The organism is Olleya aquimaris, from assembly GCF_003259525.1.
GTDB lineage: Bacteria > Bacteroidota > Bacteroidia > Flavobacteriales > Flavobacteriaceae > Olleya > Olleya aquimaris.
Window position 1 is genome coordinate 346,030 of the sequence record NZ_QLLO01000001.1, and the last position, 57,671, is coordinate 403,700.

Here is a 57,671-nt window from a genome sequence, read left to right on the forward strand (position 1 = left end):
TAATCTGCATGTAAAACAGGATTGTCTAAGTCTGTAAAATCAAAAATAATGGTCTTACTATTAAACCCAAATGACGTTTCGTCTGTCTCGTCACCAAGGATAAAGTATTTTTGATCGTCTGTAAACCAACCTTGATGTGCATAAGAGGTTTGCGGATAAGTAAAACTGCTAATTTGTGTAATATTCGATTTATCTGTAACATCTAAAATCACAACTTGATCGGTGTTACCATTACTACCAACAAAAATTTCACGCCCAGAATAATCTGAATCTGGTCCATTATAAGTGACTACCTGTGCATCATGGGTGTAACCCATAGCAGTATAATCTCCTAAGTATGTCGGGTTAGTCGGGTCAGAGATATCCACAAAAATAGGACCTCCACCATTAGTGCTAATACATCCTACTAAATAGGCGATACCTTCAGATTCATTTATTACAATATTGTGACAGCTATCAACACCATTAAAGATAGCATCTGCAGTAAACGTTTCTGGTGCATTGGTAACATTTCTTAATCGTGTTAAATCAAAAACTTGCATACCATGTTGTCCAACATTATCTGCAACTATAAATGCGTGATTATTGTAAGTTTTTACATCTCGCCAAACGTTTGATCCAGCATTTGAATTTAATCGTCCTAAAAAGACAGGATTTACAGGGTCTGTAATGTCTACAAAAGCTGTACTGTTTGAAAGAGCTATAATAGCATATTCTTTATTATCTAAAGGATCTGTCCAGCCCCAAATATCACTCCCATCTGCATTAGAAATACCACTTAATGTAGCAAGATCTATTTCGGCCATCAAGTCATAGCCACTACAAGGGTATTGGCCAGCCATACCATTTACACAGGGAAATTGTGGTAGAGATTGTTGTGTGTCGCAAGCATCACCAATACCATCATTATCAGAGTCTTCTTGATTGGGATTTGCAATATCGGGACAATTATCGATAGCATTAGCTATACCATCTTGATCAGTATCAGGAGCGTTAGTTCCTGAATTGTCATCACCGTTAGAACAACTTTGATGGATTAATACCAAGCAACAAACGGTTAATATAATTGCTGAAGATTTTATTAACTTTTTAAATAGTTTCATAGTGTTATTTATTGACAACTAATTTTTTGGAAATAGAATTATTTATCTTAATAAGATACATTCCATTGCTAAATTGTTGTATTGGTAAAACGAAGGTGTCTACATTTATATTGCTTTTAGAAAACAGCTTTTTACCTAACACATTATAAATAGAAACAGATGTTATAGTCTGTCCTTCTGAAGCTTTTATTGTTGAGGTTAATTTAGTAGGATTTGGAGAAATTGTAAACGCTGTTTCTAATTTAAATTCTTCTGTCGATAAAGGATTATTACTTGCTCTAACCACAAACAAACCACGCTCTATATCGCTAATAACGATGTTTCCACTATTAAAGTAAGGGTAGATGCTCCAAGCTCCATTAAAAGCGGTTCCATTATTATTTGGATAAGTGTCAAAATAATTAATTTCTGTCAAGGCGTTTAAAGGTGCTCCAATGTTAGAAATATCTAAAACACGCATTCCAGCTCTATAATTTGCCAAATAAAAAGTGTTTCCTTTTACATAACCATTATGATCTATAGCAGCAGAGGGACCAAAATATATAGATGACAAAACAGGGTTGTCCAAATCCAACATATCAAAAACAAAAGTTCTGGTATTATTTCCAAAGGATTGCTCGTCTGTTTCGTCACCAAAAATAAAATAACGATGATCTTCTGTAAACCAACCTTGGTGTGCATAACCTGGAGTAGGATATGTAATTTCTGAAATAAACTGCGGATTACTTTTATCTGTTACATCTAACACAACAACTCTGTCATTAGAACCTCCATTACTTGCTAATAAAATTTCTCTTCCTACATAACTTGATACACCACTGATATCTGCATTAGTATCGGTTCCGTTATAAGTAATAACCTGAGCATCATGAGTATACCCTGCAGCAGAGTAACTGCCAACTATAGTTGGATTTAAAGGCGATGAAATATCTACAAAAACAGGTCCGCCATTTGCTGCACCACCACAACCAACTAAATAGGCAATTCCTTCGGACTCATTTATAACAATATTATGGCAACTTCCAATAGAAATTCCATTGTCGCCATTAAAGACTTGTACATTTCCATCAGCTGGGTCACTTGTGTAAGTTAAATCTGCATTGACACCCAAACGTAGGTTGGTTAGATCAAAGATTTGCATACCATGACTTCCAACTCCATCTGCAACTATATATGCATGATTGTTGTATACTTTTACATCTCTCCAAAATGAGGTGTTACCATTAGCGGTTTCAATTCTTCCTAGAAAAACTGGATTAATTGGGTCTGTAATATTAACAAAAGCTGTACTGTTTGTAGTAGCTATAATTGCATATTCGTCACCATTTAAAGGGTCTGTCCAACCCCAAATATCGCTACCTTCTTCGGTACCCAAAGTTGTTGCTAAAGTTGAAATGGGCACACGTGATATCAAATCATAGCCATCACAAGGGTAGCTAGTGGTTACTCCATCTATAGTTTGGGTTGCAAAACCATTTATGCACGGATTTTGTGCCACAATATTTGGGCTAATAAGTAGTATGATTAGCGCTATAAGTATTCTTGAAACAGTCATTAGGTTAAGTTGTTCTAAATTTTAGTCTTACAAATTTAACAGAATTACCGACAAATTGCTTACAATACGTGTTAAATTGCTTGTTACCTGCTGGTTTAATGATTCAATTTTAAAAGGTCTAAACAATTTCATCTCTTTTTTATCTTCAATTAAGTTATGGTTACTATTTTTGCAGTATGATAGAAGATAAAAATCAACAACGTACAGAATTAAGTCAACTAGGTGAGTTTGGATTAATAGACCACTTGTCTAAAAACTTTGAGGTTAAGCAACAATCTACCATTAAAACCATCGGAGATGATGCTGCAGTTTTAGAATTTAAAGATAAAAGAGTAGTTGTAACCACAGATTTTTTAGTAGAAGGCGTTCACTTTGATTTAAGTTATATGCCACTAAAACACTTGGGTTATAAAGCTGTAATTGTTAATTTATCAGATGTGTATGCAATGAATGCAGAAGCCACACAAGTTACAGTTTCTATAGCTGTGTCTAATCGTTTTCCTTTAGAAGCAATTGAAGAGTTATATGCAGGAATTCAAACTGCTTGTAAATTATACAATGTAGATTTAGTTGGTGGTGATACAACGTCATCTACATCTGGATTAATTATTTCTGTAACTGCTATTGGACAGGTAGATAAAGACAAAGAAGTGTATCGTAGTGGAGCAAAACCTAACGATTTATTAGTAGTTTCTGGAGATATTGGAGGTGCTTATCTTGGGTTGCAAGTTTTAGAACGCGAAAAAGAAGTATTTAAAGTAAATCCAAACAATCAACCCGATTTAGAGGCGTATACTTATATAATAGAACGTCAATTAAAACCTGAAGCTAGAAAAGATGTTATTAAATTACTACAAGATTTAGACGTTAAACCTACATCTATGATAGATATAAGTGATGGGTTATCTTCAGAGATTTTACATTTATGTAAGCATAGCAAAGTAGGTTGTGATTTATATGAAAACAAATTACCCCTAGACCCTCAAGTAATTTCTACTTGTGAAGAGTTTAATTTGGACAGTACTACAATTGCGTTAAATGGAGGTGAAGATTATGAATTGCTAATGACCGTTTCGCAAGAAGATTTTCCAAAAATAAAAGCTAATCCTAATTTGACGGTTATTGGTTACATTACTGAAGAAAATGCAGGTGCACACCTAGTGACTAGAGCAGATCAAAAAATAAAATTAACAGCTCAAGGTTGGAATAGTTTTGATAAAGATTAAGAAGTCATTTTTAAATTAGAAAAAGCTTCTTTGTTTTTAGCAAATCGTTTCATTTTGTTTTTATGAATACGTTCTAAAACCGCATTGATTTCTTTAAACTTATCAGTTAATTCTGTTAAATACCCATTGCCATTTGTTGTCATTTGCTTTTTGCAATTGCAGCAATTATATTCTTTAACATGATAAGTCACTTTTTTGCTAACTTGAAAGTTATGTCCAAAAATTGAACAATATAAACTTCCTTTGTGTTTATTAGTAGTTTCAACTTTTTTCATAAGTAGGTTTTTTTGCAAGAATTTACATATTAAACTAGTAATCCGATAATTAGCGACGTTCTAATATATAAATAATAACACATAACCTCGACAAAAAGTTTCATTTATTCGATGAAATACCCAATTGCTTGTAAGAATTCTTCTTTATTTTCTATATGAGACATGTGTCCCTCGCTAAATACCTGATAATCAATTACATGCTTTTTTGAAAACTCAATGGTACTTTCAACGTCTATAACAGTGTCTTTTTTACCAATTATTATAAGTTTTTTAAAGGTTGCGTTTGCAAAAAATTTAGAATTATCCTCACGTAACTTCATGCCTTCTTGAGCAGCCATATAACCTTGTAGCGAAGTTTTAAGTGCAATTTGTAAGGCAGCATCAAAAGCTTCTTGATGTTTTACTTTACTTTCTGCGCTAAATAAATTAGCAAAACTCATACGTACCATATTATTAAAATTGGTTTGTATCATTTGGTTAGCGCGAGTTCTTAATTGCTTTTTTTCGTCATCATCAGCACTGTAGGTTGAGTTTAATAAACATAACCCTTTAATATTATGGGTATTTTGTTTTGCAAAAGCCAAAGCGACATAACCACCCATAGAATGACCAATAAACGTATATTTTCTGAGTTTTAAATGCTTTAAAACGGTGTGTACAGCATCTGCCATATCTTCCATGGTATGGACGTAGCCTATCGATTCGGATTTTCCATGACCTAGTAAATCAATACATATTACTTTGTTTTTTGAGGACAGAAGTGGTACTAAGTCCTGCCACATGGTACTATCTTCTAAAAAACCATGAAGCAAAACAACTGCAGGTCCTTTTCCAGAAACCGAATACCAAACGGAAGCATTTTTGTGTGTTATTGTCATAATAACAAAGATAGTATTTGTTGTGTTTTTGCTTCCGTTTTACAAGGAAGTATTTTTACTATATTTGATCACTTTCAATTAAATAAATTTGTTGTTATGAAGCTTAAAAAAGTACTGTTCTTATTTCTTTTAATCTGTCCATATTTTATTGCAGCACAAATAGAAGAAGCACAGCTGGATCAACTCATTCAAAAAACTCTAAAAACATTTGAAGTTCCAGGGATTTCTGTTGGAATTATAAAAGATGGAGAAGTGGTGTATGCTAAGGGTCATGGTGTGCGTGCCTTATCTAATAAAAAGGATATGAACAAAAACACCTTAGTTGGTGTCGCATCCAACAGTAAAGGCTTTACTTGTTTTGCATTGGCCATGTTGGTAGATCAAGGCAAGCTTAATTGGGATGATAAAGTCACACAACATATTCCAGAATTTAGATTACAAGACCCATGGGTTACAGCACATTTTACAGTTAGAGATTTAGTCACTCACAGAAGTGGATTAGGGTTGGGCTCTGGCGATTTAATGTTTTTTCCAGAAAATGGTCATTTTAAGGTAGAAGATATTATAAAAAATGTAAAATATTTAGAACCTCAATCTTCTTTTAGAAGCACTTTTGAATACAATAATAACATGTTTATTATAGCAGGCGAAGTATTAAAACGTGTTAGCGGATTGTCATGGGAGGATTTTATTGAAACTAAAATCATGAAGCCTGTAGGAATGACAAGTAGTAAAGCCTCATACAATCGTGTGACGGACAAATCAAATATCATTGAAGCACATACGTTGGCAGATGGGAAGTTGGAGCAAATTCCGCATGATTGGAGTGATACTGCAAATGCAGCTGGAGGAATTGTTAGTAATGTAGAAGACATGCTAACTTGGGCACAATTTTTAATGAATGATGCAGTGACCAAAAATGGCGAACGCCTATTATCTGAAGAACAGTTTCACGAGCTTTGGCAACTTCAAACCCCTTTAAAAGTTAGAAAAAATGATAGCTATAATTCTAATTTTAAAGGTTACGGATTAGGTTGGTTTGTAACAGATGTTAAAGGTGGATACAAGCAAGTGTACCACACTGGTGGATTGTTAGGTACGGTTACACAATTTACTATGATTCCAGATTTAGATTTAGCAATAGTCGTGTTAACTAATCAAATGAATGGCTCTGCGTTTAACACTATTACTAACACCATTAAAGATAGTTATTTGGGTTACGACAATAGAAATTGGTTAGAGCGTTTAGGAAAAAGCAATACCAACTGGTTAAAGTATAACGATAGCATAAAAGCAAGCGTGTATGCACAAGTGTCTAAAATGAAAAACAGCCCAATACTTCCTAAATCTTCAGCAATTACTGGGACTTATACAGATGATTGGTTTGGAAATGTAATTATATCTGAAAGTAATAATGACTTAACTATTACTTGTGAAAACTCTAAAACTTTAACAGGCCAATTGTTGCCATACAACGCAACAACATACGTTGCAAAATGGAATAACAGAAGCTATGATGCAGATGTCTTTGTGCAATTTTCTTTTAATGAAAAAGGCGAGGCGGTTAGTGCAACCATGAGCTATATTGCTCCAATTACAGATTTTAGCTTCGATTTTCAGAATTTAGAACTTGAAAAAACCAATTAATTTGAAAGCTAAAAAAGACCTTTTTATTACCAGTTTTGCCTTATTCTCTCTGTTTTTTGGAGCAGGAAACTTACTGCTTCCACCACTTTTAGGTTATAAAGCTGGAGACGATTGGTTTTGGGTTACTCTTGGATTTATTATTACTGCAGTTGCAATTCCAATAATTGGGATTTATGCACATGCCAAATTGCAAGGCACACTATACGATTTTGGTAAAAAAGTCTCTCCTGTTTTTAGTTTAATCTATTGCGTACTTATTTATGTAATTGCTGTTGCAATACCATCACCACGTACTGCAGCTGCAACGCATGAAATTGCCATACAACCAAATTTTGGGACGTCACCATTATTAACTAGTAGCATTTACTTTATTTTGGTATTGGTTTTTGCTTTAAATCGCTCTAAACTATTAAGTCTTATTGGTAAATATTTGACACCTTTTATTGTCATTATGTTGCTTATGGTAATTGGTATTGGGTTGTTTTCTGCTCAAATGATAACTAATACACCACAATTTGAAGCACCTATTACTAGCGGAATTTTAGAAGGGTATCAAACCTTTGATGCTATTGGAGCAGTAGTGGTTGGAGCTGTTATAATTATTTCTATCAATTTAAAATCCAACGCTTCATTTGAAGTCAAAAAAGACTTGATTAAAAAGTCAGGACTTATTGCTGGTTTTGGGTTGTTTGTTATTTACGCAGGATTAATTTCGGTTGGAGCCTTTTATGGATCAGAAATTAACCTAAATCAAGAGTTAAGTAGTGATATGCAACGTGCTAATTTACTAACTGGAATAAGCACTAAAGCTTTGGGGACTTTTGGTAATACCGTATTAAGTGTATTAATTTCTTTGGCATGCTTTACCACAGCAGTTGGAATAGTTACTGGAACAGCAGATTATTTTAAAGGTTTAATTAAAAATTCCCAGTTAGTTTATATAGTAACAGCTGTTGTAGCTTGTGTATTTGGTGTTGTTGTTGGACAATTAGATTTTAACTCTATTATTGTTATAGCCTTGCCTGTATTGTTACTTATCTATCCAATAACTATAGTCCTTATTTTATTAAACGCAATACCTGATACTTACGCTTCAAGTCTAGTCTTTAAAGTGGTTGTGCTATTAACTTTTGTATTTAGTGTTCCAGATGTTATTGGGTTTTTAAGTCCTTCTGAAACCTTAGGAAAACTAATTAGTTACATCCCATTTGCAAAAGATAGTTTAGGTTGGGTGCTACCTGCTTTTACTGGATTTATGTTAACAAATATATTGCAACAAAGAAAAAAGATGAATTAACTAATTATTCTAGATTAGTTTGTAATTTCTAGACTTAAATATTTAGGTTTTTTTTAACTTATTTACAATCAGCTAGACTTGACAATATTGTAAAAAATAACTATTTTTAATGCGAATTTAAAAATATGGTCATGAAAAAGTTACTATTTACTATTGTATGTTTAAGTATGTGTTTTATGTCATTTGCTCAAAACACTCCACAAATTGGTGATGTATTAGTTGTAAAATCACCAACATCTCAATTTTATAATCACATAGATTTTCCGCAATTAAACACGTTAGTAAAACGTGGAAAAATTGCTAGTTACAACCCTGTTATTAATAACGAAGTTATGGTAAGTGAGGTTATTACCAAAGACAATGGTAATACTTATGTGGTTTTAAAGAAAAAAGATGGCACCAAGTTTTTTGGCTTACAAACTAGTGTTGAAGCTAATTACGATAAAGCCATACAAGCTGGAGAATTAGTTATTAAAAAAAGCTAGTTCTTTAAATTCTTTATCACAGAAAACGCTTTATCTACGACGTGGTCTTCAACCAAAACAGTAAATTCGTTAGTGGTTGAGACCACTTCGTATATTGGTATGTTTTCCCAAGCCAAGCGTTTAAAAATTTGGTAGTACAAACCAGATACTTTAGAGTTGTCTTTTGGCAAACGTACACTTATGGCAGATAAATGCTCTTGCAATCCTATTTGCTTTTCTAAAGAAAAACATTTTAAAACTTGTTTGTTTTCAGAACTAGAAATAATGATATTACTCTCAAAAATTCCTCTGGTAAACGCATAAAAAATATCTTTATTAACCTCGACTTGTTCTAAAATTTTAGTGTGACTTTGTATTAAGGTTTCCGAGTTTTGAAACGTAAAATCACTCAGGTTAGAACGTACCGTAATATCACCTAATTTTTGTAACGTACTTTTAAGTTTTAACGAATGACGCATAGTGTTAGGTGTATTATAACGTCGTAACGCCATCATAATAGCTCCAGATTTTACAGGCTTACCTAGCATGTTACTTATTGGTGCATTCAATTCTTCAGCTAAAGCTGAATAATTAATAATACTCCTAGATAAGGCTTCTTCTAAAAAGGGTTGCGTTATTAAAATGTCTTCTACGCAAGAGGCAATAGTTTTCATATTTGTTAAATAGTTAACAATTTGTGTAAATGTAGTATAATTTTTTCAAATTTATGGCTATTTGTCAGTGGTCTAGTAGTTTCGCCAAATAAAATCAAAATAAAATGGTGGTATTAAAATTCGGAGGGACTTCTGTAGGATCAATAGAAAACATGATTCATGTTAAAAACATCATTAACAATGGACAGAAAAAAGTAGTGGTATTATCTGCAATGTCAGGGACTACTAATGCATTGGTGAAAATTTCTGACGACATAAAACAGGGTCAGACCAAAGAAGCACAACGTAGTATAGATGCTTTACAATATACTTACGTGCAAACCATTTCTGCGTTAATCACTAATCCAGAGTTGCATCAAACGGTTTCAGATTATGTCACTAATGTGTTTCAAAATATTGAATCATTGGTGAATAACACACACAGTAATTTAATTTATAATACAATTGTCGCTCAAGGCGAATTATTGTCCACTTACATTTTTACCCATTACTTATTACAAGAAGGTATCAATGCTAAGCTATTACCAGCTTTAGATTTTATGCGTATTGATAAAACCAATGAACCAGATAACTTTTACATACAGCAGAATTTAAACCGAATAATGGCAGAAGGTAATCCAGCCGAAATCTACATCACACAAGGTTTTATTTGTCGCGATGCAGAAGGTGATATTGCTAATTTACAACGTGGTGGAAGTGATTATACTGCAACCATTATTGGAGCAGTTTTACAAGCTAAAGAAGTGCAAATTTGGACAGATATTGATGGGTTTCATAACAACGATCCAAGATTTGTAGAGCATACCAAAGCTATATCTAATTTGTCTTTTGACGAGTCTGCAGAGTTAGCCTATTTTGGAGCAAAAATATTGCATCCACAAACAGTAATGCCAGTAAGAGCATTAGATATTCCTGTGCGATTAAAAAATACCATGTCACCAAATGCACATGGGACTTTAATTACCAACCAAGTACATGGAGAAGGTATTAAAGCAATAGCGGCTAAGGATGGTATTACTGCTATTAAAATCAAGTCTGCTAGAATGTTGCTAGCACATGGATTTTTAAAGAAAGTATTCGAGATTTTTGAGCGTTACGAAACTTCAATAGATATGATTACGACCTCAGAAATTGCGGTGTCATTAACCATTGACGATACCACACATTTACAAGCAATTGTAGAAGAGTTAGAGCGTTTTGCATTAGTTGAGGTAGACGATTATATGAGTATTGTTTGTTTAGTTGGTAATGCCATTATCTACCACCCAGATACCCCTAATTTATTTCAGATTTTACAAGATGTTAGCGTGCGTATGATTTCTTATGGAGGAAGTCATAATAATATCTCGTTATTAATAAATACTAGTGATAAACAAGAAACGTTGAAAAAGTTGCAACGTTATGTTTTTGAGAGTGCTCCAGTTTTAGTTTAGTGTTTAAAAAAAGCAAGCTATTAAGCTTGCTTTTTTTGTTTTAGTTAAAATGTTAAATAACATATTTAGCGTATTAAGGCAATTGTAATTATTATTTATTTTCAAGACGTTTAATCATTTTTTTCATGTCTTCAATTTCTTTCTTTTGTGCCTTTATAATGTCTTTAGCTAATTGTTTTACTTCAGGGTCTTTTAATTCTGCTTTACCACTGGTAAGTATTGCAATAGAATGATGAGGTATCATAGCTTTCATCCACTTAACATCGTTAATTGGAATTTGATTTCTAACCAGAAAAGTAGATATAGACATTAAAAACAAGCTACCTAGCATGATAGCAATATTTTTTGATTTGTTTTTATACATGTTTTTCATAAATAAAAACATAATTATTGCCATTCCGCCAATGCCTATTAAAGTCATATATAATCTTGTCCAACTAAAAAACACATGACTTATTTCGTAGGTGTTAAAATACATGGTTACATACATGGATATTGCAGAACATATTAACATTAAAATAAATTTGGTATAATTAGTCATAATTATTGTTTTAGGTTAAAAATTACATACAATATAAATAAAATTCATAAAAAATTAAATTAATTTACTAACTCTACAATACTAAAAAAGCGAGCATTTAGGCTCGCTTTTTTAGTATTAAATAAAGAGATTTAAGAATTCATAATCTCCTCAATCTCATCTGCTTCAATAGGTATATTACGCATTAAATTAAAAGGGTCACCTTTTTCTTGAATAACGACATCGTCTTCCAATCTAATTCCAAATCCTTCGTCAGGTATATAAATTCCTGGCTCAACAGTAAACACCATATTAGCTTGCATAGGCTCGGTTAAAATCCCGTAGTCATGCGTGTCTAATCCCATATGGTGAGACGTCCCATGCATAAAATATTTTTTATAAGCTGGCCAATCTGGGTTTTCATTTTTAACGTCTGCTTTATCCAATAGTTTTAAATCTATCAACTCTTTGGTCATAATTTTACCCACTTCTTCATGGTATTCTTTCCATAAAGTACCAGGTACTAATAGTTTTGTAGCTTCGTTTTTTACTCGGTTAACTGCATTATACACTTCTTTTTGGCGCTTAGTAAATGTACCAGATACAGGAATGGTACGTGACATATCACTACTGTAATTAGCATACTCTGCACCAACATCTAGCAAAATTAAATCGCCTGCTTGACATTGCTGGTTATTCTCTATATAATGAAGTACGTTAGCATTATTCCCAGAAGCAACTATTGGTGTATAGGCAAATCCTTTAGAACGGTTGTTTAAAAATTCGTGCATAAACTCGGCTTCAATATTGTACTCCCATATGCCAGGTTTTACAAAGTCTAGAATTCTTCTAAATCCTTTTTCTGTAATGTCACATGCCTGTTGGATTAAATCAATTTCTATTGGATCTTTTACAGAGCGTAAACGCTGTAAAATAGGATTGCTTTTAGCAACACGATGCGCAGGATATTTGTCCTTAAGCCATTTGGTAAAACGGTCTTCTCGGGTTTCGGTTTCAACGTTAGCTCTGTAATGCTCGTTGGTGTTGATGTAAACAGTTTCGGCTTGTGTCATCATTTCAAACAAGACTTTATCTAAGTCTTTTAGCCAATACACGGTTTTAATTCCGCTAGTTTCAAAAGCAGCATCTTTAGTAAGTTTCTCGCCTTCCCAAACTGCAATATGCTCGTTAGTTTCTTTTAAAAATAAAACCTCTCTGTTTTTTGGATTTGGGCAATCAGGAAATAGTACTAAAATACTTTCTTCTTGATCCACACCACTTAAATAAAAGATATCTCTGTGTTGCTCAAATGGCATTGTGCTATCTGCACTTATTGGATAAATATCGTTGGAGTTAAAAAAAGCAATACTTTTTGGTTGCATTTGTGCAGCAAAATTCTTGCGGTTTTTAATAAAAAGTTTTGGGTCTATTTTATGATATTTCATTGAAAAGCTTGTTTTTTATTTCCGTGAAAACGGAAATCTTTTTTTAAAAATTTGTAATTCTTCAAAAATAACAACTTTAGCACAGAAGTAATAAAAATGAGGTCTTTAATTTAAAGTTTTGGTTAACTAAAAGACCTAGGAAGTCTTAAAATTATTTATAATCTTTGAGGTTGAATGAACTTTAATTATCTTTCATCTTTAATTTTATAAACTATGCGCTATTATATTGTATCTCTTTTATGTTTTTTAACATTTCAACTATCTGCACAACAGCAATCTATAGTTAAAAACATTCCTTTTGAAAATATTGGACCAACTGTTATGAGTGGTCGTGTCACCGATTTGGCAGTCAATCCGGAAAATCCAACCGAATTTTATGTAGGCTATGCTTCTGGTGGTGTTTGGCATACTACAAACAATGGGACCACATTTACACCTATTTTAGACAGCTCGTCCACGCAAAACGTGGGTGATATAGCAGTAGACTGGAAAGCTAGAACCATTTGGGTGGGAACAGGAGAGAATAACGCTTCACGTTCTTCTTACGCTGGAATAGGTATTTTAAAATCTACAGATAACGGAAAAACGTGGCAAAACGTAGGTTTACCAAACTCGCAACACATTGGACGTATATTAATAAACCCTAATAATGCTAACGAAGTAGTTGTTGGTGTGACAGGTGCATTATATAGTAAAAGTAACGACAGAGGAATTTACAAAACTAAAGATGGTGGACAGACTTGGTCTAAAACCCTATTTGTAGATGAGGTTAGCGGAATTATAGATGTGCAGCATTCGCCTAACGATTATAATGTGATGTTTGCTTCGTCTTGGACAAAAGACAGAAAAGCATGGAATTTTGATGGAAGTGGAAATAATTCGGCTATTTATAAAAGTACAGATGCTGGTGAAACTTGGACTAAAGTGTCTACAGAAAATAGTGGTTTCCCTACTGGGAATGGAGTAGGACGCATTGGCTTGGCGGTTTATGATAATAATATTGTTTATGCGATTCATGATAGTCAGTTTAGACGACCTTCTGAAGGTAAAAAAGAAGAACGTAGAGGCTTGCAAAAAGACGATTTTAAATCCATGAGTACTACCGAGTTTTTAAATTTAGATGACAAAAAGTTAAATGGGTTTTTAAAAACAAATGGATTTCAAGAAAAATATAGAGCAGAAAATGTGAAACAAATGGTTAGAAGCGGAAACGTAAAACCAATAGATTTAGCACATTATTTAGAAGATGCCAATTCGATGTTATTTGATACTCCTGTTATTGGAGCAGAAGTTTATAAAAGTACAGATGGTGGACAAACTTGGAGCAAAACTCACAACGATTATCTAGACGATTTATATTACAGTTATGGCTATTACTTTGGGCATGTGTATGTGTCACCAGTCAACCAAAATCACATATATGTCTATGGTGTGCCAATATTAAAGTCTAAAGATGGTGGACAATCATTTACCTCAATTAGTGCAGAAAATGTTCATGCAGATCACCACGCATTATGGATAAATCCAAAAAATCCAAACCATTTAATTAATGGTAACGATGGAGGTGTTAATATTACTTACGATGATGGAGAGAATTGGATAAAAAACAACTCGCCTTCTGTAGGACAATTTTATGCTATTAATGTAGATAACCAAAAACCTTATCGTGTATATGGTGGATTGCAAGATAATGGTGTTTGGGTAGGAGCACACAACGCTCCTGAAGATAAAAGTTGGCACCAATCAGGACAATATCCTTGGGAAAGTATAATGGGAGGCGATGGTATGCAAATAGAGATTGACAACCGTAACCCTAACATAGTTTACACAGGTTATCAATTCGGGAATTATTTTAGATTAAATCGTGAGACAGGAGACCAAACTTATATTCAACCTAAGCATGAATTGGGTGAAAAACCATACAGATTTAATTGGCAAACTCCAATCCATTTATCGCGTCACAATCAAGATATTTTGTATTTAGGTGGAAATAAATTAATGCGTTCTTTAGATAAAGGCGACACTTGGAAAGCAATAAGTAACGATGTAACACAAGGCGGAAAGCAAGGTAATGTGGCTTACGGAACGTTAACCACTATTAGCGAATCTCCTTTTGAGTTTGGACTAATATACGTTGGAAGTGATGATGGGTTAATCCATGTAACTAAAAATCAAGGTGCTACTTGGGATAACATTTCTACAAACTTACCTGCTAATTTATGGGTGAGTCGTGTGGTGGCTTCTAAGCATAAAAAAGAACGTGTTTATGCTACTTTAAATGGGTACAGAAATGATGATTTTAACACCTACGTTTATATGAGTGAAAATTATGGGCAAACTTGGAAACCAATTAGTGGGAATCTACCAAAATCACCTGTTAATGTCATCATAGAAGATGAAGTTAAAGACAATATTTTGTATTTAGGAACAGATAATGGAGCATATGTAAGCTTTAATAATGGCGAAAAATGGAATGCGTTTTCTAATAACTTACCAGCTGTAGCAGTACATGATATTAAAATGCAAAAGGAAAGCAATGATTTACTGTTAGGAACTCATGGAAGAAGTATTTACAAAGCCAATATGGAACCTCTTCAAAAGTTTGATGCAGGAATGGCATTAAGTAACCAACTAACCATTTTTGATTTGGATGCGATTCGATATTATTCACGTTGGGGAAATTCTTGGAGCAAGTGGATGCAACCGTTTGAGCCAAGTACGACTATTAAAGTATTTAGCAATACATCAGGTAAAAAAGACGTGACAATTCTATCTGAAAACAACAAAGAACTTCAAAATTTTTCAGTGCAATTAGATCAAGGCTTTAATTACATTAATTACGATTTAACCATCCATGAAAAAGGAAGAAAAGCATTGATGAAGGATAATACAACCCTTGACATCAATAAAGCTAAAAACGATAAGTATTACCTTGTTAAAGGCAAATACAAAGTCAAAATTGATGGAGTTGAAAAAGCTTTTGAAGTAGAATAATTGCTAATTACTTAAACCCATTCTAAATAGCATAAATAAGAGTTAAAATTTGTTTCAATATCCATTGAGCCTTATCTTTGTAGAACAAATAATTAACTACAATTATAATGAGCGGAATTTTTAATTCTTCAATAGGAAGAAAGTTTGCTATGGCTCTTTCAGCATTCTTTCTAATGATTTTTATTTTACAACATTTTGCAATCAATATTCTTTCTGTTTTTAGTGCAGATGCATTTAACGAAGCGTCTCACTTTATGGGAACATTTTGGGCTGTGCAATACTTATTACAGCCAGTATTGATTTTTGGTGTTATTTTTCATTTTGTTATGGGATTTATCTTAGAAATCCAAAACAACAGAGCAAGAGCAATTAGCTACGCTAAAAATAATGGATCTGCAAATTCCACTTGGATGAGTCGTAATATGATTTGGAGTGGTGGTTTCATTTTAGTGTTTTTAGTTATTCACTTTATAGATTTCTGGATTCCTGAAATCAACACTAAATACATTGTAGGTGATATGTCAGGGACTTTACCTAATGGAGAGTTTAGATATCACGAAGAGTTAGTGCATAAGTTTGAACCAATATGGCGAGTAGCTTTATATTGTATAGGATTTGTGTTTTTAGCCCTACACTTATTACACGGATTTAATTCTGCTTTCCAATCTGTTGGAGCAAATAATAAATACACCAAAGGATTAAAAGGATTTAGCAAAGTATATGCAATTGGTATTCCGTTAGGATTTATTTTCATTGCATTATTTCATCACTTTAATCATTAAAAACAATATCTAATATGGCTTTAGATTCTAAAATACCTCAAGGTCCACTTGCAGACAAATGGACTAATTATAAAAACCACATAGACTTAGTAAATCCTGCTAACAAACGTAACATAGATGTTATTGTTGTTGGTACAGGTTTAGCTGGTGGATCTGCTGCTGCTACTTTAGCAGAATTAGGTTACAATGTTAAAGCATTTTGCTTTCAGGATTCTCCAAGACGTGCGCACTCTATTGCAGCTCAAGGAGGAATAAACGCAGCAAAAAATTACCAAGGAGATGGAGATTCTACCTACAGATTATTTTACGATACTGTTAAAGGAGGCGATTATCGTTCTCGTGAAGCTAACGTGTATCGTTTAGCAGAGGTGTCAACTAACATTATCGATCAATGTGTGGCTCAAGGTGTTCCTTTTGCTAGAGAATATGGTGGATTGTTAGATAACCGTTCATTTGGTGGTGTGTTAGTATCTCGTACGTTTTATGCTGCAGGACAAACAGGTCAGCAGTTATTGTTAGGAGCATACTCTGCAATGAACCGTCAAATTGGACGAGGAAAAATAAAAATGTACAACCGTCATGAAATGCTTGACGTTGTAAAAGTAGATGGTAAAGCTAGAGGAATTATAACTCGTAACTTAATTACTGGAGAGATTGAAAGACATTCTGCTCATGCAGTCGTTTTAGGAACTGGTGGTTATGGTAACGTATTTTTCCTATCTACTAATGCAATGGGAAGTAATGTGACTGCAGCTTGGAAAGCCCACAAGCGTGGAGCATTTTTTGCAAACCCTTGTTATACTCAAATTCACCCAACTTGTATTCCAGTCTCTGGAGACCATCAATCTAAATTAACGTTGATGTCTGAGTCGTTACGTAACGATGGACGTATTTGGGTACCAAAACATAAAAAAGACGTTGAAGCTATTAGAAATAAAACCTTAAAGCCAACGCAAATTGCTGAGGAAGATCGCGATTACTATTTAGAGCGTCGTTATCCAGCATTTGGTAACTTAGTACCTCGTGATGTAGCTTCTAGAGCAGCTAAAGAACGTTGTGATGCTGGTTATGGAGTAAATGCAACAGGTGAAGCTGTATACTTAGATTTTGCTGCAGCTATAGAACGTTACGGAAAAGAACAAGCACACGTTAAAGGTTTAGATGAAAACGATGCTGCTTTAGTTAAAAAATTAGGGCAAGAGGTAGTTAAGAATAAGTACGGTAACTTATTCCAAATGTACGAGAAGATTGTTGATGAAAACCCTTACGAAACACCTATGATGATTTATCCTGCGGTACACTATACTATGGGAGGAATTTGGGTAGATTATAATTTAATGACAACAGTACCTGGATTATATGCTATAGGAGAAGCAAACTTCTCTGATCATGGTGCTAACCGTTTAGGTGCATCTGCATTAATGCAAGGTTTAGCAGATGGTTATTTTGTATTACCATACACGATAGGAGATTATTTATCTGATGATATTAGAACAGGTCCAATACCTACAGATACTAAAGAGTTTGATGAAGCTGAAGCTGAAGTTAGAAAAAATATTGACCATTTAATTAATAATAATGGGACACATTCTGTAGACTATTTCCATAAGCGATTAGGAAAAATCATGTGGAATAAATGTGGTATGGCTAGAAATGCTGAAGATTTAAAATCTGCAATTACTGAAATTTCTGAGCTGAGAGCAGAATTCTGGAAAGATGTTAAAGTACCAGGAACTGCAAACGAGTTTAATGAAGAATTAGCCAAAGCAGGACGTGTGGCAGACTTTTTAGAACTAGGAGAATTATTTGCTAAAGACGCTTTACAGCGTGAAGAATCTGCTGGTGGACACTTTAGAGAAGAGTATCAAACACCTGAAGGTGAAGCGATGCGTCGTAAAGAGTTCCAATATGTATCTGCTTGGGAATATAAAGGAGAACCAAAAGATGCAGTGCTTCATAAAGAAGATTTAGTATATGAGAACATTCAAGTAAAAGAAAGAAGTTATAAATAGGCTAAAGCGAATAGAGAATAGCGAAAAGAATTGAGTAACATAAAGTCATATAAAGAACTAATAGTTTGGCAAAAATCAATGCAATTAGTAACTATAGTTTATGATGTAACAAAAACTTTTCCTGATGAAGAACAGTTTGGATTAATTAGTCAAATGCGAAGATGTTCTGTTTCAATTCCTTCAAATATAGCAGAAGGTTGGGGAAGATTATCAAGAAAAAATTATATTCAATTTTTGAGAATAGCAAGAGGTTCTTTATTTGAATTGGAGACACAAATATTAATTACAAAAGAATTAAAGTACATAAACGAAAGTGAAACAGTAGAGGGCTTAATAATAGAGATTAGTAAAATGCTAAACTCTTTAATAAGTAAAATAGAAGAAAAAACGTAAAACTCTTCACTTTTCGCTAATTTCTAAAAACTAGATTTATGAATTTAACGTTAAAAATATGGCGTCAAAAAGACGCTAACGATAAAGGGAAAATGGTTGATTATAAAATCAACGATGTGTCACCAGATATGTCTTTTCTTGAAATGTTAGACGTCTTAAATAACGAATTAATAGAAAAAGGAGAAGAGCCAGTAGCATTTGATCATGATTGTCGTGAAGGTATTTGTGGATCTTGTTCTTTATACATAAATGGAGAAGCACATGGGCCAGATAGAGGTGTAACCACTTGTCAATTACATATGCGTATGTTTAAAGATGGTGATACTATTTTTATAGAACCATTTCGTGCTAAAGCATTTCCAGTTATCAAAGATTTAGTAGTAGACAGAACTGCGTTTGACCGCATTCAACATGCTGGAGGATTTATTTCTGTAAACACTTCTGGTAATACAATTGATGCTAACGCAATTCCAATTAACAAAGAAGATGCAGACGATGCGTTTTCTGCTGCAACGTGTATTGGTTGTGGTGCTTGTGTTGCAACCTGTAAAAACTCTTCTGCAATGTTATTTGTAGGAGCTAAAGTATCTCAATTTGCATTATTACCACAAGGTCAAGTAGAAGCGACTGAGCGTGTTTTAAATATGGTTAACCAAATGGATGCTGAAGGTTTTGGAAATTGTACCAATACTGGAGCTTGTGAAGTGGAATGCCCTAAAGGCATCTCTTTAGAAAATATTGCACGTATGAATCGCGAATATTTAGCAGCGAGTTTAAAAGGTTAAACATACTTTTAAAATAATTTATATCATTAAAAACCTAAGCTAACGCTTGGGTTTTTATTTGCTTAAAAACGAAATATTATCATTTACAAAATGCCCAATTTTTTTACCTTGTTCTAGACCAAATTCTACAGCAGACATATAATGGATTCCGCCATAAAACCTGCTAATTGCTGCTTCTTGAGCAGCGTTTCTAAACGATGTAAATTGTCTTACTCCTAAACCATATGGTAGTTCAGTAGTGTCATCAAATGCAAAATGATCTCCGAAAATAGTAGTTAAAACTTCTGAAGCTGCACCAGAAACTACTGAATGTCCACTAGTGTATTCTGGAAATGGAGGTGTTTGTAATAAAGGTAACCAAGTATTATCAATATGATTATTGATTAAGGTTTCTGGTCTCACCAAATTACTTCTATATTTTTCATCCCAACAACTAATAAAAGCATCATTAATTGCTATGGATGTTTTGGTATAAGCATAGATTGTACTTTCAAAATCTTTTTTAGCGTCTTGACAAGCTATTTTACAAATGCCAATCCAATGTGCTCCAGGAGTAATCTTTTTCTCTGCAAACATAAAGTGTCCTTTGTTTACAGATACATAGGGATTACAATCCCAAAACTTAGCAATGTTTAGCTTCTCTGAATCGTTACCTTCTTCTCTAATTAGATTTCCTATGGCGTAAACTTCCATGAGCTCTTTGTAAAACTCACTACTCTTGTCTAAAGAAGGTGTTGGTGGTGCTTTAGGCTTAAATTGGTTGGTCGAATCTAAGATTAGTGGTCTTATTTTATTCCAGTGTGGTTCTATACCAGCCATAAACGCTGGAGGAGTTGGCACCCATTTAAAAGGATCGTCAGTTAAAATATTATGGACTGGCATATTTCGGGTTTCAATATACTTATCCTTATGCATCCAGTTTTTAACATGATTTGCAACTTGCTCTCCAAACAGTTTGGCGTCATTAAATTCTTTTAAATTAGTTTTTGACCAATGGTTGTATAAGCTGTCTGTGTAAACAAGAAGTTTTTCTCTAGAAAATACCAATTCCTTACTTACTTCCATGTAAGCAATAAGGGCTGCTAATGGTGTGTTGGTGTTTTTTTTGAGTGTAATGTCTGGAAGCTGCTCAAAATCATTTAATTGATTAGTTAATGAGTTGTAGGTCTGGTTATTATAACTAATCACTTCATAAGCAGCTATGTTAGGATATACATAAATTCTACTAGCAACAGGTGGCGAAAACACATCATGAATCATGACTTTTGTTAATTGATCAACCGTTTCATGAAATTGTTGAGGTGTTATTGTTATAGGCGTATTTTTTTCTTGACAAGAAAAAAATACAAAAACTATTAAAATAGAAAGGGTATGTTTAACCTTAAAAATCATAATACGTTAATTTGAGGTGTAAGTTTTAAGCTCTTCATTATTGGTTATTACAACAAAAATATCTTTGTTCTTCATTTTTATAAGCCCAGTTTGTTTGACTTGCCCATTAAAAGGCTCTATGCCATAATTTGAAAGCTGTTCAAAGTCTTCATTTGTTTTCAAAAAGACACCTTTTAATGCTAAATAGGCACCATGATAAGTACCAACTTTGTTAGAATTACCACTAACTACCAATCCTTTTTCGTTATTGATTGTAACTTCATCAAACGAGTTGATTGGTGCCAATTGTAATTGGTCTTTAAACGCGATAAATGTGTTAAATGTTCCGTTATTATTTTCAAGATAGCCAGAAGTTAATGTTTGTACCTCGTTGATAGTCGCCTTTTTTAGCGCTTGAGGTGTTAAGACTTCTTCAATAGGTCTAAGCGAAAAATCTTTATAATCCACAAAGCGTTTACTAATTATGTTCATTTGTGAGGCTAACTCGTCTTTAGAGTTAACTGGATAAAAGTTGTCACCTATTTTATAAGCCAAAATAGTTTCTAAAGTCCCATTGCTATCAAAATCTAAATTATACATTCGTAAAGGTATTTCAGTTGAAACATTATTAAACCTGGTGTTTTCTCCCCAGTTTCCTAACAGGATATCTTCGTCGCCATCTGCATCAATATCATAAGTTGTAATGGTTTGCCAAAGTCCATTTAAATGTTCAGGTATTTCTATTGGGTTTAAACTCCCTGTATTATTGATATATATTTTAGGAGAATCCCACTCTGAAGACACTAATAAGTCTTTAACTCCATCATTATTAATATCTCTCCAAGTTGCAGAAGACACCTTAATATTTAAGCTAAACGTTTGGTCTTTAGTAAAATTACCTTGACCATCATTGACCAAAATGTAAGAGGTTGGATTTAACCCAAAATGATCTGGATTAGATAAATTACCGACAAATAAATCTTGGTCTCCATCTTGATCATAATCATAAGCCACCACACTTGAGGTGTTATTTAAATTATCTGGAATTTTGCTGGTGGATTTTTCAAAGGTGTTATTGTTATTAATATACAAACGGTCGTTTTCAAACGCTTTTCTTCTAATAAGTTCTATTCCAGAACCAACATAAAGGTCTAAATCCTTGTCACCATCTGCATCAAAAAATGTAGCTACATTGTCTTCAAATAGCAAGTCTTTTTTGATATCGGCAACTTCTTTTTCATTAAATGACATACCATTATTCATAAATAACTTTGCTTCTTTACCAGAAGTGTTGCCAATAAAAATGTCTTCAAACCCATTATTGTCAATATCAGCAATTGCTACTGCTGGACCTTGAATAGAAACTCTGTATGGTATTAATCGTTCATGGAAAAAATCGTCGTAGGTATCTTCAATATGTGTGTAATCTATTAAAGTTTCTTTTTTGAAGATCGTATTCGCTTTTAAATTAGGATAGGAATAAGGTGTTGCAGAATCTTGATAATCGATTTTAAGATTTTTGTTAATGTCAACTGTAGTAATTTTTTGCAACTTATTATTAGGCCAAATAATATGTAATGAATCCACAGAATTATCAGCTAATCCAAAATATAGTTTTCCGTCTCCAGCAGATAAAAATCCTCTTGATTTATACAGTTGTTTAAACTGTGAAGTGCCATTAGAATATAATATTGCTTTAGTCCCTAAGCCTTCTTTATTATTGCCTTTATAATTAAATGTAAGGGTTAAATAGTTTTTACTTTTGTTAGTTTTATTCTTGAAAATTTCGGCTTTCCCGTTAAGATTATTGGTGACAATATCTAAGTCGCCATCTAAATCTAAATCTATATAAATACCTCCATTAGAAAACGATGGAGTATCTGCTATCCATTGTCCAGTTTTATCTTCAAACTTACTGTTGTTTCCTTTAAAAATCCTGTTGGAAGATTCGCCAGTAGGCATTTTATCAATAGATTTATATAACCATTTTAAACCTTCATGACTACCGTATTTTTTAAATGTACTTGACACATATTTTCTAAAATCTAAATCATTTGGTCGTCTTATTATACCATTGCAAATAAATAAATCTTGATAGCCATCATTGTCGAAATCTGCAAAAAGCGGTCCCCAACTCCAATCAGTATCTTCAATATTATTAAAAGAAGCTGTTTCAGTAAAATAGTCTCCTTTATTATTTATTTGAAGCATATTTCTGGAAATTTGATCTCTGTAACCAAGCTTTTTTAACTGTTTTTGCATGTTATACATAGCATCATCACCTTCAGTCTGTTTAATGACTTTTTCTTGATCTGGAAGCATATCTAAAGTTATCAAGTCTACAAAACCATCTCCATTGATATCTGCAGCATCACTTCCCATAGAAAATCGACTAATGGTAGAAAACGCATCCGATAGACTTTCTGTAAATGTACCATCTTGATTATTTAGGTAGTAATAGTCATCTTCATGAAAATCGTTACATACATAAATATCATCCCAACCATCATTATTGAAATCTGCTATAGAGGCACTTAACCCGTAACCATTAGGTCCACCAAAAATATTAGCCTCTTCACTTACATCAACAAACTTACCGTTATCATTTTTTAATAGTACATCGCCAACTAAATCTGCTCTGTTATGTCTTTGTGAAGCAGGACCATAGGACAAATTGGTGTGTACTGCATGATTGACGATGTAGACATCTAAATCGTCATCTTTATCATAATCAAAAAAGTAAGATTGTGTAGAATAACCTGAGAAATCTAATCCATATTCTTTAGCTTTTTCGGTAAATGTGCCATCACCATTATTTATAAAAAGTTCGTTATTACCTTTAAAATCAAGTATCCCAGAAACAGAACATAAATAAATATCTAATAATCCATCATTGTTAATATCAACCATGGTGGCACCAGTATTCCAGTCTGAATTAGAATTTACATTCGCACTTTTTGTGATGTCTTCAAACTTAAGATTACCTTTGTTAAGGTATAATTTATTGTCACCTTGGTTAGACACAAAATATAAATCGCTTAAACCATCGTTATTGATGTCTCCTGCACAAAGACCGCTACCATTATAAAAGTATATGTAATTAATGATACTATGGTTTTCATCTTCTTTTAAAAGATTGGAGAAATCAATACCAGTTTCTTCTGGAGTGAGTTGTTCTAGAAGATAGTTTTTTGGTGTTTTATTTTCTGTAGTTAGTTCATTACAGCTAAAAACTAAAAGGGATAGTAAAAATAGTTTTACAAATCTATTTTTAATTAACATTATTTTTGAGTATTATTTATTTAACAAATATATAACATTATTAATTTGCATAATATATGACAAATACAACCAATTTTTATAAATCCAACATTGCACAGTACACTTCTGAGCTTTCTAAACGCTACAAACAGTTAACTAGTTTAAGTATTGCTAGACTTTTAGTGTTTATAGCAACTGCGGTTGGACTGTATTTTACATTTAGTAATTGGTTGGTGTTTGGAGGTGTTTTAATAACTGGTACTATTATATTTATTGTATTATTATCGTATTATACCAATATAAAATCTGCATATCGTTTAAAGCAAGAGTTGTTGCAGATTAATCAAGAAGAAATTAAAATAGCATCTGGAGATTTTTTTCATAAACAAGAAGGCTTACAGTTTCTAAATTCTAAACATAACTATGCTTTAGATATCGATTTGTTTGGACGCGGTAGTTTTTTTCAGTTTTTAGACAGAACAGCAACAGTAGATGGTACAATAACACTTACCAATAATTTAAAAGCTAATGATATTAAAAATATTACTACAAGGCAGGATGCCATTAAAGAATTGTCTCAAAAAACAGAATGGCGACAACAGTTTCAGGCTACTGCAAGTTTAATACAAGTGGAAACAGATGCTAAAAGCATACTTAAGTTTTTAAATTCGCATCAGTCGTTTTTACCTAAAATTTTTAAGTTTATTCCTTTAGTAATGTCTCTAATAACCCTTGTTATTGGTGTATTAGCTTTTACTAAAGTTATCCCAATTGCTATAATAGGTTATTGGTTATTTATTGGTTTATTTATAACTGGTCGTTACCTTAAAAAAATAAATGTATTAAGTGTAAATACAGACAAAATGCGTGATACATTTAGGCAATATTCAGCTTTATTACATGCTATTGAAACAGAAACATTTACATCTAAATTGTTATTAGAAAAACAAGCTGAAATTAACTTAAAAGAGAAAAAAGCATCTACTATATTAAACGAATTATCTAAAGCAATGGATGCTCTGGATAACCGTAATAATTTAATTTCTGCAATCTTCGGAAACGGTTATTTTTTAACAGACATAAAGCACACGTATACTATTGAGCAATGGATTAAACAATATAAATCTACAGTAAGTCATTGGTTTGATGTGGTTAGCTTTTTTGATGCTTATAACAGTTTTGGTAATTATGCTTTTAATCACCAACAGTATGTATATCCTGATATTGTTGAAGTTAATAAAGACACTAAAGTCACTCAACTAGGACATCCATTATTAAAAACAGAAAAACGTATTGACAACGATTTTGAAATAAAAAATCAAGAGTTTTTTATTATTACAGGAGCAAATATGGCAGGAAAAAGCACCTTTTTACGCACTGTGTCCTTGCATATTGTTATGGCTAATGTTGGATTACCCGTTTGTGCAACATCGTCTATTTACAGTCCTGTAAAACTAATTACTAGCATGCGAACAAGCGATAGTTTAACAGACGATAGTAGTTATTTCTTTTCTGAATTAACACGATTAAAGTATATTGTAGATGCTATAAAAGAAGATAATTACTTTATTATTTTAGACGAAATTTTAAAAGGAACAAACAGCACAGACAAAGCAATTGGCTCCAGAAAATTTGTCGAAAAACTTGTCGCTAGTCACGCCACAGGAATAATCGCCACTCACGATTTAAGTTTATGTGACATTGAAAGTGAATTAGAGGAAGTTAAAAACTACTATTTTGATGCGCAGATTATTGATGACGAATTGTATTTTGATTATACTTTTAAAAAAGGCGTTTGTCAGAATATGAATGCTAGTTTCTTGTTGAAAAAGATGGAGATTGTGTAATCCTTTTAATTTAAAACTAATTTGTTTGCACTAAATTTATTGATACAAAACATATCTAGGTGGCTTAAGTCCATTTAATCTTAAGTAAACAAGCATTTGTCCTCTGTGGTGGGAAATATGGTCAGCGAGCAATAGAAAAATTTGTCGTTTAGATCTCTCTAATCCTAAATAATCCAATCTATCATTCAGCTTAGTAGTGTCAAATTCTGAAATTAATTTTACCGTTTGATTAAATGTTTTGTCAATGGTTGTAATCATTTCCTTTTTAGACTTTTTATCAACTTTTAATTCTAAGTCTGTGTCCCAATCTCTTGCTTTACGACCACCTAACAAAGATTGACTGTGCCAATCCATAGCCCAAGCAATATGCATTAGATGTTCCGAAAAGCTCATGGATTCTGGAGACGCTTTAAACACATATTTGTCTTCTGGCATCTCTTGTGCAACAAGAATTAAATACGTTTTAGAATTTTCTAATCGTTCTAAGTAATCCTTTATAAAATCGTTTTCTTCAGCATCTGTTTTGGAAGAGCAAGAAGAAAAAAGAATTATCAAGGATAAGATTAGTAAGTGTTTCATTCTTTGAATTGATTATGACTTATTGCTTTTTAGGATGCACCAATTTCATTTCGTCAATTAAATGTGTTGCACCAGCATATTTATCTACAATAAATAGCACATAACGTAAATCTACCATGATGTTTCTACAAATTTCTGGGTCATAATACATGTCACTCATAGTGCCTTCCCAAACTCTGTCAAAGTTTAATCCTACCAGGTTACCATGTGCATCAATAGCAGGACTACCAGAATTACCACCTGTGGTATGGTTGGTTCCTAAAAAGCAAACAGGTACTTTTCCGTTACTATCTGCATATTGTCCGTAATCTTTGTCTTTGTAAAGTTGTAAAAGTTTTTCGGGTACATCAAACTCGTAATCACCAGGCACATACTTTTCAACAACACCATCTAAGTAACTTACAGGATTATAATACACTGCATCTCTAGGAGAATACCCTCTAACTTGACCATAAGTTACACGAAGTGTACTATTGGCATCCGGAAAATATCTTTCGTTTGGTAAGGCTTCCATTAAAGCTGTCATGTATTTGGTTTGTAACGCAGTAATCGGTTCGTTTTTTTCTTGGTATTCTTTATCAATAGAGTTGTAAAACGTTTCAATTAATGGTTTTGCATATTGGTATGCTGCATCTTTGTTTAGTTTTTTAAGAACATCTTTTACGTCACCTTCTAATAATTTTAAAGCAGTGTCTAAGTTGGTAAACGCTGTTTTATCATAAATAGAAGCATCTACATTGTTGGTGTAAAATGGCATTACATTTTTAAAGACGCCTCGATCCACAGAGACATCATAATTTTTATGAATCCCTTTTAATCTAGCTACTAATCCAGCTTTTGCTGTTTCAAAAGCTGCTGGGTTTGCATCTATAGCTTGTTCCATTTGGTAGGCTCTAAGAGTCATTTGCATCAACTCGTTTGTCACCAAAAAGACCTCAATAAAATTTCTACGTTTGATGTTTATTGGAGCAAAATCTTTATATAGTTTGTCAAAATCAGATAAGATATGTCCATACTTATCCTCCAAGTTTTTTTCTTTTAAAGCTTTAGTAAAAGTGGTTTCAAATGCACGTCTTTTAGCTACTGCATCACTTTTTTCGATCCCAAGATTTTCGCCAATCCATTTTTTCCAAGCATTAGCAATACGTGCTTGTTTAGAGGCATATTTAATTCTAACAGCATCGCTTTCTTTCATTTTAGCATCAATAACTTTTAAAGCTGCTTCACGAATAGCAATATTTGTTGGATTATATTCTTCTGTAATATGCTGAATGGCTACAGCTGGTAAATATTCGTTTGTACGACCAGGAAAGCCAAAAACCATTGTAAAATCTCCTTCTTCAACGCCATCTAAAGAGACAGGTAAAAAGTGTTTTGGTTTATATGGTTTGTTGTTTTTGCTATATTTTGCAGGTCTATTGTTTTCATCTGCATAGATCCTAAACATCGAAAAATCTCCAGTGTGTCTAGGAAACACCCAATTGTCTGTATCGCTTCCAAACTTACCAATACTTGTTGGTGGAGCACCAACTAATCTAATATCTTCAAAACGTTCTGTAACAAATAAAAAGTACTGATTTCCGTTATAAAACGACTTTATTTTGGTGTCTTGCCAAGGTTCTTTAGCAACCGTTTTTTGATAAGCATTACTGTTTTTATCAATTAAAGATTGTTTTTCTTTTTCAGTCATGTTATCAGATATTCCAGCAAGAACTTGATCTGTCACATCTTCTATTCTAACAATAAATTCTATGTATAATCCTTCGTTTGGCAATTCTTCGTCTAAAGTCATTGCCCAAAAACCATCTTTCAAATAATCGTTTTCTAAAGACGAATGTGATTGTATTTGTCCAAATCCACAATGGTGATTGGTTAATATTAATCCTTTGTCACTGATAACCTCACTGGTACAGCCTCCATTAAAGTGTCCAATTGCATCTTTTAAACTCGAGTTGTTGACGTCATAAATATCTTTAGCAGTCAGTTTACTACCAAGGTTAGTCATTTCGGTTTCATTCATCCCTTCTAATAAAGAAGGAATCCACATACCACCTTGTTGGGCAGAAACATTAAATGTTATAAAAAGTAAAAGGAATTTTAAAAATCTCATAATTATTAGTTTTTTATCCATTCAAAGATAAAAAACAAGACAGTAATATAAAGCATCCTATTAGATAAGTTTAGTGTTACTCTTTGGTTACTAATTTAATTTTTTTAAGCATGTCCAATGCGTTTTCGTCCTCTGGATTTAACTCTAACACTTTGTTGTAATTTTTTGTAGCCTCTAAGTAGTTTTTATTTTCAAAATAGGCTTCTCCTAAACTGTCATAAACATTGTGTTTGTAAGGAAATATAAGTGTGTTTAGTTTAAAAGTGTAGATTGCTTTTTCGTAATTTTTAGCTCGAAGATACACATAGCCTAAGGTGTTTAACTCGCGACTACCTTTTACAAATTCAGACAGCTGGGCAACCAATATTTTTTCTTCATTTTGCAATTCTTCTATTGTTTTTTCTGCAAGTAAATATTGTATGTAGTTTGCAGCAATGTAATTAAAAGTGTATCTCTGGTTTGTGACTATTTTTTCTATATCACGCTCTAAAGTTTCAACAGGATGTTCAACAATTCTACTTACTTCTTTGTTGTCTTTATAAAAAATAAAAGTAGGCACTCTGTGGATGTTGTATCCTTTTTCTTCGCCATTTGGACCTTGTTTATAGTGCGTTTTTTCATTATCTAAAGCGATAACTTCTAGATTGTCCAAATTAAAATTTGCAGTTTCCAATACATTATAAAAACGTGGTACTTCCTGTTTGCTGTCTCCACACCAAGTCCCTAAAAATACTTTTATTTTGTAGTCTTTAAGTGAGTCTTTAAAGGTTTCTACCAATTTTTCGTTTACGATATAATCGTTATAATTTTTGTTAAACCAGTCTTTGTAAGTGTTATTTTGAAGACCTTCCTTGTTAATTGGTCCTAATAATTTTGCATTTCCTTTATCGTCAATAACTTCAGTATTCATTTCGGTTTGAGAGATAGCAATAGTGACGCTAAAAAAGGTTGTTAAAAAAAGGAAAATGGTTTTCATATCTATTGGTTTTATGGTTGATGATTTCAAACTTAATTGTAAGTTGTATCATTTTTAAAAAATATTAACCAACGACAGACTTAGGTTTACTAACTGCATTAAATGTGTTGTTTGTAACGCTTTTTGTGGTTTTTGTACTTTGTTTTTTGATGGTTTTAGCTTTTATATTTACTTTCAACATTAATTATGATAAATCTTAAAAAGCATACCTCACAGATATTAGTACACCTCCTTTTTTGGATGCTATTTATTTTGGTGTCTTTGTTTATTTTTTCTAGATACTATTGGGCAGAAAACCCTTTTTTGCAATACCTGTCTATCCTTGTCGTATTGGTTTATGTCAATAATTTTATCTTATTACCCTTTTTTGTAAAACGAAAATGGTACTTGCTATACAGTCTGCTTTTTATAGCTATTTCTTTTTTTGCTACCCAACTGTATTGTAATGTGTTTGCACAATGTGGCTGTTCTATAATGAAATGCTTAAGCGACTACCTTTGGCAAACCTTGGTGCCACTTATTTTTTTCTCGTTTATATGGATGTTGTTTCGGTTTTTAGACGAGCAAAACCAAAAAGAAGACATGATAAAACAACACACCCAAATGGAGTTAAAGTTTTTAAAATCTCAGATAAACCCTCATGTGTTGTTTAATAATTTAAATACAATTTATTCGTATTCTATTGAAAAACCTGCGGAAACACCAGAACTAATTTTGATGCTTTCCAATAACTTAAAACATGTATTGTATGAGAGTAATTCTCAATATGTAACTTTAGAGAAAGAGCTTCATTTTTTAGAGAATTATATCAAGTTTCAAAAGATTAGGACAGAAGGTGTTAAACAGATACATTATCAAACAAAAATTACAAATCAGCAACTAAACATTGCACCTTTATTATTGATTACTATTATTGAAAATGCGTTTAAACATAGTACGTTAAATAGTGTAATTTCAATTGATATCGAAGAACAAAATAAAGTATTATCGTGTAGTTGTAAAAATGATTTTGACAGTGCAAATACAGATACCACAGAATTTAAAATAGGATTAAATAACTTAAAAAAAAGATTAGATTTACTATATCCAGACAAACACACATTAGTCATTACAAACCATAAGCAATTTGAAGTGGTTTTAACCTTAGATTTAACATGACTTGCATAATTATTGAAGACGAAAAACCGGCACAAAACTTACTTAAAAATTATATAAGTAAGTTGCCAAATTTAGAGTTGATTGGGACTTTTCAATCGGCTTTAGAGGCTCATGTTTTTTTTAAAACTCAAGTCGCAGATATTGTTTTTTTAGACATTAATTTACCTAGTATTTCTGGTTTAGATTTTATTAAAACCATTAAAAATCTACCAGCAATTATTATGACTACTGCATATCCAGATTATGCTGTTAGTAGTTTTGAGTTGGAGACTATTGTGGATTATTTAGTTAAACCTTTTGGATTTGATCGCTTTTTAAAAGCTATTAATAAAGCAGAAGTATTATCTAAAAAAGAAGAAAATAAAAAGAGTGATACTTCAGAAAACTCCATTTTTTTAAACGTAGATAAAACACTTCATAAAATTGTGTTAGATGATATATTGTATTTAGAATCTGACCGAAATTACATCACTTTGGTAGCAACAAATCAACGATTTTCCTTTTTAGACTCCCTTAAAAATTGGACACAGAAACTACAAAAACAACAGTTTGTTCAGATCCATAAATCGTATATAATTAATACCAATTATGTAAGTAAAATTTCTGGAAACGAGATTTATATCAATACACATCGTTTACCCATTGGAAGAACGTATAAAGCTGACTTACTGAAAAAGTTAAGAATACATTAAATACACTTTTTTTACGTAAATTGTATTTAATTTTAAACCCTAAATCTTAAGTTAATGAAATCAATACTAATACCATTTATCTTTTTAATAGCTTTAAACTTCAGTTTCGCTCAAGATGTTACTCATGACAATCAAATTTATGAAGTCAAAAACAAAAAAATATTTTTAAACGGAGAAGATGTTTCTGACACATTAAATGAAGATCAAAAGGATAAAATTTTAAGCATAGCCAAAGAAAAAAGAGACCTCTTAAAACAAGAAGAAAGAGCAATAAAAGATGCTGAAAAGCGACAAAAACAAGAAGAAAAATATGCTAAACAACGTGAGCAGCAAGCAAAAGAAGAGGCTAAAAAACTAAAAGCTCAAGAAAAAGAGCTTAAAGCAGCAGAAAAAGAACGCAAAAGAGCAGAAAAAGAAAGAAAACAAGCCGAAAAAGAGCGTGATAAAGCTGAAAAAGCAATTGCTAAAAAAGAAAAAGCTCAAAATGCATTAGACAAAGCAAACGAGAAGCTAGATAAAGAAACTAAAAAATATCAGAAGCTAAAATCTAAAGGAAAATTATCTCCAAACGATATTGAAAAATGGGAAGATAAGCTTGAAAAGCTTCGAGATAATGTAGCAAAAGCACAGCAAAAATTGAATAAACTTTAATAGTGAAAGATAACCAACTAAATATTGCTATTGTACAATCTAATTTAGTGTGGGAAAACCCTGTTCAAAACAGAAATAATTTTACAGCCAAAATACAATCAATTGATCAAACAGTTGATGTTATTGTTTTGCCAGAAATGTTTACCTCTGGATTTACTATGTCTCCACAATCTGTTGCAGAACCCATGGATGGAGAAACCATCCAATGGATGACCAATTTAGCCAAAGAAAAAAATGCTGCAATAGTTGGAAGCATAGTTATACAAGAAGACAATAATTACTACAACAGATTAGTTTTTGTGCATCCTAACGGGATAATAGATAGTTATAACAAGCGTCACACCTTTACTTTAGCAGGAGAAGATAAAGTCTATACAAAAGGCAATAAAAAACTAATTATAGAGTATAAAGGTTTTAAAATATGTCCACTAATTTGTTATGATTTGCGCTTTCCAGTTTGGGCTAGAATAACAAAGGATTATGACATTTTACTTTATGTCGCCAATTGGCCAAAAGCCAGAATACATGCTTGGGATACCTTATTGCAAGCTAGAGCAATTGAAAATATGAGTTATTGTATTGGTGTGAATAGAGTAGGTTTGGATGCCAATAATTATGAGTATCCAGGACACTCTGCGGTGTATAATGTTTTAGGCGAAAAACTAACTAATCTAAAACCAAATACAGAAGGTGTAGAACAGGTGGTGTTATCTAAATCTCATATTGAGATGACAAGACAAAAACTACGCTTTTTAGATGATGCTGATGCCTTTAGTTTAAAATAAAATCCTGGATAATATCCCAACCAATTCTTACTTCAAAAGCGTCTTTGCTATAGCTAACACGCTCTGGTTGTATACCTTTTAAAAAGACACCGGAGTCATACTTTTTATTTTTATTGGTATCAAAAATAGCGCGTATGTAATATTGTCCTGGTTTTATAAAGAAGAAATCTAGTGGTTCTGGTTTTGTTGTGTATTTCTCATATCGCACTTCGCCTTTTCCATCTACTAATTGTATAATTAAAGGGTAAGTACCATTACTAATATTTATTCTAACATTACCTAAACTAGATTCTTTAGGTGTTCTTAAATTGTAGTTTATTGTATCATTAGACTTGCCAAAAAAATCAGTGACTGTGTTTGGCAACAGTTGGATTTTGTATTGATTGTTTTCGGCTTTATCAAATAAAACTTCAACAGAATTATGTAAGGTATCTAGTTTGGTAGTAAAACCAATATTTGTTGAGTCTTTATCCATAATACTTATTTGACTTTCATCAAAAGTAATAATTGGGATATTAGCAGAAATTTTAAGAGTTTCAAAAAAGTCAATAGTATTATTTGGGCTAGCTTTTAGTAGTAAGGAATCCCTTTTGTTATCCTTAATTCTAACCATAAACGTATCTATTTTTGTCTTATTAGTTACTGTAAATACTAATGAGTCTACTTCTAATTTAGGTTTGTAGAAGTAGTTTAAAGAGTCCTTCTCTTGGTCTTTAATAATTCTGTACTCAAAGTCTGATGGAACCTCTGACAACAAATTAATAGACATGTTTTTATAGTCTTTTCCTTGAAAACCAAATGCTATTTTTTCGCCAGATACTAATCTTGCGTTTTCAGCTTTATAATCTAATGCTTCTTTAAATAACTTTAAGTCGTAAGTTTTAGAGCTATCTAAACTAACTGTAATAAAATCTTCGTAAAACCCAATTTTATCAGATTTTTGTTGAAAGGTATTGTTGGAATTGTTATCCTTTAAAGCAATCAATTTATAGGTTCCTGCTTTTAAATTTTCGATAGTAAAATTAGTGGTACTATCTAAGGTGTTGGTAACATATTTAGGTGCTTGTTTATACACTATAGAATCTGTATAAGTAGAGTCTACTTCATATAAATTAACCGAAACATAAGATTCCGGCTCTCTGTCAAAAGCATCCATTATACGTCCCTTAACTTTAAGCGAATCAATATAGCTTCCCGTAGAAAACACATATCTGTAAAATGGATATGGGTTTTCTTCGTTATTATCTACAATACTATTACCAAAATTAAAGGCGTAGGTTGTATTAGGTTTTAAAGTGTCATAAATCTTTATAGTCATGTATTTACTAGCGGTTCCAAGAGGTGTAATCTCTGGAGTACTAGTCATTGGAGGAGAAATAATTAATTGTTTAGACAGGTTTTTGGTTTTGATATATTCATCAAAATAAATTACTATTTCTTGACTATTAAAGTTAGTAGAATAATTCTCTGGAATGGTTTTTATCACTTTTGGAGGAGTAATGTCTTTCTCGCCTCCAGTTATAGTTCCTCGGTTAGCACAATTAATAAAAGTGAGTGATAAAACACACCAAAAACTAAAATTTATCAGACGATTTTGCATACCAATTTTAAAATGAAGTTACAAATTAACAACATATTTATCGTTTAACGAAAAATGCCTTATGCTATTGCCATAGCTGCAATACTTATTTTAATATTTTGTGCTTTTGTAAGTTCTATTATGCAGGCTTCTAAAGTGTTTCCAGTGGTAATTATATCGTCTACTAACAAGATGTGTTTGTTATGTAGTTTATCTAATTGACTTACCGCGAAGGTCTCGTTATCTAATTGCCAACGTTCTAGTCTAGATTTGCTGGCTTGAGAAGTTGCTGTATTAGTTACTTTTACTAAAATATCTTCTTTAAAGGTAGTATTTAAAGCTTTAGCTATATGTTGACCAAATTGTGTAACCTGATTATAGCCTCTTTTTTTTAGTTTTTTATTGTGTAACGGAACAGGTATCACCATATCTATAGTATTGTAATAATTAGACATTTTAAGCTCTTCGCCTAACCAATCACCTAAAAAACCACTAATTGCTTGATTGTTTCCATATTTTAATTGATGTAACAGATGCTGTACCATTCCTTGTTTTTCAAAACGTAATAAGGCTGTAGCTGCTTCAATTTTTGCACGACCATAAAATACATTTTTTACAAATGGGTCATTATTTAAATGAAAATTAGTCGTAGGTAATTGATGTCTGCAATCTGTACAAATAAAAGATTCGTTATCTAATAAATAAGCTTTACAAGCGTTGCAAACTTCTGGAAAAAACAGGTTAATTAGTGTATTAAAATTCATAATACATTGAAAATAGGCAGTTTAGACTTCGGTTAAAATGCATAAAATTGCTTTAAAGTGATTACAAATGATGCTTAATCCTGTTTTTTAATCAAGTTATCGAAAAATTCTTACAAATTAAAATGCTACACCTATTTTTGTAGTATCAAATATTAAACTGATGATTATAAAACCCCAAATCTATAATCTAAAGTTAGTTATTGTTGCGCTTTCAACATTAATCTGCGCTTTAGGTTATTTTAGTTACACCAACTATACTTCTTTAAACGAGTATCACAAATTTTTATTAGATGAGAATGCTTCAGTAGAAGCAGAGCTTAATGAATTGGCTTTTAATTATAATGCTCTACAAATAGATAATAGAGATTTACAATCTAAGCTAGAGGATTCTAAAATTAGAATTGCAAGAATCTTAGATTCTGTAAAATATCTTAAACCAGATGTATATCTGGTAGCTCACTACAAAAAGCAATTAGAGTTGTTAAAAAGTGAAAACAAAAAGATTTTACAATTAGTAGACCAATTACATGCTGAAAACGAATTTTTAAAACAAGAATCGCTTCGAGTTGAAGAACAGCTTAATGAAACGATTACTATGTCTGAAGATTTAAAAGTTGAAAATTCTACTTTATCCAGAATTAACAGACGTTATGAAAACAAAATCAAAAAAGCTAAGGTCCTTAATGTTAAAGATGTATTTGTAGAAGGCGTAAGACGCATTACAAGTAGTGGTAGTATAAAAAGTACCACCTCTGCTAAAAGAGCAAAAAAGTTAAACGTATGTTTTACAATTCCAGATAACAAATTTACTAGTAAAGGTAAAAAAGTGTTATATGTGCAAGTAGTAGACCCAAAAAATAATGTTGTAGGTGATAAAGGCGAAGTAAAAATGCAAGGAGATTCTTCATTGATTTTTAGTAAAAAACTTGTTGTAAATTATAATAATGACAGCTTACAAGAATGTATTTTTGTAGAACCCTTAGATAATGAACCATTCGTAAAAGGAAATTACTACATAAATATTTATCATAACAATACTTTAATTGGTAAAACATCATTGTCCCTTAAATAGCTAACAGTCTAAATATTAATCCATTTATTAAAAAAACGCTTTGGTATATCTACCTTAAGCGTTTTTTTTTGACATTTTATAAAGTTCAACAATTTTTTTACCCCTTTATCGATTATAATCAGTTAGCTATATAATTAATCTATATTTTTAATTCGTAATTTATACAAAAATGATAGTTTTCCCTCAAACTTACAATTACAGGTTAATAATAGGCTCGTTAGTCATAATTCTAGTAATGTTAGGATCTTATACAATTTCTAACTACACGACTTTAGAAAATTATAAAACCTACATCTCTCAAGAAAAAAAACTGTTAGAAAATGAATTATCAGAAATGATTTTACGTTTTGATGATGTTCAGGTAGATAACAAACAATTAAATGATAAACTAGAACAGTCTAAAACCAAAATAAAATCTATTTTAGATTCTATTAAAACATTAAAGCCAAGCACGTCTTTATTAACACTATATCGTTCTAAAATAAGATTATTACAAGATGAAAAGACAGAAGTGTTACAGTTAGTAGATAACCTTAAACAAGAAAATTTACGTCTTTCTGAAAAAGCAGAGTATGCAGAAAAAGAACTGTTAAGTGCTAAAGATCTAACAACTACTTTAAAGGTAGAAAATCAAGACCTAGTTTCTACAAATTCCGATTTAACTAAAAAGATTAAAAGTGCAAGCCATCTAGAAATAGAACAATTAAACGCTAAAGCAGTCAAGCGTATTACTTCTAAAAGAATGATAAGCACTAATAATTCAAATAAAACAAACAAGTTGTTTGTTGAGTTTACTATTTCAAAAAACAAATTAGTGCAAGACGGAGAAAAAGATATTTACATCCAAATACTTAGTCCTAGTAACAATATTATTGCCGATCAAGGATCTGTAAATTTTGGTAAACAATCTTTAATTTATAGTAAAAAAATTAAGGTAGACTATAAGCATGAAGATATAAATATTAATACTTTAATTACAACAGATGCAGATCAACCCTTAACTAAGGGGATTTATTTTGTAAATATTTTTTACGATAATACTAAGCTAGGAAGTACCACAATAACACTTAAATAGCTTTTAGAAAATCAATATAAAACAGCCATTACAACTGTAATGGTTTTTTTTTGCTCTTTTAGCAAATAATAAAAAGCCTATATTCGTTTAAAATTTTAAAAATCATCTTTTTTTGAACAAATTCAAATTTTTAAAAGAATCTTTAAAAAGTATTAAAACATCTGGAACTATATTTCCAAGCTCAAGATTCTTAACCACTAAATTACTTAAAGGTATTGACTTTAATAAGCCAAATCTTATAGTAGAATTTGGTCCTGGAAATGGTAAAATAACTAAAGAGATTTTAAAACAATTACACCCAGACAGTAAGCTAATTGTTTTTGAAATAAATGACAATTTTTATAACGAGCTTTTGAAAATAAACGACAACAGATTAGTTGTAATAAATCAGTCTGCTAATTCTATATTAGAAGTTATTAAAACGCATGGTTTTGAAGCTGTAGATTATATTGTCTCTAGTTTACCACTTACTAATATTCCTAAGACAATAACAGACACTATTCTAGAAAATGCTTACAAAAGCCTGAAACCTAATGGGTACTTTTTTCAATACCAATACAGTTTAACCTATTACTCAGCATTAAAAGAAATGTTTAAAGGGCGTATAACCTTAAGTTTTGAGCCTTTAAATATTCCACCAGCATTTATTTATTCTTGCCAAAAAGACTAATCATTTTTTGGTTGTACACTTTTATTTATCGTTTATCTTTGTGCCATTATGGCAAACAACGACGATCAATTTAAAAAAGTAATCTCTCACGCAAAAGAGTATGGTTACGTATTCCAAAGTAGCGAGATCTATGATGGATTAAGTGCTGTGTATGACTACGCACAAAACGGAGTAGAATTAAAGAAAAACATACGCGACTATTGGTGGAAAGCAATGGTGCAATTAAATGATAATATTGTTGGGCTAGATGCTGCAATATTTATGCATCCAACTACTTGGAAAGCTTCTGGACACGTGGATGCTTTTAGCGATCCGTTAATAGATAATAAGGATTCTAAAAAACGCTATAGAGCAGATGTTTTAGTAGAAGATTATTGCGCAAAAATAGAAACTAAAATAGACAAAGAAGTTGCTAAAGCAGCTAAGCGTTTTGGTGAAGCGTTTAATAAAGAAGAATTTTTAGCAACAAATGGTCGCGTGTTAGGTTACCAAGAAAAAATTGACACCATACTAAAGCGTTTAGGTAAATCTCTTGAAAACGAAGATTTAGCAGATGTAAAAGCACTAATTGAAGAATTAGAAATTGCATGTCCCTTAAGTGGAAGTAGAAATTGGACAGACGTTAAGCAATTTAACCTCATGTTTGGTACTAAGTTAGGTGCAAGTGCAGAAACTGCAATGGATTTATATTTACGTCCAGAAACTGCTCAAGGTATTTTTGTAAACTTTTTAAATGTCCAAAAAACGGGACGTATGAAAATTCCGTTTGGAATAGCACAAACCGGAAAAGCCTTTAGAAACGAGATTGTTGCAAGACAGTTTATTTTTAGAATGCGCGAGTTTGAGCAAATGGAAATGCAATTTTTTATCAAACCAGGCACTCAAAAAGAGTGGTTTGATTACTGGAAAGAAACCCGTTTAAAATGGCATAAATCACTTGGTTTAGGAGAAGACAATTACCGTTTTCATGACCACGAAAAACTAGCACATTATGCAGATGCAGCTACAGATATCGAGTTTAAATTCCCGTTTGGTTTTAAAGAATTAGAAGGTATACACAGTCGTACAGATTTTGATTTAAAACAACACGAAGAATACTCTGGAAAAAAACTTCAATATTTTGATCACGAAGACAATGCAAGTTACACACCATATGTGCTAGAAACTTCAATTGGATTAGATCGAATGTTTTTAGCAGTGTTTTCAAATTCTCTAATGGACGAAACCTTAGAAGACGGAAGTGAAAGAACCGTTTTAAAATTACCTGCAGTTCTAGCACCAATAAAAGCAGCTATATTACCTTTAGTTAGAAAAGATGAAGCTTTAACTAAAATGGCAAAAGACATTGTAGATGATTTAAAATGGGATTTTAATGTGTTTTATGACGAGAAGGATGCTGTAGGTAAACGATACAGGCGTCAAGATGCAGCAGGAACACCATTTTGTATTACCGTAGATGGTGAAAGCTTAGAAGATAATACAGTTACCATTAGACATAGAGATACAATGGAACAAAAACGAGTTAAAATAGACCAATTAAGAGATATTATTAAAAAAGAGGTAGATGTTAAAGAATGGTTGCTGAAAATGTAATTCTCAGGTTATTTATAAAACTTAAATTAATTACTACCTTTACACAAATTAAAAACTAAATTCTATGTATTCAACTGTAAAAATGTTACACTCATATTGGGCGTATCTAGTATTGTTTATGATTGTAGTAGCTACTTTTAATGCACTGTATAAAACAATTGCTAAAAAAGAATATGAAGCTAGAGACTTTAGACTTTCATTATTTACTTTAATAGTGTCACACATCCATTTACTAATAGGAATTGTGTTGTGGTTTGCATCAGATTATTTTTCTGAAATGAGTATGGGAGAGATCATGAAAAACGCTACCATGCGTTCAAATGTAGTCGAACATCCTCTAACTATGATAATTGCTGTAGCATTAATAACTATAGGCTACTCAAAACATAAAAAGAAACTTACCTCTGATAAAAAATTAAAAACCATAGCTATATTTTATACTTTAGCTTTAATACTAGTGCTAGCAAAAATCCCATGGAAAACATGGTTAAACTTATAACATAAAAAAGCGACCTAAACAGGTCGCTTTTTTTATTTGGGAGATATATAATTTTAATCTTCTGTTTCTTCTGATTCTTCGGTTTTCTTTACACTAGGTGTAGCGTCTTTAACTTCTTTTATTAAGTAAATATAAACAGGGTAGTGATCACTAAATCCTCCTGTAAAACCACCATCAGCAAAACTTCTAAAAGGATAGCCTTCATAACGTCCTTTTTTATTGATTAAGTAGTTTTTGTTAAAAATACCGGCTTTAAAATAAGTCCAATTATCGTAGTCTTTTTCAAGAAATGGTTTAGTAACCATAATTTGGTCAAATAAACTCCAAGAATCTCTGTAACCAGTAGTTCCTAATCCTTTTTTATACATATCAATAAACGGATTATAAATTCCTTTAAAGGCTACTTTACTTTGTTTACGCTCTGCTTTTAAAACGTCTTTTACACTAGCATTATTAGGGTTGTCGTTTAAATCTCCCATTGTTATAACTTTAGCGTATGGGTCTATAGATTGTAAACTATCTATTAAACGCTTGTTTAATTTTGCAGCAGCAACACGTTTAGATCTACTTCTGGCTTCACCTCCTCGTCTTGAAGGCCAATGGTTAACAATAATATGTATGGTTTCTCCTTCTAATTGTCCAGTAACTAATAACTGGTCTCTAGTATTAATACGTTCTCTTGATTCGTCATCATAAATCTTTAAAGTGTGCGTACTTTTAGAGACTACTTGAAATAAAGATTTTTGATATAATAAACCAACATCTATACTTCTGTTATCAGGTCCATCAAAATGAACAATGCCATAATCCTTTGCTAATAATAAAGGGTCATTAACAACATCTTCTAATACATTTACATTTTCAATCTCGCAAACGCCAACTAAAGCTGGAGTATTGTTGGTTACTTCGCTACCAACATCTGCTATAACACGAGCCATGTTATGTACTTTTTTCTTGTAGATTTCTGCACGATCCGCTTTAATTTCCATCATTGGACTTGCTTCATCGTTTTTTGTTGGATCATTGATTGTGTCAAACAAATTTTCTAGATTATAAAAAGCTACAGTGTGTACTTTAAATTTCTTTTTTTCTTGCGCATTTACACTTACAAATACTACTAATAATAGTACAGTAAGCAAGTAGTTTAGGTGTTTCATTAACTTTGAGTGTTACTTTTTTGTTATGTTATTTACAAAACTCTTGCCAAAAGTAGATATTTATTATAAATAATGTAAATTTGCACGCCTTAAATAATAATTATTTAACGCAGCAACCATTTATTAACTATAATTTATAGTATGAAAAAAAGTTTTTTATTTTTCTTATTAGGAATTTTCTCAACATGTACTGTTCTAGCTCAAGACACTATTGTAAAAGGTAGTGTGAAAGATGCGGTTACTAACGAGCCTCTTCCTAATGTAACAGTAACAATTGAAGATTCTGGATTATCTACTAAAACAGATGCTTTAGGTCAATTTATCTTCAATAAAGGTATTCCACTAGGTGAGCAAATTCTTAAAATTGAACAAGTAGATTATACTACTAAGCATTATCCTATTATTGTTAATCAAGGTCAAACTGTAGATATTCAGGATATGACTTTAGCATACAATGCAAGCGATAAAAAGGATCTGTACATTATTTCTATCTCAGATGATCAACTAAACAGTGAGGATGATGGATTAACTAGTAATGTATCAGGTTTATTACAGTCTTCTAGAGACATCTTTTTAAATGCTGCTGCATTTGACTTTAGTGCGACGTTTTTTAGACCAAGAGGTTTAGACAACGCTAATGGTAAAGTATTAATTAACGGTTTAGAATTAAATAAACAATCTACTGGTAGACCACAATGGGGAAACTGGGGAGGAATTAATGACTTACAGCGTAATCAAGAATTCTCTATGGGAATCTCTCCTAACGATTACAACTTTGGTGATTTAGCAGGAACTAATAACATTATAATGAGAGCCTCTAAATACCGTGAAGGTGGACGTTTATCTTTTGCTTCTGCAAACAGAAGTTATGAGGGTCGTTTAATGGCAAGTTATAGTTCTGGATTAATGGAAGATGGATGGGCTTATAGCTTATTAGCGTCTAGACGATTTGGAGACGGAGGATATGTAGAAGGAACACTTTATGATGCTAATTCTTTTGTTGCTTCTGTAGAAAAAAAGATTAACGATAATCACAGTATAAACTTCACATCAATCTACGCTCAAAACAGAAGAGGTAGAGGTACCGCTTTAACTCAAGAAGTATTTGAGTTAAAAGGAAGACAATACAACCCATTTTGGGGAGAATTAAACGGTGAAATAAGAAATTCTAGAATTAGAAGAATTGAAGAACCAATTATAATGTTAAACCATTATTGGGATATTTCTGAAAAAACGTCTATAAACACAAACATCGGTTACCAATTTGGTGAAACAGGAAACACCAGAGTTGATAATGGTGGTACACGTTTAGTAACTTTTCAAGGACAAGACAGTTATATAGGTGGAGCAAGAAATACAGACCCAACCTATTACCAAAACTTACCTAGTTATCATTTAAATGTAGATGGTGGTCCAACCGCTTACGATTATGAGTTAGCTTATCAAGCACAACAATCGTTTTTAAACGATGGGCAATTTAACTGGAATGAGTTATACACTGCTAATGCAAATTTTGAAAACTCTGTATATGCTATCCAAGAAGATAGAATAGATGACAAACAGTTAATGGCTAACATTATTTTTGACACAGAATTAAATGAAAATATTCGTTTAAACGCTGCAGTTAATTACAGAAAATTAAGTAGCGAAAACTTTGCTGAAGTTTCAGATTTATTAGGAGGTTCGGGTTACTTAGATGTCGATTTTTTCTCTGATGAAAATATTCAATCTACAGATGGCGTATTAACAACTGCTCAATCGGATATTAGAAATCCAAACCGAATCGCTCAAGAAGGAGAGCGTTACAAATATAATTACGAGATTGATGCAAATGTTGTTGGAGGTTTTGCTCAAGCAGTATTTAAATATAGTAAAGTAGATTTTTACTTAGCAGGTAATGTGTCTAAAACAGACTACCAACGTACAGGTCTTTTTGAAAATGGATATTTTGCTGGTAATTCTTTTGGACAAGGTCCTAAAGTAGAATATGAAAACTTTGGTGTAAAAGCAGGAGCGACTTATAAAATCTCTGGTAAACATTTATTAGATTTTAACGGAGCCTACATGACCAAAGCACCAAATATTAGAAACACGTTTGCTAATGTAAGACAGTCTAATATGTTATTAGAAGATGTAGATAGCGAAACTATAAAAAGTGTTGACGCTAGTTACATTTTTAGATCACCAATTGTAAAAGCAAGATTAACTGGGTTTTATACTACGTTTGAAGATGCAACAGAAACTGGTTTTTATTTTAGTGAAGGGGTTGGTAGTAATTTAGTACAAGAAGCCATTACTGGTATCGAAAGATTACATTTTGGTGCAGAATTTGGTATAGAAGCTCAAGTAACGCCTACTATAAAATTAAAAGGTGCTGCTTCTGTTGGACAATACACTTATAACAATAATCCAAACCTAACTTTTTACAGTCAAGAATTTGGTACAGGTAGAGCTATCTTTGGCGACGGAACAACAAACCTTAAAGATTTACATGTTGCTGGTGGACCAGAACGAGCTTACCAATTAGGATTTGAATATCGTGATCCAGATTATTGGAATATTGGTGTAACTTTTAATCAATTTTCTAATGCCTATGTTGATGCAAGTGCTATAAAGCGTAGTACTGCTTTTGTAATTGACCCAGAATTATATACAGATACACAATTTCAAGATGCAACTGCTGGTGGAAACCTATATGTAGTATCTGGAGGAGAAATTAATGATATAGACCCTGCAATTGCAAAACAATTATTACAACAAGAGCAATTTGATGATTATATGTTAGTTAACGTTGTTGGAGGTAAATCTTGGAAAATAGACGACTATTTTGTTGGTTTCTTTGCAACTATTAACAACATATTTGACCAAGAGTATAAAACAGGTGGTTTTGAGCAGTCAAGACGTGTAGATTATAGAAGTCAATTAGACGAGCAAACAAATGCTAATGGACCTATTTTTGGTAATCGTTACTTTTTTGGTAATGGTACTACCTATTATTTAAATGTTTACGTAAGATTTTAATTATATTTATAGAAAAAATAAATTCAAGAAAAGATGAAAAAATTCAATTTAAACCAAATCACAATACTTTTAGTAAGCTTAGTCTTACTTACAGGTTGTGTTGAAGACGATAATTTTGATATACCTACACAAGCAATTGCAGGTATTACATCATACCCAAATGCTAATGCGCAATTCAATACTATTAGTGCTGTATTAGGAAACTTTGGAACAGGAAATGGAGATGCAGTCACTTATGATGAAGCAAGCGCAACAGTAACTGAAAAATATACTGAAGGTTATGTGGTATCTAGTGACGAAGGAGGAAACTTCTACAAGCAATTAGTCATTCAAGATAAACCAGAAAACCCAACTGCAGCAATCGTTATACAAGTTGACAAAAACCCAATGTTTACTCAATATGAGTTTGGACGTAAGGTATTTGTAAAACTTAACGGATTAAGTGTTGGAGAAAGCAATGGAGTTATTCAATTAGGTCGTTTAGAAGGAGAAGATATAGAAAGAATACCAAGCACGCTTGTATCTCAACACATCCTTAGAGCTGATGAGGTAGCTACTATAGTTGCAAAAGAAGTATCTATTTCAGATTTTAACGATGCTTTAGAAAGTCAGTACATTAGATTAACAGATATGCAGTTTAATAGCAATTTAATTGGGCTAACATTTGCATCTGAAACTAATGATAGTTTTGACGGAGAGCGTACATTAGAAAGTTGTGCAACAGGTGGAAGTGTAGTATTAAGTACTAGTACATTTTCAGACTTTAAAGGCTTAACATTACCTGCTAATAGAGGTACAATTGATGGTATATTAACTAGAGATTTCTTTGATGATTTCTACACTATTTACATCAATACTCCAGAAGCTATCAATTTTGACAACGCTTTAAGATGTGACCCATTATTTGAGGATGACTTTTCTCAAGGAAACTTAAACAAATGGACACCTTACAACGTAACTGGTACACAAGAATGGTACTACAATACATTTGGTAATCCAAGTGACAGTGCAACTATGTCTGGTTTCTCTGGAGGTGCACAAGTAAACGAAGATTGGTTAATCTCTTTACCAATAGATTTATCATCTGTACCAAGTGCATTTTTAACGTTCCAAACGGTTAAGCGTTACTCAGGAAACGATATTGAGGTATTTTATGCTACAGATTACAATGGTGGTGATCCAACAACAGACGGAACTTGGGTACCATTAGCTGCAACCTTAGATACTAATACTGGTAGTTGGTCTTCATGGACAGATTCTGGTCAATTAGATGTATCTGCAGCAGCAGGTGGTAATTTATTTATCGCTTTTAAATATACGTCTACAAGTGCTTCAGCAGCAACTTGGGAAGTAGATAACATTAAAGTTTCAGCAGAATAATTATTTTGCTAACCAAATAATAAAAAAAACCTGCTACATTGTGGCAGGTTTTTTTATTCAGTATATGACAACATTCGATCAATTTTTCTTTTCTGTATTTACTACATTTAAGACACGATTTAAACAAAAAGCAAACAGTATTGCTTTATTTTATATTTCTGCCTTACAAATAGCATTACTTTTCCTTTTAGGAGTGTTTTTTGCCACTTTTTTAGATAAAATGAATGTCACTACTATAGCTAGCGACAAAGCATGGATATTGTTTTTTATTTCTGCTTGTATCATTCATTTAAAAAATTGGTTAAAGTATAATGGTAAAACCAGAAAGGTTTTAAATGCTAAATACAACAGAAGTAAATCCAAACAACATAATGTATTATTGCTGTTAAGTTTACCCATAGTAAGTTTAATCTTGGCGTTGATATTGCTTCAAAGTTTATAATTTTTATTAATATTTACAGATATACTCAGCCTGCTTATTAGCAGGTTTTTTTGTTTAATCTATTTAAACTAACAGGTTATAGATTGAAAACTACTAGTTATTTATTGATAGTGTTTCAAAAGATTGATAAGACTGATATTTGAATTATAATTAATAACAAAACAATGTTTACTTTCTTGAGATTAAACACTTTATTCAAATAATAAAAATCTTACCTTAGTAAACCTATCTATTAACTAAAACTATACTCAATGAAAAATGTAACATTAACAACCCTTTTTATTATAGTTCTAATTTTATCCTTTTTACTTTTTAAAGAATGTGAAAAATCAGCAGATTGTAATTTTGATCCACCAACAGATTTAATTACTAATGCAGAAGCAAATACTTATGAAGAGGCATACAAAACTAAATACGAAAACTTACCAGAAATAATTGCAGCAAATAACGGAGTTATGCCTGAAGATGTAAGAGATGTTTGGTTTGATTTAAAAGTTATGCAAGATTATTTAAACTATGTTAAAGAAGAATCTGAAATTCAGGGTAAAGAAAACCCTGGAATTAGAGTGTATTTTGGAGCAAAGGAAATTGATGGACAGCTTAAAAATACTGTGTTTTTCTCACCAACTTATCGAGAAGCTGAAAGAGATCCAGAACCTTCTGACAACAAAAATAATTATGATATACAATCTTATAATTATGGAAATGCAGGAATGCCTCCAACCGAATATGAAGGAGGAGATTAAAACATGATACAGTTTACAAGTTTAATAATAATGACCGTTCAAATTGCAGCACTTGTTGCTGCAATTTTGAGTTGGAAAAAATATAAAAATACTACAGAAAAATATTTTTTATTTTTTTTAATATACATTGTGTTAAATGAAATTACAGGATACGTCATTGGAGGTGACAATCTATACATTTATAATATTTATACAGTGTTGTCCATTTCATTTTACTTGTTTTGGTTTCATCAAATTTTAAATAATAAAGGGTTAATTAAAATACTAGGTTTTTTATTTTTAATTACAATAGTATATACTGCTGTAAAACAGGACTTTTGGACCAGTTTATGGACGTTTCCTTTTATACCTTCAAGTATAATAATAATCATATGTTCAACTTTATTTTTTAATTCTTTTTTAAACAATCTAAAGGCTATTAGTTACACAAATTCTCAGCAATTTTGGATAGTTACTGGATTACTTATATTTTATGTTGGTTTTTTACCAATAGCATTAACATGGGGAATGATCAAACCTGGATCTTACCCATTTAGATTAATTATAATGACACTTAATTTGTTGTTATATGGGTTTTATATTAAAAGTTTTTTATGCTTGAAACAGAATTAAATATCAATAACATAGTCATAATATTATGTGTCATGGCATTACTTATAGTAGTGTCGACCGTGTTTTTATTTACTACTTTTAATAATCGTAAAAACAAACTCATCCAAGACCAATTAGAAACCAAATTAAATAATCAAAAACGCCAACATGAGCTAGAATTAAATGCATTACGTGCACAAATGAATCCGCATTTTGTACATAATTCTCTTAATGCCATTCAGTATTACATTCAATTAAATCAAGTTGAAAAAAGCGAAGACTATTTGGCTAAATTTTCAAAACTCATGCGACAGTTTTTCGAGTATTCACGTAAAGAAAGTATTTCGGTAGAAAATGAAATTTCGCTTTTAAAAAACTATCTAGATATAGAAAAATTACGTTTTGAAGACGATTTTGAATATAAAATTACAATAGACAAATCGTTAGATACGGAAGAGTTGTTTTTACCACCAATGATTTTACAACCTATTTTAGAAAATGCCATTAATCATGGTATTTTTCATAAAAACGGTAAAGGGAAAGTGAGTATTGAATTTTTAAACTTGAAAAATACTAGTTTTAAAGTAGTTATTACAGATGATGGGATTGGTGTTAACAAAGCCATAGCCATGAATAAAGCCAAAGCGCAAACTCATACAGAACACTCTAGTGCTGTCCTTGAAGAGCGATTAGCATTACTAAAAGAAAGCAAACAATGGGACATCGATTTTACAATTGTAGATCGCTCTGAAATCTCCAACTCAACAGGAACAATAGTCACTTTAGTTTTTAAAGACGACTTAAACGCAGAAGATAATGAACATTAAAACCATTTTAATTGATGACGAGCGTAAAGCACTAGCCATCCTTAAAAATAAACTAGAGCGATTATGCCCAAATGTAGACGTCATTGCTCAAACCCAAAATCCTAAAGAAGGCATTGAGTTGATTAAAACATTACAACCAGATTTAGTGTTTCTTGACATTGCCATGCCAGAATTAAGTGGTTTTGACGTTTTAAAACAATTTGAAAAACCAGATTTCGAAATCATTTTCGCTACAGCTTTTGATAATTATGCAATAGAAGCTATTAAGCATTGTGCTATTGGATACTTAGTAAAACCAGTTGATAACGCAGACTTAATAACTGCTGTAAATAATGCCGAGACCAATATTGAAGAAAAAACAGCACTACAAAAAAACAAACAATTAATAGAAAATTTAGGCACACAAACCTTTCAAAAAAAGAAGATTATTATTCCGTCTATTGAAGGTTTAGAATTTATTAAAATTGAAAATATTTTACACTGCGAAGGCGAAACAGGTTATACCAAAATTCATTTAAAAGAAGGTAAACCATTGCTAAGCTCAAATAGTATAGGGCATTTTAACAAGCTGTTAGAAAACAGTAACTTCTATTTGGTACATAAATCACATTTAATTAATCTAAATGATATAGAAAAATACCTAAACGAGGGTTATGTAATACTGTCTGGCAATAAAAAAATTCCAGTGTCACGTAATCGAAGACAAGAGTTTTTAGAAAAATTAAAAGGCTAAAAATAAATATCTTGAGCTAATCTAAAGGTATTAGCATGTGCCTCTACAATAGTTTTAATATCAGGACTGTAACCTCCACCCATACTACACATCACAGGAATATTGTTGTTTTTACAGGTTTCTAATACATATTCATCGCGTGCTTTGCAACCCGAAATGGTTAATCCTAATTTGCCTAACTTGTCTGTAACTATAACATCTACACCACATAAATAGTAAATAAAATCAGGTTGTATTTGATTGATTAATTTAGGAAGAGTCTTGCGTAAAATAGACAGATACTCATCATCACCAATATTATTTTCTAACTCAATATCTAAATCACTTTCTTCTTTTTTAAACGGATAATTGTGTTTTCCGTGCATAGAAAAAGTAAAAACAGAGGTGTCGTTTTTAAAAATTTGGGCAGTACCATTACCTTGATGCACGTCTAAATCGACAATCAAAATCTGTTTAGCTAATTTCTTTTTTTGAAGAAATCGTGCACCAATCGCTTGGTCATTAAGCATACAAAAGGCTTCACCACGATTGGTATAAGCATGATGTGTACCACCAGCAATATTCATAGCTATGCCTTGTTGTAAAGCAATTTCGCTTGCTTTTATAGTACCATCTGCTATAGTGATTTCGCGCTCGATTAAAACCTCACTCAAAGGAAAGCCAATTTTTCTAGCAGCACGTTGATTTAAAGTAATATTAAGTAAATCATAAAAGTATTCTGGGTCATGAACCGCTAATATTGGAGCTTCATCAAGCATTCTAACGGGCTCAAAAAAGTTGTTTTTAGTACAAGTACCTTCATGTATTAGTTGTTCTGGAAGTAACTCGTACTTTAACATAGGAAATCGGTGTCCTTCTGGCAAAGGGTGGCAATAGATTGGATGGTATGCGATTTTGAGCATCTATTTATGGAGTTTTAATTGAATACGCTTTCGCGGAATATCAACATCCAATACTTTTACTATAACCTGTTGATGTAAATGAACATGCTCATTTACATCTTTTACAAAACTGTCTGATAAGTTAGAGACATGTATCAAACCACTTTCTTTAATTCCAATATCTACAAAGCAACCAAAATTGGTAATATTATTAACAATACCTGGTAATAATTGACCAGAAACTAAGTCGTTTATGGTTTTAATATTTTGGTTAAAAGTAAAAACTTTAGCCTCTTCTCTAATATCTAATCCTGGTTTATCTAGTTCTTTTACAATATCTTCTAGCGTTGGTAAACCAACACTGTCTGTACAATATTGCTTTAAATCTATGTGTTGAAGTAAATCCTTATTACCAATCAATTCATCTACAGAAACCTTCAAATCTTTAGCCATTTTTTCGACTATTTTATAACTTTCAGGGTGTACTGCAGAATCATCTAACGGATTTTTAGCCTGTTTAATTCTTAAAAAAGCAGCACCTTGCTCGAATGCTTTTCCGCCTAAACGAGGCACTTTTTTAATCTCGTTTCTAGAGGTGAAAGCGCCATTTTCGTTTCTGTAATTATAAATGTTTTCGGCTAATTTAGGACCAATTCCAGAGACGTAACTTAATAATGGTACGCTTGCTGTATTAATATTTACACCAACACTATTCACGCAATTTTCAACCACAACATCTAATTGTTTTTGTAGTTTGTTTTGGTCTACATCATGTTGGTATTGTCCAACACCAATGGATTTGGCATCAATCTTTACCAATTCGGCTAAAGGGTCTTGCAAACGTCGTCCAATAGATACACTACCTCTAACGGTAACATCATAATTTGGGAACTCGTCTCGTGCTATTTTTGAAGCCGAATAGATACTTGCTCCAGCTTCACTAACCACAAACACTTGCATATCGTTTTTAAAATGAACCTTTTTTACTAAAGCTTCGGTTTCTCTGGATGCTGTACCATTTCCAATAGCAATTGCTTCAATTTTATAAGCCTCAGTTAATGTGGCTAGTTTTTTTATGGCTCCAATACTATCACTTTTTGGAGGATGTGGAAATATGGTTTCGTTATGTAATAAATTACCTTGTGCATCTAGACAAACCACTTTACAACCCGTTCTAAAACCTGGATCTATTGCAAGCACACGTTTTTCGCCTAATGGCGAACCTAATAATAATTGCTTTAAGTTTTTTGCAAATACAGTAATTGCAGCCTCATCTGCTTTTTCTTTGGCTTTTTGTAACGCTTCGTTACTTAACGATGGGAATAGTAAGCGTTTGTATGCATCGCTTATAGCCAATTCTAATTGGTCTGCACAGGCAGTATTACTTTTAATAATTTTACGGTCAATATTTTCTAACGCTTTTACGTCATCAATATTAATTTTAACGCGAATAAACCCTTCTTTTTCGGCTCTTAAAATAGCTAATAACCTGTGTGAAGGTATTCTGTTTAAAGATTCTTCCCAATCAAAATAATCTCTAAATTTTTGTGCGTTCTCATCGTCCTTTTTTGTTTTTACCACTGTCGTGGCAATCATAGCATAACGCTCTAATTGCTTTCGTAAATTATTACGTATGTCTGTACGCTCGTTAATCCATTCGGCTATAATATGTCGTGCACCTTCCAATGCCTCATCAACCGTTTTAACTTCTCCTTTTACATATTTAAACGCTATAGATTCTAAGTCATTAGCATTTTGCGACATGATGATTTTTGCTAAAGGTTCTAAGCCATTTTTTCTAGCGGTTTCTGCTTTAGTTTTTCGACTTTTTTTATAGGGTAAGTAAAGGTCTTCTAGGGTTGTTAAATCTGTACAAGCCTCTATTTTTTGTTTTAATTCTGTGGTTAAAACATCTTGCTCTTCTAAAGCTTTTAAAATGGCGATTTTTCGTTTTTCTAAAGCTTCAAATTGGTCTTTATATTTTACAATCTCTCCAATTTGTACTTCATCTAAGTTACCAGTTGCTTCTTTTCTGTATCTAGAAATAAAAGGAATTGTGCAATCTTGATTTAGTAAATCTACCGTATTTTTAATAGAGTTTTCGGGTAGATTTGTTTTGGAGGTTATGAATTTAATCATAGTATAAAGAAGCGATATAGTTTGTTAACTTATATGCAACCCATTGCTAACAGTTGCATCATCGGGATTTACAAATACTAATTTTCCTTCTGCAGTTTCGGTCATTAAAATCATACCTTGACTTTCTACTCCACGTAATGCTCTTGGTGCTAAATTAACCAAAACGGTTACTTTTTTACCCACTACTTCTTCTGCTGTAAAGCTTTCTGCAATACCAGATACAATGGTACGAACATCAATACCTGTATCCACTTTTAAAACTAAAAGTTTCTTGGCTTTTGGCATTTTTTCGGCTTCAATGATAGTTCCGACACGTATGTCTAATTTGGTAAAGTCGTCAAAGGTAATCGTGTCTTTTTGTGGCTCGACTACTTTATTAGCTGCTTCGTTAGCTTTTTTACTAGCTTCTAATTTATCCAATTGTTCTTGAATGGTTTTGTCTTCTATTTTACTAAATAATAATTCGCCTTTACCAATTTGGTGATTAGCTGGTAGTAATACATTTTTAGTTGAAATGTCTTCCCACTTGTTCTCGATGCTTTTCTTCTGCGTCGAATCACTCGAACTGACGTTAAGTATATTTTTTAATTTAGTAGAGGTAAACGGTAAAAAAGGCTCAGATAAGGTAGCTAATGCACTTGCTATTTGAAGCGCAATGTACATGATAGTTTTTGTACGTGCTTCATCAGTTTTTATTAGTTTCCAAGGTTCTTCGTCTGCTAGATATTTGTTTCCAAGTCTAGCAAGATTCATTAACTCTTGACTAGCTTCTCTAAAACGGTAACGTTCTAAAGAACTTTCTATAACTGCTGGATAAGCTTTAACTGCAGCTAAAGTTTCTTCATCTACAGTAGAAAACTCTGAAGGTGTTGGTACAATACCGTTATAATATTTATTGGTTAATACGACTACACGATTAATAAAGTTTCCGAAAATAGCTACTAACTCGTTGTTATTTCTGGCTTGAAAATCTTTCCAAGTAAAATCGTTATCCTTAGTTTCTGGAGCATTTGCTGTTAACGCATAACGCAATACATCTTGCTGATTTGGAAAATCTTGCAGATAGTCTGGTAACCAAACTGCCCAATTTTTAGAGGTCGATAATTTGTTGCCTTCTAAATTTAAAAACTCGTTAGCAGGTACATTATCTGGTAAAATATAACTGCCTTCTGCTTTTAACATAGCAGGAAAAATAATACAGTGAAATACAATATTATCTTTACCTATAAAGTGTACTAATTTGGTGTCTTTATCTTTCCAATAAGGTTCCCAATCTTTACCTTCTCTATCTGCCCATTCTTTAGTTGAAGAGATGTAACCTATTGGTGCATCAAACCAAACATATAATACTTTTCCTTCGCCTCCAGGAACAGGAACTGGAATTCCCCAATCTAAATCTCTGGTTACCGCTCTTGGACGTAAACCATCATCAATCCAAGATTTTACTTGTCCATAAACATTAGGTTTCCAGTCTTTTTTATGACCTTTTAAAATCCAATCGTTTAAAAACGCTTCGTGTTTATTTAAAGGTAAAAACCAGTGTTTAGTTTCTTTTAGGGTAGGAACATTTCCAGTAATTGCCGATTTTGGATTGATTAAATCTGTTGCGTTATGTGACGTTCCACATTTTTCGCATTGGTCACCATAGCTTTCTTCATTACCACACTTTGGACAGGTACCAACTACAAATCTATCTGCTAAAAACTGATTAGCTTCTTCATCATATAATTGTTCTGACACTTCCTCTACAAATTCATTTTTATCATATAGTGTTTTAAAAAATTCTGATGCAGTTTCATGATGAATTTTTGCAGAGGTACGTGAATAGTTATCAAAACTAATTCCGAAATCTTCAAAAGACTCTTTAATAATTTTATGATAGCGATCTACAATTTCTTGAGGTGTCACACCTTCTTTTTTTGCTTTAATGGTAATAGGTACACCATGTTCGTCACTTCCACAAATAAAAGCCACATCGTTACCTGTTAATCTTTTATATCTAGCATAAATATCTGCTGGTACATAAACACCTGCTAAATGACCAATATGTATTGGACCATTAGTGTAAGGTAATGCAGCAGTAATGGTGTATCTTTTTCTAGTCTTCATCGTTATTTAAAATGTCAGGTCTAGCGCAGTCGAGACCTATCTTATTAAAATGTAAACCTCTCGACTGCGCTCGAGGAGACATTGGTTGTCCTAAAGTAAACAGATTTACTTTTGAAGGCGTAAAATTAAGGATTTTAGACGAAGTTATTACAAATAAAAAGCCTTTAGTGTTGGCTAAAGGCTTTTCAAATTTAGAGCAGATTTATTTACCTAATAATAATTGACTTACTATAATGTTGTTGTCCTACCGAAATACGATAAATATACTGTCCAGTACTTAATCTGGTTTGTGCTGTTTCTTTGACATTTATTTCATGTTCTCCAGCCAATAGCATTTCGTTTTTAAGGGTTGTTACTTCTTTTCCTAAAATATCATATAGTTTAACTACGGTGTGCTGTGTCATTGGATTTTTAAACTTAATAATGGTTTGATTTCCTGTCATTAAAACGTAATGAGTAAAACCTTCTGCAATATCATAATCATCTGTAGTTAATGCAGCACAATTAAAGCCTAAATCTACGGTGTTGTATGTTTGACCTAATAATGCTTGATTGACTACTGCTGGATCAATACATAACCATTCTTGCATAACGGTTGCATAGATTTGTCTAAAATCTAAATTATAAATTAAGTTGCCATCATTATCCAAAGTGGTCAAACTAGGATGATTACCAATAAATCCATTGCCTTGTAATCCAGGACCAAATAATAACAAAGGTGATGCAGCACCATGGTCTGTACCTAGGGAACCGTTTTCGTCAGGACGTCTTCCAAACTCGCTTATAGTCATTGCTAACACCTCTTGATCGTGACCAGTTACTGCTAAATCGTCAAAAAATTGTTTAACGGTATTGGATAAAGTTATCATTAAATTATCATGATCTGCAGCTTGATTAGCATGTGTGTCAAAACCGCCTAAAGTAACCATGTACACTTTAGTACCCAAATTACCTTTAATCATACGTGCAACGTTAGCAAGCTGTCTTCCAAACTGATTATTTAAATACGTAACATCATTAGTAGAACTAGTATAAGCATTGTGTATGATACCTGCATAATTAAATGTAGTATTGGTCGTACCACGCATAAATTGTAATTGATCACCATAAGTACATCCTGGTAAATTAGTCATATCATGTAAGGTTCCGTTTTGTGCAATGGTTTCTAATTGTTGAGGGTTTGCAACAGAAAAGGCATAATTACTATCATTACCATCAAAAATTAAATTACCAATGCTTCCAATTTGTACAGCAGCAGGAATTGTAGGAGGATTAACTAAATAATCTGGGTATAATTGTTCAAAATATCGTCCAAACCAACCAGTAGGTTCTTCATTTATAGCATCTGTAGATGCCCAAATATCAGACCCTCTAAAGTGTGATAAACTGTTATATTGGTATCCAACACCATGTGCTACTTTCATAGCTCCATTTCCCCAAAGGGATTGTAAATCGGTCATAGAAGTAGGTATTCCAACATCTGCAGACAAATTGTACAGGCTATTCAGATTATGTTTTAAGGTTGGTCTGAGGTTAGCATAAATATCGTATTGGTCTATTGGGACAATGGTATTTAACCCATCGTTTCCACCTTTAAGCCTTATTAATACTAATACTCTGTCATTTTCACTTTCGCTTAAAGCGGAAGCTAAACTAGAAGGTCTTGATGCTGTAATTGGTGTGCCACCTAACATGATGGTTCCGCCACCTACCAAACCTAAAGCCTGTAAAAAAGAACGTCTGTTCCAGTTTTTATGCTCTTGGTCATGAATTTCAGCTTTTGATAATTTTTTATTTGAAGAAGTCTCGCACATAATAATTTATTTAAGTTGAAATTCTGGCATTTTAATTAAATGAAGCAATAGTAAAACCACTTGATAGGGTACGCTTCCCCAAGTTAAATCCCAATAACCATTATCGTAATAATTTTGAGGGACGTCATGTTTAAAAACATCTGTTGCAATGTCATAATCTGTAAGTGAGTGCAGTTCTTTTGGTACAAATCGGTCTATCATACTTTTAGCAACTTCATACGGATTGTTACTATTATTAGAGGATTCTATTGCAAAAGTCCTTAATAATTCTTGGTCGTTATTCCACATAAACCAAACTAAATATTCTATAGTTTGCCAGCGTCCAGTTAGTGTGCTAGAATTTATCCAATCATGGTCACCTTGCCATCCAGCAACATCAATGGGCTGAAAGATATCTTGACCCGCTAAACCATTGAGGTAAAAAATACCTTCTTTATATTCTGTAGTTAACGTTAAGCCAATTGTTTTTATAAAATTATGGGATAAATCATATGGACTTTTAATCTGTGTGCCAAATACGGTGTCATCAAAAAAGTGTTCGCTTTTAAACAATATTCTCAGGACATTAGCAATATTAAAATCTGCGACAAAAGTAGCAGCCATAGCAGAGACAACAGTATTGTTGACCGTTGGGCTTACAAAATATTTATATAGTTTTTCGCAAATAAAAGTTGCTATTTCTGTGGAGCGCTGTGCAAACAAATTGGTGATAACACCTTGATAATCAAAATTATCTGTTTGATTGAAAATGGTTTTATTTCCGCTGTAAAAGCTAACCGAATTAAAAGAAATGTTCTCACAAAAACCAGTTGCATGATTCCAACCCGTAAGTGCTTTTGAGGTTTCAACAATATCTTGTTGTGTGTAATTATTGTTTTCCCCTAAGGTAAATAATTCATAAAGCTCTCTAGCGTAGTTTTCGTTAATAGAGTTTTCATCATTATTGTAAGACTGATTTTGATAACCATTCAAATACACCAACATTGCATTGGTCAATCCAATGTCTCTAACAAATTGTTCAAAATTGCCTAAAGCATGGGTTTGTAGTACATTATAGTACTCATATAAATAACTAGAACAATAATACGCATCTAGCTCTGTAACAAAATGGTTGCTCCAAAATAAGGTCATTCTACCTTTTAACCCATGGTCTAATAGGTTGTTTAAGGCGTTTAAACGCCATTCGTAATGTGCATTTTGTATTTGTTCGTCTGGGTCTAATCCAGCATTAGAAAAATCGTTGTAAGACATATTTGCCCAACTTGGAGCAGGAGTAGGAGGTGTAGCAATAGCTGCATCTACAAGACTGTCTATAAAAGCAGATGGTGTTTGTGTTAAAGCAGCATCTATTTGAGTTTTAGTTGCACCATAACCTAACCGTCTGTATACATGACTAACCTTTTGTGCATCCCATGGATTAGAGGTGCTAGGAGTATATACAGATAAGCTACTGGTATTGCAAGATGTAATTTGATCCATAGTGGTATGGTTTGGTTATTAATCTATTTTTGGTTTAAGGAGGGTAGTCTGTTTCTAGTTAACCAACGGATAAATTAAGTTTTTTGTATGTAATATATTAAAATATAGTTACTTAAATATGCTTTAGGCTTACATTTAAGACTATTAATAAATTAAAAAGTTTAAAATCATTTTTATTTAAATAATG

General features: G+C 32.2%; 47 protein-coding genes (1 of these 47 running past the window's edge). 27 read left to right on the forward strand and 20 right to left on the reverse strand.

Going from position 1 to position 57,671, the window contains the following annotated elements; genetic code table 11:
- Together LY08_RS01610 and LY08_RS01615 are read right to left on the reverse strand one after the other, a co-directional pair.
- On the reverse strand, window positions 1-1,103 hold the 5' portion of the coding sequence (locus LY08_RS01610) for a choice-of-anchor B family protein (RefSeq protein ID WP_111658690.1). The gene continues 274 nt to the left of window position 1, outside the view; only the first 1,103 of its 1,377 coding nucleotides appear in the window; it begins with the start codon at window positions 1,101-1,103; its stop codon lies beyond the left edge, outside the window.
- A 4-nt stretch (window positions 1,104-1,107) separates the two neighbouring features.
- Window positions 1,108-2,658, reverse strand: a complete 1,551-nt coding sequence (locus LY08_RS01615; protein ID WP_111658691.1) for a choice-of-anchor B family protein — start codon at window positions 2,656-2,658, stop codon at window positions 1,108-1,110.
- Between the two features lie 176 nt (window positions 2,659-2,834).
- Here LY08_RS01615 and thiL point away from each other — a divergent pair, with 176 nt between their 5' ends.
- Window positions 2,835-3,884, forward strand: coding sequence for a thiamine-phosphate kinase (gene thiL / locus LY08_RS01620; protein WP_111658692.1), 1,050 nt, complete (start codon window positions 2,835-2,837; stop codon window positions 3,882-3,884).
- Here the strand turns inward: thiL and LY08_RS01625 are convergent.
- Entirely contained in the window at window positions 3,881-4,159 is a 279-nt protein-coding gene (locus tag LY08_RS01625) for a hypothetical protein (RefSeq protein ID WP_111658693.1), read from the reverse strand. The genes thiL and LY08_RS01625 overlap by 4 nt on opposite strands.
- A 104-nt stretch (window positions 4,160-4,263) precedes the next feature.
- Complete coding sequence (locus LY08_RS01630) at window positions 4,264-5,037, reverse strand: alpha/beta fold hydrolase (RefSeq protein WP_111658694.1); 774 nt, start codon at window positions 5,035-5,037, stop codon at window positions 4,264-4,266.
- A 96-nt stretch (window positions 5,038-5,133) separates the two neighbouring features.
- Between LY08_RS01630 and LY08_RS01635 the strand changes: the two genes are divergently transcribed.
- The 3 genes from LY08_RS01635 (at window position 5,134) to LY08_RS01645 (ending at window position 8,466) form a co-directional block, all read left to right on the forward strand.
- Entirely contained in the window at window positions 5,134-6,684 is a 1,551-nt protein-coding gene (locus LY08_RS01635) for a serine hydrolase (protein ID WP_111658695.1), read from the forward strand.
- A 1-nt stretch (window position 6,685) separates the two neighbouring features.
- The gene (gene brnQ / locus LY08_RS01640; RefSeq protein WP_111658881.1) at window positions 6,686-7,981 is read left to right on the forward strand and encodes a branched-chain amino acid transport system II carrier protein; all 1,296 of its coding nucleotides are present in this window, start codon (window positions 6,686-6,688) and stop codon (window positions 7,979-7,981) included.
- A gap of 131 nt (window positions 7,982-8,112) precedes the next feature.
- A complete protein-coding gene (locus LY08_RS01645; protein ID WP_146603186.1) occupies window positions 8,113-8,466 on the forward strand; it encodes a hypothetical protein in 354 nt (117 codons plus the stop codon).
- Here LY08_RS01645 and LY08_RS01650 read toward each other — a convergent pair.
- Window positions 8,463-9,119: a hypothetical protein gene (locus LY08_RS01650; RefSeq protein ID WP_111658697.1), complete on the reverse strand. Its 657-nt coding sequence runs from the start codon at window positions 9,117-9,119 to the stop codon at window positions 8,463-8,465. The genes LY08_RS01645 and LY08_RS01650 overlap by 4 nt on opposite strands.
- 104 nt (window positions 9,120-9,223) lie before the next feature.
- Between LY08_RS01650 and LY08_RS01655 the strand changes: the two genes are divergently transcribed.
- The gene (locus LY08_RS01655; protein WP_111658698.1) at window positions 9,224-10,552 is read left to right on the forward strand and encodes an aspartate kinase; all 1,329 of its coding nucleotides are present in this window, start codon (window positions 9,224-9,226) and stop codon (window positions 10,550-10,552) included.
- A 91-nt stretch (window positions 10,553-10,643) separates the two neighbouring features.
- On the opposite strand, the gene LY08_RS01660 is transcribed toward LY08_RS01655, so the two are convergent.
- Both LY08_RS01660 and LY08_RS01665 read right to left on the reverse strand, forming a co-directional pair.
- Window positions 10,644-11,093 carry a DUF305 domain-containing protein gene (locus LY08_RS01660; protein WP_211305909.1) on the reverse strand — a complete coding sequence of 150 codons (450 nt, stop codon included), beginning with the start codon at window positions 11,091-11,093 and terminating at the stop codon, window positions 10,644-10,646.
- A gap of 131 nt (window positions 11,094-11,224) precedes the next feature.
- Window positions 11,225-12,517: an aminopeptidase P family protein gene (locus LY08_RS01665; RefSeq protein WP_111658699.1), complete on the reverse strand. Its 1,293-nt coding sequence runs from the start codon at window positions 12,515-12,517 to the stop codon at window positions 11,225-11,227.
- A gap of 213 nt (window positions 12,518-12,730) precedes the next feature.
- Here LY08_RS01665 and LY08_RS01670 point away from each other — a divergent pair, with 213 nt between their 5' ends.
- The 5 genes from LY08_RS01670 (at window position 12,731) to LY08_RS01690 (ending at window position 19,483) form a co-directional block, all read left to right on the forward strand.
- Window positions 12,731-15,511 (forward strand): WD40/YVTN/BNR-like repeat-containing protein, encoded by a 2,781-nt coding sequence (locus LY08_RS01670; RefSeq protein ID WP_111658700.1) that lies wholly within the window; start codon window positions 12,731-12,733, stop codon window positions 15,509-15,511.
- A 107-nt stretch (window positions 15,512-15,618) separates the two neighbouring features.
- Window positions 15,619-16,293: a succinate dehydrogenase cytochrome b subunit gene (locus tag LY08_RS01675; RefSeq protein ID WP_111658701.1), complete on the forward strand. Its 675-nt coding sequence runs from the start codon at window positions 15,619-15,621 to the stop codon at window positions 16,291-16,293.
- 14 nt (window positions 16,294-16,307) lie between these two features.
- Entirely contained in the window at window positions 16,308-18,305 is a 1,998-nt protein-coding gene (locus LY08_RS01680; protein WP_111658702.1) for a fumarate reductase/succinate dehydrogenase flavoprotein subunit, read from the forward strand.
- A 30-nt stretch (window positions 18,306-18,335) separates the two neighbouring features.
- On the forward strand, window positions 18,336-18,698 hold the full coding sequence (locus tag LY08_RS01685) for a four helix bundle protein (RefSeq protein ID WP_111658703.1): 363 nt from the start codon (window positions 18,336-18,338) through the stop codon (window positions 18,696-18,698).
- A gap of 38 nt (window positions 18,699-18,736) precedes the next feature.
- Window positions 18,737-19,483, forward strand: coding sequence for a succinate dehydrogenase/fumarate reductase iron-sulfur subunit (locus LY08_RS01690; RefSeq protein WP_111658704.1), 747 nt, complete (start codon window positions 18,737-18,739; stop codon window positions 19,481-19,483).
- A gap of 54 nt (window positions 19,484-19,537) precedes the next feature.
- Here the strand turns inward: LY08_RS01690 and LY08_RS01695 are convergent, their stop codons facing one another.
- Together LY08_RS01695 and LY08_RS01700 are read right to left on the reverse strand one after the other, a co-directional pair.
- A complete protein-coding gene (locus LY08_RS01695; RefSeq protein WP_111658705.1) occupies window positions 19,538-20,875 on the reverse strand; it encodes a vanadium-dependent haloperoxidase in 1,338 nt (445 codons plus the stop codon).
- Window positions 20,876-20,881: 6 nt separating this feature from the next.
- A complete protein-coding gene (locus tag LY08_RS01700; RefSeq protein WP_111658706.1) occupies window positions 20,882-24,136 on the reverse strand; it encodes a VCBS repeat-containing protein in 3,255 nt (1,084 codons plus the stop codon).
- Window positions 24,137-24,192: 56 nt separating this feature from the next.
- Here LY08_RS01700 and LY08_RS01705 point away from each other — a divergent pair, with 56 nt between their 5' ends.
- The gene (locus LY08_RS01705; protein ID WP_111658707.1) at window positions 24,193-25,962 is read left to right on the forward strand and encodes a MutS-related protein; all 1,770 of its coding nucleotides are present in this window, start codon (window positions 24,193-24,195) and stop codon (window positions 25,960-25,962) included.
- Window positions 25,963-25,998: 36 nt separating this feature from the next.
- On the opposite strand, the gene LY08_RS01710 is transcribed toward LY08_RS01705, so the two are convergent.
- From LY08_RS01710 to LY08_RS01720, 3 genes are all read right to left on the reverse strand, one after another.
- Window positions 25,999-26,541, reverse strand: coding sequence for a DinB family protein (locus LY08_RS01710; RefSeq protein WP_111658708.1), 543 nt, complete (start codon window positions 26,539-26,541; stop codon window positions 25,999-26,001).
- A gap of 19 nt (window positions 26,542-26,560) precedes the next feature.
- The gene (locus LY08_RS01715) at window positions 26,561-28,651 is read right to left on the reverse strand and encodes a S46 family peptidase (RefSeq protein WP_111658709.1); all 2,091 of its coding nucleotides are present in this window, start codon (window positions 28,649-28,651) and stop codon (window positions 26,561-26,563) included.
- A 76-nt stretch (window positions 28,652-28,727) separates the two neighbouring features.
- Window positions 28,728-29,627 carry a tetratricopeptide repeat protein gene (locus LY08_RS01720; RefSeq protein ID WP_111658710.1) on the reverse strand — a complete coding sequence of 300 codons (900 nt, stop codon included), beginning with the start codon at window positions 29,625-29,627 and terminating at the stop codon, window positions 28,728-28,730.
- Between the two features lie 186 nt (window positions 29,628-29,813).
- Here LY08_RS01720 and LY08_RS01725 point away from each other — a divergent pair, with 186 nt between their 5' ends.
- From LY08_RS01725 to LY08_RS01735, 4 genes are read left to right on the forward strand one after another with little or no spacing between them, the layout of a single operon-like run.
- Window positions 29,814-30,785 carry a sensor histidine kinase gene (locus LY08_RS01725; RefSeq protein ID WP_245907531.1) on the forward strand — a complete coding sequence of 324 codons (972 nt, stop codon included), beginning with the start codon at window positions 29,814-29,816 and terminating at the stop codon, window positions 30,783-30,785.
- Window positions 30,782-31,477: a LytR/AlgR family response regulator transcription factor gene (locus LY08_RS01730; RefSeq protein WP_111658712.1), complete on the forward strand. Its 696-nt coding sequence runs from the start codon at window positions 30,782-30,784 to the stop codon at window positions 31,475-31,477. Before LY08_RS01725 ends, LY08_RS01730 begins: the two co-directional genes overlap by 4 nt.
- Before the next feature lie 54 nt (window positions 31,478-31,531).
- Window positions 31,532-32,128, forward strand: a complete 597-nt coding sequence (locus LY08_RS13480; RefSeq protein WP_146603187.1) for a hypothetical protein — start codon at window positions 31,532-31,534, stop codon at window positions 32,126-32,128.
- A 2-nt stretch (window positions 32,129-32,130) separates the two neighbouring features.
- On the forward strand, window positions 32,131-32,913 hold the full coding sequence (locus LY08_RS01735) for an amidohydrolase (protein ID WP_111658713.1): 783 nt from the start codon (window positions 32,131-32,133) through the stop codon (window positions 32,911-32,913).
- Here LY08_RS01735 and LY08_RS01740 read toward each other — a convergent pair.
- Together LY08_RS01740 and LY08_RS01745 are read right to left on the reverse strand one after the other, a co-directional pair.
- Window positions 32,900-34,513, reverse strand: coding sequence for an Ig-like domain-containing protein (locus LY08_RS01740; RefSeq protein WP_111658714.1), 1,614 nt, complete (start codon window positions 34,511-34,513; stop codon window positions 32,900-32,902). The two genes, LY08_RS01735 and LY08_RS01740, sit on opposite strands and share 14 nt — an antisense overlap.
- 59 nt (window positions 34,514-34,572) lie before the next feature.
- Window positions 34,573-35,256, reverse strand: a complete 684-nt coding sequence (locus tag LY08_RS01745) for a ComF family protein (RefSeq protein WP_111658715.1) — start codon at window positions 35,254-35,256, stop codon at window positions 34,573-34,575.
- Between the two features lie 160 nt (window positions 35,257-35,416).
- Here LY08_RS01745 and LY08_RS01750 point away from each other — a divergent pair, with 160 nt between their 5' ends.
- From LY08_RS01750 to LY08_RS01770, 5 genes are all read left to right on the forward strand, one after another.
- Window positions 35,417-36,328 (forward strand): coiled-coil domain-containing protein, encoded by a 912-nt coding sequence (locus LY08_RS01750; protein ID WP_111658716.1) that lies wholly within the window; start codon window positions 35,417-35,419, stop codon window positions 36,326-36,328.
- 235 nt (window positions 36,329-36,563) lie between these two features.
- On the forward strand, window positions 36,564-37,403 hold the full coding sequence (locus LY08_RS01755) for a hypothetical protein (protein ID WP_146603188.1): 840 nt from the start codon (window positions 36,564-36,566) through the stop codon (window positions 37,401-37,403).
- A gap of 112 nt (window positions 37,404-37,515) precedes the next feature.
- Entirely contained in the window at window positions 37,516-38,073 is a 558-nt protein-coding gene (locus LY08_RS01760) for a class I SAM-dependent methyltransferase (RefSeq protein ID WP_111658718.1), read from the forward strand.
- 48 nt (window positions 38,074-38,121) lie between these two features.
- Window positions 38,122-39,666: a glycine--tRNA ligase gene (locus LY08_RS01765; RefSeq protein ID WP_111658719.1), complete on the forward strand. Its 1,545-nt coding sequence runs from the start codon at window positions 38,122-38,124 to the stop codon at window positions 39,664-39,666.
- A 64-nt stretch (window positions 39,667-39,730) separates the two neighbouring features.
- Window positions 39,731-40,165, forward strand: coding sequence for a hypothetical protein (locus LY08_RS01770; protein ID WP_111658720.1), 435 nt, complete (start codon window positions 39,731-39,733; stop codon window positions 40,163-40,165).
- 53 nt (window positions 40,166-40,218) lie between these two features.
- On the opposite strand, the gene LY08_RS01775 is transcribed toward LY08_RS01770, so the two are convergent.
- Window positions 40,219-41,322, reverse strand: coding sequence for an endonuclease/exonuclease/phosphatase family protein (locus tag LY08_RS01775; RefSeq protein ID WP_111658721.1), 1,104 nt, complete (start codon window positions 41,320-41,322; stop codon window positions 40,219-40,221).
- A 141-nt stretch (window positions 41,323-41,463) separates the two neighbouring features.
- Between LY08_RS01775 and LY08_RS01780 the strand changes: the two genes are divergently transcribed.
- From LY08_RS01780 to LY08_RS01810, 7 genes are all read left to right on the forward strand, one after another.
- The gene (locus tag LY08_RS01780; RefSeq protein ID WP_111658722.1) at window positions 41,464-44,343 is read left to right on the forward strand and encodes a carboxypeptidase-like regulatory domain-containing protein; all 2,880 of its coding nucleotides are present in this window, start codon (window positions 41,464-41,466) and stop codon (window positions 44,341-44,343) included.
- A 33-nt stretch (window positions 44,344-44,376) separates the two neighbouring features.
- On the forward strand, window positions 44,377-45,723 hold the full coding sequence (locus tag LY08_RS01785) for a DUF5689 domain-containing protein (RefSeq protein WP_111658723.1): 1,347 nt from the start codon (window positions 44,377-44,379) through the stop codon (window positions 45,721-45,723).
- Between the two features lie 40 nt (window positions 45,724-45,763).
- Window positions 45,764-46,165, forward strand: coding sequence for a hypothetical protein (locus tag LY08_RS01790; protein WP_245907532.1), 402 nt, complete (start codon window positions 45,764-45,766; stop codon window positions 46,163-46,165).
- A 251-nt stretch (window positions 46,166-46,416) separates the two neighbouring features.
- Window positions 46,417-46,911 (forward strand): hypothetical protein, encoded by a 495-nt coding sequence (locus LY08_RS01795; protein ID WP_111658724.1) that lies wholly within the window; start codon window positions 46,417-46,419, stop codon window positions 46,909-46,911.
- A 3-nt stretch (window positions 46,912-46,914) separates the two neighbouring features.
- A complete protein-coding gene (locus LY08_RS01800) occupies window positions 46,915-47,523 on the forward strand; it encodes a hypothetical protein (RefSeq protein WP_146603189.1) in 609 nt (202 codons plus the stop codon).
- Entirely contained in the window at window positions 47,505-48,329 is an 825-nt protein-coding gene (locus tag LY08_RS01805) for a sensor histidine kinase (RefSeq protein WP_245907533.1), read from the forward strand. Before LY08_RS01800 ends, LY08_RS01805 begins: the two co-directional genes overlap by 19 nt.
- A complete protein-coding gene (locus tag LY08_RS01810; protein ID WP_111658726.1) occupies window positions 48,319-49,062 on the forward strand; it encodes a LytR/AlgR family response regulator transcription factor in 744 nt (247 codons plus the stop codon). Before LY08_RS01805 ends, LY08_RS01810 begins: the two co-directional genes overlap by 11 nt.
- Here LY08_RS01810 and LY08_RS01815 read toward each other — a convergent pair.
- From LY08_RS01815 to LY08_RS01840, 5 genes are all read right to left on the reverse strand, one after another.
- On the reverse strand, window positions 49,059-49,964 hold the full coding sequence (locus LY08_RS01815) for a histone deacetylase family protein (protein WP_111658727.1): 906 nt from the start codon (window positions 49,962-49,964) through the stop codon (window positions 49,059-49,061). The two genes, LY08_RS01810 and LY08_RS01815, sit on opposite strands and share 4 nt — an antisense overlap.
- A complete protein-coding gene (locus LY08_RS01820) occupies window positions 49,965-52,082 on the reverse strand; it encodes a Tex family protein (RefSeq protein ID WP_111658728.1) in 2,118 nt (705 codons plus the stop codon).
- Window positions 52,083-52,106: 24 nt separating this feature from the next.
- Complete coding sequence (gene metG / locus LY08_RS01825) at window positions 52,107-54,191, reverse strand: methionine--tRNA ligase (RefSeq protein WP_111658729.1); 2,085 nt, start codon at window positions 54,189-54,191, stop codon at window positions 52,107-52,109.
- Window positions 54,192-54,397: 206 nt separating this feature from the next.
- Entirely contained in the window at window positions 54,398-56,005 is a 1,608-nt protein-coding gene (locus tag LY08_RS01835) for a DUF1501 domain-containing protein (protein WP_111658731.1), read from the reverse strand.
- 6 nt (window positions 56,006-56,011) lie between these two features.
- Window positions 56,012-57,484 (reverse strand): DUF1800 domain-containing protein, encoded by a 1,473-nt coding sequence (locus tag LY08_RS01840; protein ID WP_111658732.1) that lies wholly within the window; start codon window positions 57,482-57,484, stop codon window positions 56,012-56,014.
- Window positions 57,485-57,671 lie beyond the last annotated feature (187 nt).

Bases quoted from the DNA above. Each gene is read 5' to 3' on its own strand.
- LY08_RS01665 (WP_111658699.1), bottom strand. From the start codon at position 12,517: ATGAAATATCATAAAATAGACCCAAAACTTTTTATTAAAAACCGCAAG.
- LY08_RS01765 (WP_111658719.1), top strand. From the start codon at position 38,122: ATGGCAAACAACGACGATCAATTTAAAAAAGTAATCTCTCACGCAAAA.
- LY08_RS01740 (WP_111658714.1), bottom strand. From the start codon at position 34,513: ATGCAAAATCGTCTGATAAATTTTAGTTTTTGGTGTGTTTTATCACTC.
- LY08_RS01720 (WP_111658710.1), bottom strand. From the start codon at position 29,627: ATGAAAACCATTTTCCTTTTTTTAACAACCTTTTTTAGCGTCACTATT.
- LY08_RS01655 (WP_111658698.1), top strand. From the start codon at position 9,224: ATGGTGGTATTAAAATTCGGAGGGACTTCTGTAGGATCAATAGAAAAC.
- LY08_RS01745 (WP_111658715.1), bottom strand. From the start codon at position 35,256: ATGAATTTTAATACACTAATTAACCTGTTTTTTCCAGAAGTTTGCAAC.
- LY08_RS01805 (WP_245907533.1), top strand. From the start codon at position 47,505: ATGCTTGAAACAGAATTAAATATCAATAACATAGTCATAATATTATGT.
- LY08_RS01615 (WP_111658691.1), bottom strand. From the start codon at position 2,658: ATGACTGTTTCAAGAATACTTATAGCGCTAATCATACTACTTATTAGC.
- LY08_RS01660 (WP_211305909.1), bottom strand. From the start codon at position 11,093: ATGACTAATTATACCAAATTTATTTTAATGTTAATATGTTCTGCAATA.
- LY08_RS01750 (WP_111658716.1), top strand. From the start codon at position 35,417: ATGATTATAAAACCCCAAATCTATAATCTAAAGTTAGTTATTGTTGCG.
- LY08_RS01715 (WP_111658709.1), bottom strand. From the start codon at position 28,651: ATGAGATTTTTAAAATTCCTTTTACTTTTTATAACATTTAATGTTTCT.
- LY08_RS01770 (WP_111658720.1), top strand. From the start codon at position 39,731: ATGTATTCAACTGTAAAAATGTTACACTCATATTGGGCGTATCTAGTA.
- LY08_RS01695 (WP_111658705.1), bottom strand. From the start codon at position 20,875: ATGATTTTTAAGGTTAAACATACCCTTTCTATTTTAATAGTTTTTGTA.
- LY08_RS01755 (WP_146603188.1), top strand. From the start codon at position 36,564: ATGTTAGGATCTTATACAATTTCTAACTACACGACTTTAGAAAATTAT.
- LY08_RS01810 (WP_111658726.1), top strand. From the start codon at position 48,319: ATGAACATTAAAACCATTTTAATTGATGACGAGCGTAAAGCACTAGCC.
- LY08_RS01775 (WP_111658721.1), bottom strand. From the start codon at position 41,322: ATGAAACACCTAAACTACTTGCTTACTGTACTATTATTAGTAGTATTT.
- LY08_RS01670 (WP_111658700.1), top strand. From the start codon at position 12,731: ATGCGCTATTATATTGTATCTCTTTTATGTTTTTTAACATTTCAACTA.
- LY08_RS01625 (WP_111658693.1), bottom strand. From the start codon at position 4,159: ATGAAAAAAGTTGAAACTACTAATAAACACAAAGGAAGTTTATATTGT.
- LY08_RS01705 (WP_111658707.1), top strand. From the start codon at position 24,193: ATGACAAATACAACCAATTTTTATAAATCCAACATTGCACAGTACACT.
- LY08_RS01690 (WP_111658704.1), top strand. From the start codon at position 18,737: ATGAATTTAACGTTAAAAATATGGCGTCAAAAAGACGCTAACGATAAA.
- LY08_RS01700 (WP_111658706.1), bottom strand. From the start codon at position 24,136: ATGTTAATTAAAAATAGATTTGTAAAACTATTTTTACTATCCCTTTTA.
- LY08_RS01710 (WP_111658708.1), bottom strand. From the start codon at position 26,541: ATGAAACACTTACTAATCTTATCCTTGATAATTCTTTTTTCTTCTTGC.
- LY08_RS01635 (WP_111658695.1), top strand. From the start codon at position 5,134: ATGAAGCTTAAAAAAGTACTGTTCTTATTTCTTTTAATCTGTCCATAT.
- LY08_RS01795 (WP_111658724.1), top strand. From the start codon at position 46,417: ATGAAAAATGTAACATTAACAACCCTTTTTATTATAGTTCTAATTTTA.
- LY08_RS01630 (WP_111658694.1), bottom strand. From the start codon at position 5,037: ATGACAATAACACACAAAAATGCTTCCGTTTGGTATTCGGTTTCTGGA.
- LY08_RS01675 (WP_111658701.1), top strand. From the start codon at position 15,619: ATGAGCGGAATTTTTAATTCTTCAATAGGAAGAAAGTTTGCTATGGCT.
- LY08_RS01815 (WP_111658727.1), bottom strand. From the start codon at position 49,964: ATGCTCAAAATCGCATACCATCCAATCTATTGCCACCCTTTGCCAGAA.
- LY08_RS13480 (WP_146603187.1), top strand. From the start codon at position 31,532: ATGAAATCAATACTAATACCATTTATCTTTTTAATAGCTTTAAACTTC.
- LY08_RS01730 (WP_111658712.1), top strand. From the start codon at position 30,782: ATGACTTGCATAATTATTGAAGACGAAAAACCGGCACAAAACTTACTT.
- LY08_RS01835 (WP_111658731.1), bottom strand. From the start codon at position 56,005: ATGTGCGAGACTTCTTCAAATAAAAAATTATCAAAAGCTGAAATTCAT.
- LY08_RS01780 (WP_111658722.1), top strand. From the start codon at position 41,464: ATGAAAAAAAGTTTTTTATTTTTCTTATTAGGAATTTTCTCAACATGT.
- thiL (WP_111658692.1), top strand. From the start codon at position 2,835: ATGATAGAAGATAAAAATCAACAACGTACAGAATTAAGTCAACTAGGT.
- LY08_RS01820 (WP_111658728.1), bottom strand. From the start codon at position 52,082: ATGATTAAATTCATAACCTCCAAAACAAATCTACCCGAAAACTCTATT.
- LY08_RS01840 (WP_111658732.1), bottom strand. From the start codon at position 57,484: ATGGATCAAATTACATCTTGCAATACCAGTAGCTTATCTGTATATACT.
- LY08_RS01680 (WP_111658702.1), top strand. From the start codon at position 16,308: ATGGCTTTAGATTCTAAAATACCTCAAGGTCCACTTGCAGACAAATGG.
- LY08_RS01650 (WP_111658697.1), bottom strand. From the start codon at position 9,119: ATGAAAACTATTGCCTCTTGCGTAGAAGACATTTTAATAACGCAACCC.
- LY08_RS01800 (WP_146603189.1), top strand. From the start codon at position 46,915: ATGATACAGTTTACAAGTTTAATAATAATGACCGTTCAAATTGCAGCA.
- LY08_RS01725 (WP_245907531.1), top strand. From the start codon at position 29,814: ATGATAAATCTTAAAAAGCATACCTCACAGATATTAGTACACCTCCTT.
- LY08_RS01645 (WP_146603186.1), top strand. From the start codon at position 8,113: ATGAAAAAGTTACTATTTACTATTGTATGTTTAAGTATGTGTTTTATG.
- LY08_RS01785 (WP_111658723.1), top strand. From the start codon at position 44,377: ATGAAAAAATTCAATTTAAACCAAATCACAATACTTTTAGTAAGCTTA.
- metG (WP_111658729.1), bottom strand. From the start codon at position 54,191: ATGAAGACTAGAAAAAGATACACCATTACTGCTGCATTACCTTACACT.